63 protein-coding genes and 1 pseudogene (1 of these 64 cut by a window edge) are annotated in these 53,419 nt (G+C 70.8%); 29 read left to right on the top strand and 35 right to left on the bottom strand.

What is annotated here, in order from left to right:
* Positions 1-14, top strand: partial view of a helix-turn-helix domain-containing protein gene (locus EYA84_RS01210; protein WP_131051111.1) — the 3' portion only. It extends 574 nt beyond the left edge of the window; the window shows 14 of its 588 coding nt (coding positions 575-588); its start codon lies off the left edge, out of view; its stop codon occupies positions 12-14.
* 156 nt (positions 15-170) lie between these two features.
* Here EYA84_RS01210 and EYA84_RS01205 read toward each other — a convergent pair whose 3' ends face one another.
* The gene (locus EYA84_RS01205) at positions 171-1,340 is read right to left on the bottom strand and encodes an SDR family NAD(P)-dependent oxidoreductase (RefSeq protein WP_161594875.1); all 1,170 of its coding nucleotides are present in this window, start codon (positions 1,338-1,340) and stop codon (positions 171-173) included.
* Positions 1,341-1,398: 58 nt separating this feature from the next.
* Here EYA84_RS01205 and EYA84_RS01200 point away from each other — a divergent pair, with 58 nt between their 5' ends.
* Positions 1,399-2,055, top strand: a complete 657-nt coding sequence (locus tag EYA84_RS01200) for a TetR/AcrR family transcriptional regulator (RefSeq protein ID WP_131051110.1) — start codon at positions 1,399-1,401, stop codon at positions 2,053-2,055.
* 65 nt (positions 2,056-2,120) lie between these two features.
* Positions 2,121-3,068: a MerR family transcriptional regulator gene (locus tag EYA84_RS01195; protein WP_131051109.1), complete on the top strand. Its 948-nt coding sequence runs from the start codon at positions 2,121-2,123 to the stop codon at positions 3,066-3,068.
* 16 nt (positions 3,069-3,084) lie between these two features.
* Here the strand turns inward: EYA84_RS01195 and rph are convergent, their stop codons facing one another.
* A complete protein-coding gene (gene rph, locus EYA84_RS01190; protein ID WP_131051108.1) occupies positions 3,085-5,676 on the bottom strand; it encodes a rifamycin-inactivating phosphotransferase in 2,592 nt (863 codons plus the stop codon).
* 324 nt (positions 5,677-6,000) lie between these two features.
* Positions 6,001-6,675 (bottom strand): DNA polymerase beta superfamily protein, encoded by a 675-nt coding sequence (locus EYA84_RS01185; protein WP_131051107.1) that lies wholly within the window; start codon positions 6,673-6,675, stop codon positions 6,001-6,003.
* A 124-nt stretch (positions 6,676-6,799) separates the two neighbouring features.
* On the opposite strand from EYA84_RS01185, the gene EYA84_RS01180 reads away from it, so the two are divergent.
* Together EYA84_RS01180 and EYA84_RS01175 are read left to right on the top strand one after the other, a co-directional pair.
* The gene (locus EYA84_RS01180) at positions 6,800-7,270 is read left to right on the top strand and encodes a hemerythrin domain-containing protein (protein WP_131051106.1); all 471 of its coding nucleotides are present in this window, start codon (positions 6,800-6,802) and stop codon (positions 7,268-7,270) included.
* A gap of 118 nt (positions 7,271-7,388) precedes the next feature.
* Positions 7,389-8,054, top strand: coding sequence for a hypothetical protein (locus EYA84_RS01175; RefSeq protein WP_131051105.1), 666 nt, complete (start codon positions 7,389-7,391; stop codon positions 8,052-8,054).
* A 6-nt stretch (positions 8,055-8,060) separates the two neighbouring features.
* Here EYA84_RS01175 and EYA84_RS01170 read toward each other — a convergent pair whose 3' ends face one another.
* Together EYA84_RS01170 and EYA84_RS01165 are read right to left on the bottom strand one after the other, a co-directional pair.
* Positions 8,061-8,570 (bottom strand): YcxB family protein, encoded by a 510-nt coding sequence (locus EYA84_RS01170; RefSeq protein WP_131051104.1) that lies wholly within the window; start codon positions 8,568-8,570, stop codon positions 8,061-8,063.
* Between the two features lie 46 nt (positions 8,571-8,616).
* A complete protein-coding gene (locus EYA84_RS01165; RefSeq protein WP_131051103.1) occupies positions 8,617-9,228 on the bottom strand; it encodes a YdeI family protein in 612 nt (203 codons plus the stop codon).
* A 185-nt stretch (positions 9,229-9,413) separates the two neighbouring features.
* Between EYA84_RS01165 and EYA84_RS01160 the strand changes: the two genes are divergently transcribed.
* From EYA84_RS01160 to EYA84_RS01150, 3 genes are all read left to right on the top strand, one after another.
* A complete protein-coding gene (locus tag EYA84_RS01160) occupies positions 9,414-9,941 on the top strand; it encodes a DUF6244 family protein (RefSeq protein ID WP_131051123.1) in 528 nt (175 codons plus the stop codon).
* A 185-nt stretch (positions 9,942-10,126) separates the two neighbouring features.
* Positions 10,127-10,537, top strand: coding sequence for a hypothetical protein (locus tag EYA84_RS01155; protein WP_131051102.1), 411 nt, complete (start codon positions 10,127-10,129; stop codon positions 10,535-10,537).
* 14 nt (positions 10,538-10,551) lie between these two features.
* Complete coding sequence (locus EYA84_RS01150) at positions 10,552-11,004, top strand: SitI3 family protein (RefSeq protein ID WP_131051101.1); 453 nt, start codon at positions 10,552-10,554, stop codon at positions 11,002-11,004.
* Here the strand turns inward: EYA84_RS01150 and EYA84_RS01145 are convergent.
* From EYA84_RS01145 to EYA84_RS01135, 3 genes are read right to left on the bottom strand one after another with little or no spacing between them, the layout of a single operon-like run.
* The gene (locus EYA84_RS01145; protein ID WP_131051100.1) at positions 10,994-11,479 is read right to left on the bottom strand and encodes an N-acetyltransferase; all 486 of its coding nucleotides are present in this window, start codon (positions 11,477-11,479) and stop codon (positions 10,994-10,996) included. The genes EYA84_RS01150 and EYA84_RS01145 overlap by 11 nt on opposite strands.
* A complete protein-coding gene (locus EYA84_RS01140) occupies positions 11,467-12,141 on the bottom strand; it encodes an MOSC domain-containing protein (protein WP_131051099.1) in 675 nt (224 codons plus the stop codon). Before EYA84_RS01140 ends, EYA84_RS01145 begins: the two co-directional genes overlap by 13 nt.
* Positions 12,142-12,151: 10 nt before the next feature.
* On the bottom strand, positions 12,152-12,772 hold the full coding sequence (locus EYA84_RS01135; RefSeq protein ID WP_131051098.1) for a TetR/AcrR family transcriptional regulator: 621 nt from the start codon (positions 12,770-12,772) through the stop codon (positions 12,152-12,154).
* Between the two features lie 56 nt (positions 12,773-12,828).
* Between EYA84_RS01135 and EYA84_RS01130 the strand changes: the two genes are divergently transcribed.
* The 3 genes from EYA84_RS01130 to EYA84_RS01120 all read left to right on the top strand — a co-directional run bounded on the left by EYA84_RS01130 (position 12,829) and on the right by EYA84_RS01120 (position 14,454).
* A complete protein-coding gene (locus EYA84_RS01130) occupies positions 12,829-13,335 on the top strand; it encodes an SRPBCC family protein (RefSeq protein WP_131051097.1) in 507 nt (168 codons plus the stop codon).
* A 69-nt stretch (positions 13,336-13,404) separates the two neighbouring features.
* Positions 13,405-13,797, top strand: coding sequence for a nuclear transport factor 2 family protein (locus EYA84_RS01125; protein ID WP_131051096.1), 393 nt, complete (start codon positions 13,405-13,407; stop codon positions 13,795-13,797).
* A gap of 288 nt (positions 13,798-14,085) precedes the next feature.
* On the top strand, positions 14,086-14,454 hold the full coding sequence (locus EYA84_RS01120) for a hypothetical protein (protein ID WP_131051095.1): 369 nt from the start codon (positions 14,086-14,088) through the stop codon (positions 14,452-14,454).
* A 77-nt stretch (positions 14,455-14,531) separates the two neighbouring features.
* On the opposite strand, the gene EYA84_RS01115 is transcribed toward EYA84_RS01120, so the two are convergent.
* Together EYA84_RS01115 and EYA84_RS01110 are read right to left on the bottom strand one after the other, a co-directional pair.
* Positions 14,532-17,261 (bottom strand): tetratricopeptide repeat protein, encoded by a 2,730-nt coding sequence (locus EYA84_RS01115; RefSeq protein WP_131051094.1) that lies wholly within the window; start codon positions 17,259-17,261, stop codon positions 14,532-14,534.
* A 140-nt stretch (positions 17,262-17,401) separates the two neighbouring features.
* Positions 17,402-17,821: a peptidase inhibitor family I36 protein gene (locus tag EYA84_RS01110; protein WP_131051093.1), complete on the bottom strand. Its 420-nt coding sequence runs from the start codon at positions 17,819-17,821 to the stop codon at positions 17,402-17,404.
* A 248-nt stretch (positions 17,822-18,069) separates the two neighbouring features.
* Between EYA84_RS01110 and EYA84_RS01105 the strand changes: the two genes are divergently transcribed.
* Positions 18,070-20,898, top strand: coding sequence for a LuxR family transcriptional regulator (locus tag EYA84_RS01105; RefSeq protein WP_131051092.1), 2,829 nt, complete (start codon positions 18,070-18,072; stop codon positions 20,896-20,898).
* A 58-nt stretch (positions 20,899-20,956) separates the two neighbouring features.
* Here the strand turns inward: EYA84_RS01105 and EYA84_RS01100 are convergent, their stop codons facing one another.
* The 3 genes from EYA84_RS01100 to EYA84_RS01090 are packed head-to-tail and all read right to left on the bottom strand — an operon-like array spanning position 20,957 to position 22,843.
* On the bottom strand, positions 20,957-21,451 hold the full coding sequence (locus tag EYA84_RS01100) for a DinB family protein (RefSeq protein ID WP_131051091.1): 495 nt from the start codon (positions 21,449-21,451) through the stop codon (positions 20,957-20,959).
* Positions 21,452-21,461: 10 nt separating this feature from the next.
* Positions 21,462-22,499 (bottom strand): hypothetical protein, encoded by a 1,038-nt coding sequence (locus tag EYA84_RS01095; RefSeq protein ID WP_131051090.1) that lies wholly within the window; start codon positions 22,497-22,499, stop codon positions 21,462-21,464.
* Positions 22,496-22,843: a PadR family transcriptional regulator gene (locus EYA84_RS01090; protein ID WP_236145535.1), complete on the bottom strand. Its 348-nt coding sequence runs from the start codon at positions 22,841-22,843 to the stop codon at positions 22,496-22,498. Before EYA84_RS01090 ends, EYA84_RS01095 begins: the two co-directional genes overlap by 4 nt.
* 64 nt (positions 22,844-22,907) lie before the next feature.
* Here EYA84_RS01090 and EYA84_RS01085 point away from each other — a divergent pair, with 64 nt between their 5' ends.
* Complete coding sequence (locus tag EYA84_RS01085) at positions 22,908-23,108, top strand: hypothetical protein (protein ID WP_131051089.1); 201 nt, start codon at positions 22,908-22,910, stop codon at positions 23,106-23,108.
* 181 nt (positions 23,109-23,289) lie between these two features.
* Here EYA84_RS01085 and EYA84_RS01080 read toward each other — a convergent pair whose 3' ends face one another.
* Positions 23,290-23,871 (bottom strand): GIY-YIG nuclease family protein, encoded by a 582-nt coding sequence (locus tag EYA84_RS01080; protein WP_236145534.1) that lies wholly within the window; start codon positions 23,869-23,871, stop codon positions 23,290-23,292.
* 115 nt (positions 23,872-23,986) lie between these two features.
* Here EYA84_RS01080 and EYA84_RS01075 point away from each other — a divergent pair, with 115 nt between their 5' ends.
* Positions 23,987-24,508, top strand: coding sequence for a hypothetical protein (locus tag EYA84_RS01075; protein ID WP_131051087.1), 522 nt, complete (start codon positions 23,987-23,989; stop codon positions 24,506-24,508).
* A 39-nt stretch (positions 24,509-24,547) separates the two neighbouring features.
* Here EYA84_RS01075 and EYA84_RS01070 read toward each other — a convergent pair whose 3' ends face one another.
* The 7 genes from EYA84_RS01070 to EYA84_RS01040 are packed head-to-tail and all read right to left on the bottom strand — an operon-like array spanning position 24,548 to position 29,901.
* Positions 24,548-25,564 carry a sensor histidine kinase KdpD gene (locus tag EYA84_RS01070; RefSeq protein ID WP_131051086.1) on the bottom strand — a complete coding sequence of 339 codons (1,017 nt, stop codon included), beginning with the start codon at positions 25,562-25,564 and terminating at the stop codon, positions 24,548-24,550.
* Positions 25,561-26,271 carry a response regulator transcription factor gene (locus EYA84_RS01065; protein WP_131051085.1) on the bottom strand — a complete coding sequence of 237 codons (711 nt, stop codon included), beginning with the start codon at positions 26,269-26,271 and terminating at the stop codon, positions 25,561-25,563. The genes EYA84_RS01070 and EYA84_RS01065 overlap by 4 nt, the downstream gene beginning before the upstream one ends.
* A 10-nt stretch (positions 26,272-26,281) precedes the next feature.
* Positions 26,282-26,740 carry a hypothetical protein gene (locus tag EYA84_RS01060; RefSeq protein WP_131051084.1) on the bottom strand — a complete coding sequence of 153 codons (459 nt, stop codon included), beginning with the start codon at positions 26,738-26,740 and terminating at the stop codon, positions 26,282-26,284.
* Positions 26,737-27,951, bottom strand: a complete 1,215-nt coding sequence (locus EYA84_RS01055; protein WP_236145533.1) for a molybdopterin-dependent oxidoreductase — start codon at positions 27,949-27,951, stop codon at positions 26,737-26,739. The genes EYA84_RS01060 and EYA84_RS01055 overlap by 4 nt, the downstream gene beginning before the upstream one ends.
* Entirely contained in the window at positions 27,948-28,589 is a 642-nt protein-coding gene (locus EYA84_RS01050) for a class I SAM-dependent methyltransferase (RefSeq protein ID WP_201272257.1), read from the bottom strand. The genes EYA84_RS01055 and EYA84_RS01050 overlap by 4 nt, the downstream gene beginning before the upstream one ends.
* The gene (locus EYA84_RS01045) at positions 28,586-29,245 is read right to left on the bottom strand and encodes a TIGR04282 family arsenosugar biosynthesis glycosyltransferase (protein ID WP_131051083.1); all 660 of its coding nucleotides are present in this window, start codon (positions 29,243-29,245) and stop codon (positions 28,586-28,588) included. The genes EYA84_RS01050 and EYA84_RS01045 overlap by 4 nt, the downstream gene beginning before the upstream one ends.
* A complete protein-coding gene (locus tag EYA84_RS01040) occupies positions 29,242-29,901 on the bottom strand; it encodes a glycosyltransferase family 2 protein (RefSeq protein ID WP_131051082.1) in 660 nt (219 codons plus the stop codon). Before EYA84_RS01040 ends, EYA84_RS01045 begins: the two co-directional genes overlap by 4 nt.
* 123 nt (positions 29,902-30,024) lie before the next feature.
* Between EYA84_RS01040 and EYA84_RS01035 the strand changes: the two genes are divergently transcribed.
* From EYA84_RS01035 to EYA84_RS01025, 3 genes are all read left to right on the top strand, one after another.
* On the top strand, positions 30,025-31,074 hold the full coding sequence (locus EYA84_RS01035) for an NAD(P)-dependent oxidoreductase (RefSeq protein ID WP_131051081.1): 1,050 nt from the start codon (positions 30,025-30,027) through the stop codon (positions 31,072-31,074).
* Positions 31,071-32,447, top strand: coding sequence for a hypothetical protein (locus EYA84_RS01030; protein ID WP_131051080.1), 1,377 nt, complete (start codon positions 31,071-31,073; stop codon positions 32,445-32,447). Before EYA84_RS01035 ends, EYA84_RS01030 begins: the two co-directional genes overlap by 4 nt.
* Positions 32,448-32,551: 104 nt before the next feature.
* Positions 32,552-33,355: an S-methyl-5'-thioadenosine phosphorylase gene (locus EYA84_RS01025; protein ID WP_131051079.1), complete on the top strand. Its 804-nt coding sequence runs from the start codon at positions 32,552-32,554 to the stop codon at positions 33,353-33,355.
* Positions 33,356-33,444: 89 nt separating this feature from the next.
* On the opposite strand, the gene EYA84_RS01020 is transcribed toward EYA84_RS01025, so the two are convergent.
* Together EYA84_RS01020 and EYA84_RS01015 are read right to left on the bottom strand one after the other, a co-directional pair.
* Complete coding sequence (locus tag EYA84_RS01020; protein ID WP_131051078.1) at positions 33,445-34,161, bottom strand: SDR family oxidoreductase; 717 nt, start codon at positions 34,159-34,161, stop codon at positions 33,445-33,447.
* 56 nt (positions 34,162-34,217) lie between these two features.
* The gene (locus tag EYA84_RS01015; protein ID WP_131051077.1) at positions 34,218-34,625 is read right to left on the bottom strand and encodes a nitroreductase family deazaflavin-dependent oxidoreductase; all 408 of its coding nucleotides are present in this window, start codon (positions 34,623-34,625) and stop codon (positions 34,218-34,220) included.
* Positions 34,626-34,799: 174 nt separating this feature from the next.
* Between EYA84_RS01015 and EYA84_RS01010 the strand changes: the two genes are divergently transcribed.
* Together EYA84_RS01010 and EYA84_RS01005 are read left to right on the top strand one after the other, a co-directional pair.
* Complete coding sequence (locus EYA84_RS01010) at positions 34,800-35,654, top strand: SDR family NAD(P)-dependent oxidoreductase (RefSeq protein WP_131051076.1); 855 nt, start codon at positions 34,800-34,802, stop codon at positions 35,652-35,654.
* 27 nt (positions 35,655-35,681) lie between these two features.
* Positions 35,682-36,293, top strand: coding sequence for a TetR/AcrR family transcriptional regulator (locus tag EYA84_RS01005; protein ID WP_131051075.1), 612 nt, complete (start codon positions 35,682-35,684; stop codon positions 36,291-36,293).
* Between the two features lie 363 nt (positions 36,294-36,656).
* Here EYA84_RS01005 and EYA84_RS01000 read toward each other — a convergent pair whose 3' ends face one another.
* Positions 36,657-36,908, bottom strand: coding sequence for a PspC domain-containing protein (locus EYA84_RS01000; RefSeq protein WP_131051074.1), 252 nt, complete (start codon positions 36,906-36,908; stop codon positions 36,657-36,659).
* Here EYA84_RS01000 and EYA84_RS00995 point away from each other — a divergent pair.
* A pseudogene (locus EYA84_RS00995) lies at positions 36,868-37,047 on the top strand (hypothetical protein); the annotation flags it as partial. The gene EYA84_RS01000 and the pseudogene EYA84_RS00995 overlap by 41 nt on opposite strands.
* 25 nt (positions 37,048-37,072) lie before the next feature.
* Here the strand turns inward: EYA84_RS00995 and EYA84_RS00990 are convergent.
* Positions 37,073-37,471, bottom strand: a complete 399-nt coding sequence (locus EYA84_RS00990; protein ID WP_131051073.1) for a VOC family protein — start codon at positions 37,469-37,471, stop codon at positions 37,073-37,075.
* A gap of 146 nt (positions 37,472-37,617) precedes the next feature.
* Between EYA84_RS00990 and EYA84_RS00985 the strand changes: the two genes are divergently transcribed.
* A complete protein-coding gene (locus tag EYA84_RS00985) occupies positions 37,618-37,971 on the top strand; it encodes a nuclear transport factor 2 family protein (protein ID WP_131051072.1) in 354 nt (117 codons plus the stop codon).
* Here the strand turns inward: EYA84_RS00985 and EYA84_RS00980 are convergent.
* Positions 37,968-38,837: a helix-turn-helix transcriptional regulator gene (locus EYA84_RS00980; RefSeq protein WP_131051071.1), complete on the bottom strand. Its 870-nt coding sequence runs from the start codon at positions 38,835-38,837 to the stop codon at positions 37,968-37,970. The two genes, EYA84_RS00985 and EYA84_RS00980, sit on opposite strands and share 4 nt — an antisense overlap.
* Positions 38,838-38,984: 147 nt before the next feature.
* Here EYA84_RS00980 and EYA84_RS00975 point away from each other — a divergent pair, with 147 nt between their 5' ends.
* A complete protein-coding gene (locus EYA84_RS00975; RefSeq protein ID WP_131051070.1) occupies positions 38,985-39,764 on the top strand; it encodes an NAD(P)H-dependent oxidoreductase in 780 nt (259 codons plus the stop codon).
* A gap of 544 nt (positions 39,765-40,308) precedes the next feature.
* On the opposite strand, the gene EYA84_RS00970 is transcribed toward EYA84_RS00975, so the two are convergent.
* A complete protein-coding gene (locus tag EYA84_RS00970) occupies positions 40,309-40,821 on the bottom strand; it encodes a SigE family RNA polymerase sigma factor (RefSeq protein ID WP_131051069.1) in 513 nt (170 codons plus the stop codon).
* 353 nt (positions 40,822-41,174) lie between these two features.
* Here EYA84_RS00970 and EYA84_RS00965 point away from each other — a divergent pair, with 353 nt between their 5' ends.
* From EYA84_RS00965 to EYA84_RS00945, 5 genes are all read left to right on the top strand, one after another.
* Positions 41,175-41,708 carry a DUF6993 domain-containing protein gene (locus EYA84_RS00965; RefSeq protein WP_131051068.1) on the top strand — a complete coding sequence of 178 codons (534 nt, stop codon included), beginning with the start codon at positions 41,175-41,177 and terminating at the stop codon, positions 41,706-41,708.
* 165 nt (positions 41,709-41,873) lie between these two features.
* Positions 41,874-42,302: a helix-turn-helix transcriptional regulator gene (locus EYA84_RS00960; RefSeq protein ID WP_131051067.1), complete on the top strand. Its 429-nt coding sequence runs from the start codon at positions 41,874-41,876 to the stop codon at positions 42,300-42,302.
* The gene (locus EYA84_RS00955; protein WP_201272256.1) at positions 42,283-42,927 is read left to right on the top strand and encodes an SRPBCC domain-containing protein; all 645 of its coding nucleotides are present in this window, start codon (positions 42,283-42,285) and stop codon (positions 42,925-42,927) included. Before EYA84_RS00960 ends, EYA84_RS00955 begins: the two co-directional genes overlap by 20 nt.
* A gap of 23 nt (positions 42,928-42,950) precedes the next feature.
* Entirely contained in the window at positions 42,951-43,319 is a 369-nt protein-coding gene (locus EYA84_RS00950) for a cupin domain-containing protein (RefSeq protein WP_201272255.1), read from the top strand.
* Positions 43,320-43,358: 39 nt separating this feature from the next.
* Entirely contained in the window at positions 43,359-43,808 is a 450-nt protein-coding gene (locus EYA84_RS00945; protein ID WP_131051065.1) for a hypothetical protein, read from the top strand.
* 82 nt (positions 43,809-43,890) lie between these two features.
* Here the strand turns inward: EYA84_RS00945 and EYA84_RS00940 are convergent, their stop codons facing one another.
* The 7 genes from EYA84_RS00940 to EYA84_RS00910 all read right to left on the bottom strand — a co-directional run bounded on the left by EYA84_RS00940 (position 43,891) and on the right by EYA84_RS00910 (position 49,726).
* Positions 43,891-44,958, bottom strand: coding sequence for a winged helix DNA-binding domain-containing protein (locus tag EYA84_RS00940; protein WP_131051118.1), 1,068 nt, complete (start codon positions 44,956-44,958; stop codon positions 43,891-43,893).
* Positions 44,959-45,081: 123 nt separating this feature from the next.
* Complete coding sequence (locus EYA84_RS00935; RefSeq protein ID WP_387262484.1) at positions 45,082-45,672, bottom strand: HAD family hydrolase; 591 nt, start codon at positions 45,670-45,672, stop codon at positions 45,082-45,084.
* 45 nt (positions 45,673-45,717) lie between these two features.
* Entirely contained in the window at positions 45,718-46,206 is a 489-nt protein-coding gene (locus EYA84_RS00930; protein ID WP_176094520.1) for a GNAT family N-acetyltransferase, read from the bottom strand.
* A 49-nt stretch (positions 46,207-46,255) separates the two neighbouring features.
* Positions 46,256-46,876, bottom strand: a complete 621-nt coding sequence (locus tag EYA84_RS00925; RefSeq protein ID WP_131051062.1) for a response regulator transcription factor — start codon at positions 46,874-46,876, stop codon at positions 46,256-46,258.
* A complete protein-coding gene (locus EYA84_RS00920; RefSeq protein WP_236145532.1) occupies positions 46,873-48,063 on the bottom strand; it encodes a sensor histidine kinase in 1,191 nt (396 codons plus the stop codon). Before EYA84_RS00920 ends, EYA84_RS00925 begins: the two co-directional genes overlap by 4 nt.
* Positions 48,060-48,893, bottom strand: a complete 834-nt coding sequence (locus tag EYA84_RS00915; protein WP_236145531.1) for an ABC transporter permease — start codon at positions 48,891-48,893, stop codon at positions 48,060-48,062. Before EYA84_RS00915 ends, EYA84_RS00920 begins: the two co-directional genes overlap by 4 nt.
* On the bottom strand, positions 48,890-49,726 hold the full coding sequence (locus EYA84_RS00910; RefSeq protein ID WP_131051061.1) for an ABC transporter ATP-binding protein: 837 nt from the start codon (positions 49,724-49,726) through the stop codon (positions 48,890-48,892). Before EYA84_RS00910 ends, EYA84_RS00915 begins: the two co-directional genes overlap by 4 nt.
* Positions 49,727-49,908: 182 nt before the next feature.
* On the opposite strand from EYA84_RS00910, the gene wrbA reads away from it, so the two are divergent.
* The gene (gene wrbA, locus EYA84_RS00905) at positions 49,909-50,526 is read left to right on the top strand and encodes an NAD(P)H:quinone oxidoreductase (protein ID WP_131051060.1); all 618 of its coding nucleotides are present in this window, start codon (positions 49,909-49,911) and stop codon (positions 50,524-50,526) included.
* Between the two features lie 83 nt (positions 50,527-50,609).
* On the opposite strand, the gene EYA84_RS00900 is transcribed toward wrbA, so the two are convergent.
* A complete protein-coding gene (locus tag EYA84_RS00900; protein WP_131051059.1) occupies positions 50,610-52,523 on the bottom strand; it encodes an anthranilate synthase family protein in 1,914 nt (637 codons plus the stop codon).
* A 253-nt stretch (positions 52,524-52,776) separates the two neighbouring features.
* On the opposite strand from EYA84_RS00900, the gene EYA84_RS00895 reads away from it, so the two are divergent.
* Positions 52,777-53,419 (top strand): FGGY family carbohydrate kinase (locus EYA84_RS00895; RefSeq protein ID WP_255446588.1); only part of this gene is annotated, 643 nt, incomplete at its 3' end.

Below are 53,419 nucleotides of genomic sequence, written 5' to 3'. Positions count from 1 at the left end.
CACCGCCCACCTGAACGAACCGGTCTGGACGCGGCGGGCGGGCCCGCCGGGCGTCGGCGCGGCGAGCGACCTCTGCGAGGCTGCGCGAGGAGACCGGGTGCGCGATCGAGCAGTTGGCCTTCGCCGGTTACGGCTGGGGCGGACCTCAGGCTGCCCCCAGCCGGGACGGATCAGAGGGGGGCGATCGCGAGGTCGGTGACCTGGTCGTCCTTGATGCCGAACACGAACGAGAAGGACAGGGGTCCGCCGGGGAAGTCGCCGTCCCCGGAGGCCACCAGCCGGTCGTCCGCGAACGAGGTCGGCGTGAGCACGATCTTGGGGTTGATCAGATGCCCCTGGATCCACTCGCGGATCTCGGCCTCGCCGGCCCAGACCCTTCCGTCATCACGCACGGTGGCCCCGTCGCTGAAGACTGCGGCCAGCGCGTTCACGTCGTGCGCGTTGGTGGCCTCGACGAAGGTGTCGACGGCCTGGGGGAGAGTGATGTCGTTCATGTCCGTTCTCCGGTCTTCGAAGTCAGCGCTGCGGGACAGCTTCTCGTTCGCGCGCAGCTCCGCGAGGGCGTTCTCGTGCATCGCGACGACGACGTCGTAGCCGGAGTTGCCGAGCACGATCCGGTGCGGTGGAACGGGAGCGTTCATCGCGCTGATCACGGCCTGCACACCACGAACAGGGTCACCTGCCTGCTTGCCGTCAGCGTCCACGAAAGCCGCCTTGACGGTCTCGACCATCGGCACGTAGGCGTCGACGGTCTCGGTGACGGGCTCGTCGCGGAAGTAGGAGAAGGCGCTGGTGCGGAACGCTCCCGGCTCCACGGCGAGCACGCGTACGCCGAACGGTGCGACCTCCTGGCGCAGTGTCTCCGACAGTCCTTCGATCGCGAACTTCGCCGCCGCGTAGTAACCGAACCCCTTTGCGCCGACGAGGCCGGCCACCGACGACATGTTCACGATCCAGCCGTCGCCGCGTGCCCGCATACCCGGCAGGACCGCGCGGATCACGTCGACCACGGCGAACAGGTTGAGGTCGAACGTGCGGCGGATGGTCTCGTCCGGGGCCCCCTCGATCGAGCCGTACCAGCCACGGCCCGCGCTGTTGACGAGCACGTCGATCCCGCCGAACCGCTCCTCTGCCGTCGTGACCGCCGCGCGCACCTGGTCGGCGTCGGTGACGTCGAGCTGAAGCACCAGCACCCGCTCACCGAACGGTGCAGCCCATTCCCGCAGTTCAGAAGGCCGACGCACCGTGACTGCCACCTGATCGCCCTGTGCCAGCGCGGCCTCGGCATAGACCAGGCCGAACCCTCCGGGCGTCCCACCGGTGATGAACCAAGTCCTCATGGACTTCTCCTTCCGCTATAGCGAGCAATGTAGCGCTACATGAGCTAATGTAGCAATCATGCAGAGCGCGCGAGATCGACTCCTCCTTGCCGCAGCCGAGTTGCTGGAGGGCGGCGCCACGGTGTCCACGAGGGCGGTGTGCGAACGCGCCGGGGTGCAAGCCCCGACGCTGTACCACCACTTCGGCAGCAAGCAGGGCCTGATCGACGCCGTGGCGAACCACGGCTTCACCCAGTACACGGCGGTCGAGAACTCGGACGACCCGCTGGACGACCTGCGTAGTGGCTGGGACAAGCACGTGCAGTTCGGGCTGGAGCACCCCTCGTTCTACGGGCTGCTCTACGGCCGCGCCGAGCCGGGAAGGACCTGCGCCGTCACCGCTCCCGCGCACGCCGCGTTGCGCGAGCGATTCACCGCCGCTGCCGCCCGGGGCCTGCTCAAGGTGCCGGCGGCCGATGCCGCCGAGCAGCTGTTCGCCGCCAACATCGGCATCACGCTCACCTTGATCAGCCAGCCGGAGCCGGACTTCGGGCTGTCCGGGCGTGCCCGCGAGGCCGCGTTGGCCGGAGTCCTGCACACGCCTTCCACCGCCGCCTCCACGACCCGTGCCAGCGCGGCCCTGACGTTGCGGGCGCTGGTCGACGACGATCCGGGCGACCTCACCCCGGGCGAACGCGGACTGCTCGGCGAACTCCTGGAGCGACTGGCCCGCTAGAGCCGGCGCCGGCTGCCGGGGCCGCTGTTGACTCTCAGGCGACTTGAGACGCCAAGGTGGTGGTCATGAACGAGTGGTTGTCGATCGGGGATGTGGCCCGGCGTACGGGTCTGAGTGTCAGCGCCATCCGGTTCTACGCCGACGAGGGCATCGTCGCGCCGACCGGGTACACCGCTGCCGGGTACCGGTGCTACGACGCGCGGGGCGTGGCGGCCCTCGAACTGGTGCGGACGCTGCGGGACCTGGGCGCGGGGCTGGACGAGATCCGTCGGTTGCTGGCCGACGAGATCACGGTGCGGGATCTCGCGAGGGCCCATCTGGCGCTCGTCGAGCGGCAGATGGGACACCTGCGTACCCGACGGGCGGTGTTGCGGGCGGTCGTGCGGCAGGACAGCGAGGCCGGGCAGGTGAGTCTCGTGCACCGACTGGCGTCGATGTCCGACGACGACCGTGAGCAGCTCGTGGAGGAGTTCTGGGCCGAGGTCACCGACGGTCTCGACCTGCGGGAGTTCGTCGACTACCTGCGCCCGTGGCGGCCCCGGCTGCCGGAGGACCCCACCGGCGAGCAGTTGGACGCGTGGATCGAGCTGGCCGACCTGGTGCGCGACCCCGGTTTCCGGCAGGCGGTCCGCGAGTTCTTCGGCGAGACCTTCGCCAGCACGGCGGACCGCGAGCGGGCGGACCCGGCGGCGGAGGCGGACGTCGCGGCGCAGGTCGAGATCCTCGCGCAGGCCAGGGCCGCGGCCGAGGCCGGCGTACCGGTCGACTCCCGCGAGGCCCGGCAGGTGGCGACGCGGTGGGTGGCGCTTGCCGCGAGTCGCAGCGGCGACCAGGACCTGACCGAGGTACGGCGGCAGATCGCCGCCGCCGACCCCGGTCCGCAGGTGAGCCGACACGTCGCGCTGCTCGGCAGGTACCACTCGCTGACCGCCACCATCAACGGCACGGCGCAACCCGTCGGGCACGCCCCGGCATCGACCTGGCTGCACGCCGCCGTCGCCGCCCTCACCTGAGCCGCCTCGACCCCGGTCAGGGCAGGATCTCCACGTACCCGTCGGTGCCGTGCACCCGGATCCGCTGCCCGTCCCGGATCAACCGGGTGGCTCCCTCGACGCTCACCACGGCCGGCAGGCCGTACTCCCGGGCGATCACCGCGCCGTGGGTCATCAGCCCGCCCACCTCCGTGACCAGGCCGGCGACGCCGAGGAACAGCGGCGACCAACTGGGGTCGGTGTAGGCGGTGACCAGGATGTCGCCCGGTGCGAGGTCGGCCTGCCCGATGTCCAGGACGACCCGGGCGCGCCCCTCGACGGTCCCGGTGGAGACCGGCAGACCGACCAGGGCGCCGGCCGGCACGTCGTCGCGACGGTACGCCCCGTTGAGGGCATCACCGTCGGAGGTGAGCACCCGGGGCGGGGTGAGCGCGTGGTACGAGCGGAACGCCTCCCGGCGTTGCCGGACGAGCCCGGCGTCCACCCGGTGCGTGCGTGCCACCTCGTGGAACTCACCGAACGTGAGGTAGTGCACGTCGTCCGCCTCGGCGAGCACGCCGGCCCGTACCAGGCGCTCGGCCTCGCCCAGCAGGGCCTGCTTGTAGACGAAGTAGCGGCTGACGATGTCGTACTTCGGGTACTCCCGGTACCCGGCGAAGGTGCGGACCCGATCGATCATTCGTTTGGTCTCGTCGGCCTTGTCGTGTCCGTCGGTCAGGGTCCGCAACCGGGACAGGACCTGCTCCTCCTTCTCTCGCGCCCGCTGCCGCCCGTTCGCCACGCGTCGCCCGGCCTCGCCCGGTGCGACGTTGCGGACGTGGTCCAGCAGCACCGGCAGCAGCATGCTCGGACGCTCGCGCCACCGCGGCCGGGTGATGTCGATCTCGCCCACGCCCCGCATCCCGTACCGGTCCAGGTACGCCTCGATCGCGTCGCGTGCCTCGCCGCCGCCCTCGACCTCGGGCAGCCGGTCCAGGAAGCCGTCGTCGTCGACACCCTTGAGGAACGTCACCACCTGCGGGTACGGGCGGATCACGTCCGCGACGTCGAGCAGCGCCAGACCCATCTCCGAGGTGACGTTGTCGGGTACGGCCAGCGTGAGCGTGTCGGCGGCGTTCTTCTCACCCAGCCACTCCCACAGCCGGTCGTGGAGCCACCAGGCGGCCTCCATCCCCGCCATGATCACCTTCATGCTCCGCGGGTCGGCGAGGACACGCTTGTGTTCCTCGAAGGCCGCCAGCAGGGCGTCGAACAGCTCGGGCCCGGTCTTCGTCGCGATGTCGCGCCGCAGCGCCGCGATCGACGCCTGGCTGCGCGCGACCAGGTCGACCACGACGGCCCGGTCGGTCGGGATCGGGGCAGGCGGTACGCCTGGCGGGGGACCGGCGGCAGCGGCGTCCGGCGCCGTCGGGACGACGTCGCCCCGATCCAGGACGGTCTGCAACGCGTCCCGGGTCAACGGGTCGGCCCGACCGATCATGTCCAGGAAGGCGGCGCTGCCCGGGCCGGCCAGCATGCGGATCGCGTCGACGAACAGTCGGCCGCCCGCCTCGATCATCGGCGCCATGGCCGTCAGCTGCCACACCGAGATGCCCAGCGGCTTCATCGGGTCGGTCATCATCTGCTGGTGGCCCACCGAGACATAGACGTGCTTGTCGGTGTCGTCGCGGTCGGGGACGGGGAACAACGTGGTGATCGGCCGGGTCTGCACGATGTGGAAGCGGCCGTCGGCCAGGCACCACTCGATGTCCTGCGGCCGACCGGTATGCGCCTCGATCCGTCGCCCGAGCTCCACCAGCGCCATGACCTGCGGGTCGGTCAGCGCCGGATGCGTGCGCCGCGATGCCTCGACGGTCACCTGCGCGGTCCCGCCGGCCGGTAGGGCCTGCACGGCGAACTGCTTCGTGCCCACCGACCTGCCGACGATCTCGCCGTCGCGTACCCGGTAGACGTCCGGGTTCACCAACCCGGCGACCAGGGCCTCACCGAGACCGAAGCCGGCGTCCACGGTGGCGACCCTCCGGTCGCCGCTGACCGGGTCGGCGGTGAACAGGATGCCGGACGCCTGCGGGAAGACCATCTGCTGCACCACCACCGCCATCCGCACCGACCGGTGGTCGATGCCGTGGCGCCGGCGGTAGGCCACGGCCCGCTCGGTGAACAACGACGCCCAACAGCGGCGGACGTGCGCCAGGACCGCCTGCGGCCCCACCACGTTCAGGTAGGTGTCCTGCTGCCCGGCGAACGACGCGGACGGCAGGTCCTCGGCCGTCGCGCTGGACCGCACCGCGTAGGCGGTCTGCTCCCCGTACCACGCGAGCGCGCCGGTGATCGCGGCCGTGACCTCGGCCGGAACGCTGAGCCCTTCGATGATCCGGCGGATCCGCGCACTGTGCGTGCCGATGGCCTCCGAGTCGTCCGCCGCCGACCTCGCCAGATCGTCGAGCAGCGCGTCGACCGGCGCGTCCGCCATGATCCGCCGGAAGGCATCCGTGGTCACACAGAACCCGGCCGGCACCCGTACGCCGTCGACGCGGGACAGCTCGCCCAGATGCGCGCCCTTGCCACCGACCACGGCCAGCCGCGTCGCGTCCACCTCCTGAAGATCCACCACGTACCGCTCGGTCATCGCGACACCTCCGACACCGCCGGGCGGCCTGGCCCGACCTCCCCAGGACTGCCGTCAGTCGACATCAACACCCGCACGTCTGCCCCCGTTTCCGCAGGTTGTGGCCTCGGCCGGCCGATTCTGCGGCATACCGGGGGCCTTGCCGCAAGCCCCCCGGTGCGCTATACGTTAAGAAGGGCAAGGAGACATCTCCTTGCCCTTCGTCGTCGGTGGGCCAGACGACCCGGCGTCCGGACTCAGCCCAGCCGGGTACGCCACCCGATCACCGCGAGGTCCGTCTCCAGACAGCCGATCCGCATCCAGCCCACGACGGCACGTCGACGGTCATCGCAGGTTCCTCTCCCGCACGGTGGTCAGCAGACGGTCCACGGCAGCCCGGTCGGGCTGCTCCGGCAGCGCGGTGGCAGCTGCCGCGTCGGCGAGGGCGGCCTGTAGGTCGGCGGCCCACGCGGTGACCGACTCCCAGGCCAGGTCGCCGCGCCGCACCGCGAGGAGTTCCTCGCGCAGGTGCCGCACATCGACCAGGACCTCACCGGTACGCAGGACGTGCGCCCCGGCGAGCAGCAGCCGGATCATGTGCATGGCCTGCTTGTGGTTCGTCTCGCCGGTCCGCTCCCGCCGTGCCGTCACCCGGTCGAGCTGGTCACGGGCATAGTTGCCGTAGGTCTCCGCCACCCGCCGTGACAGGAAGGCCCGCCGCATCGCCAGCAACTCCTCCCCGTCGACCGTGATCGCCTCGATCAGCGGGGACCAGAGCACCTCCAACACCGTCGGATTGCCCTGCAGGGCCAGGACGCAGAGCCGCTCCATCTCCCAGGAGAACTGCTCCTCGGCCGGTCCGTCGAGATGGGTGGGCGGCTTGTCGAGGAGCCAGAACGCGCGGGTGGGTGCCACGAACACCCCACGGCGGTCGTGGTCGGAGTCCGGGCCGTGCAGCCCGTACGCCCGCGACCCGACCACGACCGCGAGGACGGTGTGCCGTTCGACCAGATCGATCACGACGGCAGGCTACCCATGAACTATGCTCCGGTGAGCGTCGCGTGCCGGTGGCAGACCGTGTCAGGCATGGAGGCGCCCTACCGAGGGAGAACGACGGTGTTCACGTCGCATCCTTCGTCTCCGCGTGACTGAGCGCGAGACGACCAGGCTCGTCGCCTGGAGCTACGAGCTTCGCCAGGTCCACACCCGCCTCCGCAAGGCGCTCGACCTCGTCCGCACCGCGGTCGCCGACGGCACCTCCGGCGAGGCGGCCACCCGCGACCTGCTGCTGTACTGCCACGGGTTCTGCGCTGCCCTCGACGGACACCATCGGGGCGAGGACGCCACACTGTTCCCGGCGATCGAGGCGGCCCACCCGGAGTTGGCGCCCGTGCTGCGCTATCTCCGCCAGGACCATTCGATGATCGCGCACCTGCTCGGCGGCCTCCAGGCCGCCATCGACCGGGCCGCGCCCGTCGCCGAGCTGGATCGCCACCTGGAGGGTGTCGCCGCGATCATGGAGAGCCATTTCCGGTACGAGGAGCGACAGTTGCTCCAGGTCCTCGAAACGCTCTCCCTGGACGCCTCACCCGACGAGGTCCTGGGTCCCCTCTGAGCCGGCGTCGCAGCGGGCACCGGACAACCGGGTAGAAATCCCGTCGCCGTTCGGTGGCCGCTGCGGCGACAATGCTCGACGCGAAGGGCGGACGGTGAGCGGCGGGAGGCTGTGGGGCGTGGGTCGACGGTTGGACGGACACCCCTGGCGGGTGCTGGTCAGTACGGTCCGGCTCGGGCACCAGCAGTACCGCGTCGTGCGCCCGGTGAGGCTGCCGGGATCCGCCGGCCTCTACGAGGGTCGTCTCGGCGCCCAGTTCTGCCTCGACGCGCCCACCGCGACGATGTTCGCCCTGGCCTGGGGTCTGGCCGCCCGATCACCGCACACGATCGTCTACCTTCCGTTGCGCCGTGCCGGTGCGCGTCACGACTGCGGGTGGGGACGTCCGCTCGACCTCGTGCTGGTGCACCACCGGCTCGCGTTCCCGCCGTCACGGTGGAAACAGGTCCGGTCCCGGCTGGGCCCGGGACGTCCGCACACCGTGGACCTGCCCGGGAACGCGTGGCCCGTGCTGTCGGACACCGAGCACGAGCGGGGCTGGCATCGGGAGTTCCGTGACCATCTGCGGTGGGACGTGGCCGCCGAGACGTTGGTGCTCACCGGCAGCCGTACGGCGTACGAGCGGGCAGCCGAGCAGGTACGCGCCCTGGCCGAGGAGTGCCCGGCACATCGCGCCCGCGTACCCGGGACGCACTGCTGTGCCGAGATCGTCGTGGGCAGACCTTGGCGGTACCGGGACCGGCGTCGGCCCTACGCCGACCTGCACGCCGAGTTCTGCGGGTAGCGCGGCTCAGCGCCGGGGCGCGTCGTCCTGAAGCAACCCACGGGCGGCCATGAAGGTCCGCAACGTCTCGGCGTCCCCGGCGGACATCAGGCGGCGGGGGATCACCGTCGCCGGCATCCGGTCGACGTACACGACCCAGAACTCGGGGGTGTCCTTCACCCGGGAGACACCCTCCCAGGCGATGCCACCGGACTCCGAACCGCTGCGCATCATGATGTTCTCGTCGGTGATGTCGTAGCTGCCGTCCACGGCATAGCCGCCGGACCGGCGCCGGGCCCGCAACCGCACCCACGGCCAGTACAACATCGCCAGCAGACCACCGACGGCCATCGCCATCCACAGCGGCGTGATCTGCTCGCCCCACGACGACCCCCGCGAGACCACCAGCCCGATCACGCCGACCGTCAGCAGCACCGCGCCGACGGAGGCGTACCTGCGCAGTTGGTCGCTGCTCATCGCGGCGGCCACGCGGCCGGGGTAGGCGGGATCGGCGGGGATGTCGAAACGGATGCGCACGCCGCAACGATAGTGCGCCCAGCCGCCGGCCACCGGCAGCAGGCGCTCAGGCGGACGTCGACTGCGGCGGTGTGGCCTTCTGCGGGTGGAACGTCTCGTGCCGGGCCAACATCGCGACGAACTCGACGATCTTCCGCTCCCGGGTCCGGGCCTGCTTCACGGAATTGAGGCGGTGCACGAGCGCGTACCGGTTGGTCTTCGTGAGCACGTCGAACATGGCCTGGGCGGCGGGCTCGGCGGCGATCGCGGCGAGGAGGTCCTCGGGCACCTCGGCCTCCGAGGACGGGGCGTACGCGGCGGCCCACCGCCCGTCCGCCTTCGCGGCCTCCACGGCGGCGCGCCCGGCGGGCAACATCCGACCCTGCTCCTCCAGCCGCGCCACGTGCGACACGTTGCGCTGCGACCAGATGCTGCGCGGTCGGCGGGGAGTGAACCGGATGCAGGACGTCTCCTCGTCCCGCTTCTTGGCCTGCCCGTCGATCCACCCGACGCACAGCGCCTCGTCGACCGCCTGCTGCCAGGTCAGCGTGGTGACCGTGCCGCCCTTCTTGGTCAGGGCGAGCCAGACACCGGGCGACGTCGCATGGTTGGCGGACAACCACGCGCGCAGCTCCTCGGCATCCGCCACGATCAACTCATCCAGCTCGGCGCTCGCCATGTCCGTAGGCTAGCCCCTTCGCCGGAGCGGCACCGTCACCTGCCGCGCGTCGGCCGACCGCGACCACCACCGGCGTTCACAGCAACAACCGCAGCCGGCTGCCAGCGTCTGGTGTCTCCGCGTAAGCCCCGGTAATTTCCCGGTGAAACACCTTGAGTGTCATCGATCGGGGGGACGCCGGCTTCGTGTCGCACATTGAGAAGATCATTATCGAACTTCGCGTCCTGATGACCGGTGTGGAACGGGCTCAAGGGCTGGCGGCCAGCGCCGACCGGCAGGCGCAGCAGATTGCGGTGCGGGCCGCAGCTGCTGGCTTCGTCGCCGTCGCGGCTGGCGTGACCCGGGCACGCGATGCGATCACGGGTATCCAGAGCGGTTTGGGAAGCATCGCCGGCTCGATCGGCGAAGCGACGAAGGCCACCGTGTCAGTGCCCCAGGAAGCCACCCCACAGCAGACAATTGCCGGGCTCGCACCTGTGCAGGCAGCGGTGGACAGCGCCCGAGACGCGGCCGCCGTGGCTGTCGGTCAGGTCGGTGAAGCGCAGAAACTTGTCACCATGACCCTGCAAGGCGGGCAGCCCGGACCGCTCCTGCAATCCCTGGACAGCATCAGGCAGGTGTTGGTGTTGGTCATTACGCGCACCGGTGGTGCTCGCCAGCACGTCGAAGCGGCGATCGCCGAGGCACGGCAGTTGGGATCGTCGGGAAACTAGCGTGGGCTGGAGGTCAGGTACCGGCCAGCCCTGCCCCGTCCGACAGAAGTGGTCCGCCGTCCACACCTCACGTCTCGGCAGACGGCACATCCGGTGAACGCGGCTCTGGTGCGCCTTGGACGAGGCCGCCAACCGGTGTGCCGGGCGGAACCCCGACAGGGCCGAGGACCAGAATTCCCAGGCGGTTGGACGCCAAGGGACGACGTTCGTTGGAGTTGGAGAACGAATGTGCCGATATAGTCGCCAACAGGAGCTATCGGATTCACCAGAACCCGACGCGGCAGGAGATCATCGCCGCGAGACTGCACACCGGCGACACGGGCGAGGCGAACAGAGACCCTGATTACCTGGTCGAGGGCCACGTGTTCGATTGCTATTCCCCCGCTCCGGGCAAGACGGTACGGGGTGTGTGGACCGAGGTTCACAAGAAGGTCGACAAGGGGCAGACCCAGCGCGTCGTGCTGAACCTGCGCGACTGGAACGGGGACCTCACCGCCCTACGGAACCAGTTCGACCACTGGCCCATCGAGAAGTTGAAAGAACTCGTGGCCGTAACACCGAACGGTGCGATCGTGCAGATCGTACGGCGAGACTAGGGGAAGGCGCCAGGATGGCGGTCGAGTTCAGATTGACCTTGGCGGGCGATGTCCCGCTAACACACGTGGCTGACCTCGTGGCCACCAACGCCGTCGAGAGGCCGCAGCCAAACGACACCAATCCACAGTCGCTCAGCGCTCGCCTCTACGACACGTGCGGGTATGCGTTGAGCGTCAACGCGGGTACCAACGGCTACTTCGACGCGGACGACGACGGGTCCCGCTGGGAGTGGGAGCCGCAAACCTTCGTCGACATCGACTTCTCCATGCGCGCCGACGACATCGTCGACCTCGGGATTCCGGCCATGATCAAAGCCGTCGCGCGGGTTCTTGTTGGCCGGCAGGAGGACGCAGCGCTGATCCAGGACGGGAACTGGCTGCTACTGACCCGCATCGAGGGACAGATCCGCAGACACAATCCGTCGTGGTGGAGCCATTACGGCGTTGCGGACCTCATCACGCCCTGAGCAGCGTTTTGCGCATCTGCTGCGTGACCACCCGGTAGCCGGAACTCTGGTAGAGCCGCCGAGCACGGTCGTTGTCACCGAACACATTGAGTTCGAGGGCCGAGACGCCGTGCCGGCGGACGACGTCCTCGCCGGCGGCCAGCAGCTTGCGTCCGTATCCCGCACCCCGGTGCGCCGACTCGACCTCGATGTCGTAGAGGAACGCACAGTCAGCGATGCCCCGAGGATGGGTGAGCCCGATCCACAGCACCCCGATGGCGGTCCCGTCGTCGAGTTCACCCTTGAGGAACAACATGCCGGCGGTGGTGAAGCCGTCCGGCAGCAGAGTCTCGTTGCTGTGGCGGGCCATCTGCAGGGCATTCTCGGCGGACCAGTTCCCGGCCGCCACCTGCTCGTCGGCGTAGACGCGGACGAGGCTGGAGTACCACTGACCGAACTCGATCTCGGTCATGCTCCGGACGGTCAGCTCAGACATGGACGTGATGCTGACACACGGCTGCCGAGCACCTCCCGCAGGTCGTCGGGCAGACCGTCGATCGCCAGCAGCGTGGGCACGAGTTCCGGTGCGGTCATGTAGGCGCGGAAGGCGTCCGCGATCGTCACGCCGTGGGCCGGCCGGTCCGTCACGGTGACCGCATCTCCGGCACGGATCTCGCCGGGCGCCAGGACGCGCAGGTAGGCGCCGGGGCGGTTCTCACGGGTGAACGTCTTGAGCCAGTGGGGCTCGGCCATCTTGGCCTGGAACGTGACGCACGGGATGCGACCGAAGGTCGGTTGCAGCACGAGGTCGTCGCCGATGGTCCATCTCTCGCCGATCACCGCGCCGTTCACGTCGACGTCGACCGTCGTGAGGTTCTCGCCGAAGACTCCGCCGGGCAGCTCCCGGCCGAGTCGGGCTTCCCACCAGTCGTAGTCCTCGCGGGCGTACGCGTACACCGCCTGGTCGTCACCGCCGTGGTGCTCGATGTCGAAGATCTGGTCACCGACCAGTCCACTGTGCAGCCCGGTGGTCTTCGGGCCGGGTGCGCGGACCGCCACGGGGCCGTCGATCGGCTGTTTGTTGATGCCCGTGATGCCGACCCGTTTGGCGGTGCTTCGCTCCGGCACGGCCAGGTTGACAGAGAGGATTCTGCCCATGGGCTGCAATCTATCGGCTGTCCGGGTCGGGCCGCGCCGGGTTTTTCTCGCGTACGCCCGGGTGCGGGGCGAGAAGGGCGGTGGCCGCGCGGCGGACGGCGGCGACGTCGTCGTCGGTCGGGACGTTTCCGGTCTGTAGTACTCGCCGGACGACGGTGTAGGGCAGGTCGACGACGGCGAGGAGCACGTCGGCCAGTGGGTGGCCGGTGTGGGTGGCCAGTGCGGTCAGCTTTTCGTGCAGGGCCCGCTGGTTGGTCTCGGCCCGCCGTTGCAGTGGGGCGGACAGGTCCCGGTGCAGCAGGTCACGCAGGGCGAGTCGGAGGAGGAGCGTGGCGTCCTCGGGGTGGGTGCGACTCCAGGTGAGCACCGTGGCGGCGGCGTCGACGGCGTGGTCGGTGTCGGGCAGCGACAGTGCGCCGAGGTAGGCGTCCAGGAACCGGTCCTGGGCGCGTAGCCAGGCGGCGGCGACCAGGTCGTCCCGGGTGGGGAAGCGGTGATAGACGGTGCCGCTGGAGGCGCCGGTGGCCAGGCAGACGGCGCGAGCGGAGGCGGCGGCCGGACCACCGTCGAGCAGCAGTACGCGTACGGCGTCGAGCAGGACGTCGGTGGAGTACTTGACCGGCTGTGGCACGAAGTAGAGAATACTCGCTGCTTGAACTAGCGAACATTCTCTAGTACGGAGTTCGGATGGTCCGCGACGTGCACGAACGTCGACTGCTCCAGCCCGTCCAGGGCTGCCGCCCGTTGATCGAGTCGCTCGCCGGCCCGCACGACGAACTGTGGCCCACCGGACGGTGGCCGGCGATGCGCTTCGACCGCCCGCTGGGCGTCGGCGCGGTCGGCGGTCACGGGCCGATCAGATACCGGGTCGAGCAGTACGAGCCGGGACAGCGCATCCGGTTCCGCTTCACCGCGCCGCGTGGTTTCGACGGCTTCCACGAGTACGAGCTGATCCCGGCGGCCGGCGACGAATGCGTTCTCCGGCATTCACTGGTGGCGCGGATGCGCTGGCCCGCCGCCCTGACGTACCCGCTGATCTACCGGCCGCTGCACGCGGCGCTGATGACCGACAGCCTGGACAGGGCGGCACTGTTCACCGGTACCCCGGTCGACGCTGCGCACCGGTGGTCGAGGTGGGTTCGACTGTTGCGGTGGATCGTCTCGCGGGTTCGCCGACGCGTCCGAGCGCGATGAGCCCCACCGCTGTCACGGTGTGACCGAACATCACCGTCGGCCGCCCGGTCGAGTGGCAAGCTGGCATCCGTGGACAGGAAACAGGTGACCGGCTGGCTCGCGGCCTACGAACAGGCGTGGCGGACGCCGGGGACGGACGTACTCGCGACGATCTTCACGCCGCAGGCGAGCTACCAGCAGGGACCGTACCGGACACCGGTCATCGGCCTGGAGGCCATCGCGGCGATGTGGGAGGACGAGCGGACCGGCTCCGACGAGGTGTTCCACATGACCAGTGAGATCGTCGCCGTGGAGGGCGACACCGCGGTGGCGCGGCTGGAGGTCCGCTACGGCGACCGGGTCCCCCAGGAGTACCGCGATCTGTGGATCATGCGTTTCGCCGAGGACGGTCGCTGCGTCGCGTTCGAGGAGTGGCCCTTCTGGCCGACGCAGTCGACCGCCGACCCGGCCGCCGAAAGCTGACCGTATGTCAGATCAGCGACAGTGGAGGTCAGCCGCTATTCAGCGGTAAATAGCATCCACTGCCCACTCGTCCTGTGGGCATCGCTGGTGTGCACGGAAGGCTCCCTCTTGAGAAAGACTGCTCGCGGAGGTGTCGGATCCCCCGTACGGCAGAGTGGCGGCGACCAGGTCCGGTCAGTCATCGCCGTTCCGCTGACGGCGTTCTCCCGCTGCCAAGCCGTTCGTACGCCAAGTAGTGAGCCGAATCGCTGGGATCTGCTCGCGGTTCGAGTTCGGACGGGCCGGGGCATGGGCGACGTGAAGATGATCAGGTTTCCGGAGCCTGACGACGTGAAGAACCCTGACGACCTGAGGCGGTTGGCGAGTCGGGCTCGGTTGGTGTCCGCGTCCTTCGCGAACCGGCAGAACATGGGGGAGACCGTCCTCAAATACGGTTCCCTGCTGACCGCGATCATCGCGATTTCGGTCGGTGCCTCGGCGCCTCGCCTCCCGGGCGCGCTGACCTTCGGCCAGGTCCTCGGCGCCCTTCTGTGCTTTGGCACGCCGCTTGTCGTGCAGTTCATGTACATCGGTTTGAGGGCGACCCATCATGCGGCGCGTTCCACGAACTGGGCGGTGATCGCTGAGTCGTACGAGAAGGCGGTCAAGGACGCGTGAGGACGGACGCCTGCCGGGTTTGATGCTGACGGATCCGCGGGCGCGTCAGGACCGCTCCATCGGCGGTGGACCGACCGTCATGGTGGGTCCGACGACGGCAGGTCGTGCAGCGCCTCCCTGACACGTGCGGCCAAGGGGGAGCCGGTCCGCTCCAGGCCGAGCAATGCGCGGCTCCACAGCTTGCGTGCCTGATCGGGCCGCTGTCGGGCCACCTCGACCTGCCCCAGTCCCCAGCACGCACGGGACAGGCCGACGAGGTCGTGGAGTCGTTCGGCGAGTGCGGCCGATGCCGCGTAGTGTCGCTCTGCGTCGTCCCAGTGCTGCATGCCGGCAGCGACGTCGCCGAGTCCGCGTAGCGCGTGAGCCTCGCCGAGTCGGTCGCCGATCTCCTGGCAGATCGTCAACGCCCGGGTGTGGTGCTGTTCGGCAACGGTCTGCTGGTGGAGCAGCAGGACGAGGTCGCCCATGTCACGAAGGGTCCGTGCCTCGGCGTACCGGTCGGCGAGTTCCTGGTACGTCTGGAACGCCGACCGGTACAGCTCGGCGGCGGTGACGAGATCTCCGTGGCCGACCGCGACGTCACCGAGGCCACGCCGAATGTGGTTGGCGCCCAACTGCTCCCCATAGTCGATCATTAGCTGGGCGCCGCGCGTGTAGTGCTGCGCCGCTGTCGTGAACTGACCTACGGCGACGAAGGCGTCGCCGAGTCCACGCAGAGCGTGGCCTTCACCACGCTGCTCGTGGATCTCCCGGCAGATCTCCACCGAGCGCTCGAACTGCTGTCGCGACTCGGCGAGGCTGCCGCGCAGTCGCAGTACGTCGCCCAGGCTCTGTCGGGCGAGCGCCTCGCCGAGGTGGTCGCCGACCTCCCGACTGACCAGCACCGCACCGGACGAGAGCCGGGAGGCGGCGGGGAAATCGCCGGTGGCCCGGGCGACGTCGGCGAGAATCCGTTGGGCACGGGCGGCGCCACCACGGTCACCAAGTAACTGGAAGGTCTCCCTGCTGCGTTGCGCAAGACGATTGGCGGCGACGTGATGGTCCAGCAGGTACAGCCGGCGGGCCGCGAGAGTTCCCAGCGTGGCGGCGTCCCGGTCCCCGGTGATGGCGGTGAGTGCGATGAGATTGTCCTCTTCGGCGACGAGCCAGGCGCGGGTGTCGTCCGGACTGTCGAGTCTCAACCGACCCGGCGCGTCATCGACGCTGGTCGACGCGGTCGCGTACCAGTGCCGCACGGCCGTGTCGAGCGTAGCGAGGTACCACGTCGTGAGGCGGTGGAGCGCCGCCGTGCGGTACGCCGGCGAAAGCGAGCTGCCCGCTTGGTCCCGGGCGTAGTCGCGAAGCAGGTCGTGTTGCTCGTAACAGCGCCTGCTGCCGGATCTTCGCGTGGGCCTGACGAGGTTGCGGTCACCGAGGTCTCGCAGGAGCTGAGATGCCTGCCCTGGGGGGCGGTCGAGCAGGGCGGCGAACTGCTCGACACCGATCGTGGGGCCGGGATGGACACCAACGAGCCGAAACGCGTGGAGCGTCACCTCGTCGAGCCGGTCGATCGAGACCTCGAAGCTCGTTCGTGTACCCGCGTACTCCGCATCGCTCTCGCCAAGCCGGCGGTTCGTGTCGGCCAGATCGGTAAGCACGTCGGCCAGTTCGAGTGTCGGGTCGCTGTTCATCCGGCCGGCGACGACCGTGACGGCGAGCGGAAGGTGACCCGCCAGGTCCGTCACCCTCGCCACCCGTGCCACATCCTGACAGCGGTCGGCGCCGACCAGCCGCACCAGAAGGGAGGCGGACTCCTGCGGTGTCATGACGTCCAGCCACAGCGGCCGGGTACCGAATGGTGCGACGGACCGGCTGCGGCTCGTGATGATCACAGGGCTGCCCGGTGACATCGGGAGCAGCGGCGCGACCTGTGCGGCGTTCAGCGCGTTGTCGAGCACGACCAGCGCCGTCCGTCCGGCCATCCGGACCCGCCAGCGAGCCTGCCGACGCTCCAGGTCAGGGGGGATGCTGTGGCTGGGCACACCGGCCTGGTCGAGCAACTGTTCCAGCGCCACGAGCGGGGTGACCGGAGGCAGGCCGGGTGTGTAACCGTGGAGGTCTATGAAGAACTGGCCGTCCGGATACCTCGCCGCGAAGCGGTGCGCGACGTGCAGCGCAAGGGCTGTCTTGCCCACGCCGGCCATTCCGGTCACCGAACTGATCGAGACGACGGTGCCAGAGGGATCGTGCGCGGCCAGTCTCTCGGACAGTTCCTCGACGGCCCGGCTGCGGCCGGTGAAGTCCGGCATCTGCCCAGGCAGGTGACCGCGGGAACGATCTGGAAGCGGCATCTGGTCCACCTTGTACCTGATGTGGCCCAGGATCTCGACGGCCTCGTTGCGCCACAACCACTCCGACAGCGGCGCGAGAACACCGCCGGCACGTGCGTTTCCGTGAATTCCCGCGACGATGTTACGAGCCAGACACTCCGCGACGACTTCCGGCGTCGCGGGCCAGCCCTGCTCGGGTCCCCGGCCGGCGGTGACGTCGAGCCATTTGCGCAGCGCCGTCGCCAGTTCCGCACGATCGCTCACCTGGATCACGCTGATACCGTCACGACGGCTCAATAGCGCGCGGCGCAATTCCCGCGCTGGACCCTGTGCGCGCTGGGTATTCTTTCCGATGATCTCGATGAGGGTCGTGTCGACAGCGTCCGCCACGACCATCCGCATGGCCGGCTTGACGCGGTCGCCACGCAGTCGACGGAACATTTCTGTGCCGGCAGCCGAGACGAGCCAGCCGAGCAGCGCATCGCCGAAGGGCACCACGGCGAACTCCTCTCCGGGTCGGAGATTCCTTGCGTGCGTGAAGGTTGGTCATCGGGCACTGGTGGATGTTCCACGATGGGTGTGCCCGTTCGGCGCCGGAAGAGGCTCCGGCGCCGAACGCTGAGCGGGTTGGCTGGGGCTCAGAGGAACTTGTGTGAGGCGTTGTCGAGGAGGGTGTTGCTCAGGTTCCGCAGCGCACCGGCGGCCACGTCGTCGTACGAGCCGGCGTAGTTGCTGTTGTAGTAGACGCGGACAGTGCGGCCACTACGGTTCCACGCCGAGGCGGCGTTGTTCTTCAGGCACTGGCCCTGCCCGAGGCCCGGCGACTTGAAGTCGTAGCAGCTGGGTTGGGTCGCGCCGTAGTTCGCGAGCGATCCGGTGAAGTCGGAGAGCGACCCCGTCTTTCCGAGGCCCCAGTAGAAGCAGATCTCGCCGGGTTCGCAGATGCCGTTCCTGGGAGTGGCCGCCGAGGCGGCGGTCGGGGTGAGCGCCGCGAATAGCGACACGCCTCCGAGGATGAGGACCATGGCGCGGGCGATGGTGGCTCTGGTTCTGCGCATTCTTCGTCCTTTCGGCCTAGACGGCGGCAGAGTCGGGGGTTGCCGTGGCTGGCCCAATCGATCATTAGCGGAACATCCACTTCGGATCATTGCCGCCTTCGGTTAACCTCTTGTGCCATGAACCAAGGATCTGCGGAGACGCGCCGAGGTGGCATCACGGTACCCACCGAAGGATTTATCTCCGTCGAGCGATTCGTGCGGCCGAGACACCCCGGAGAGCGCGAAGCTGCGGTCGTTCTGTCTGACTCGTGACTCTGCTCGAACGCGATCACGAGCAACTGCGGATCCGGGATCACGTTGCCGGGCTCGACGCGGGAACCGGTGCGATCGTGCTCGTCGAAGGCGCACCCGGAATCGGCAAGTCGGCGCTGCTTGCGGAGGTGTGCCGAACCGCTCAAGGCCAAGAGGTCGGGGTGCTCACCGCACACGGCGGTGAACTTGAACAGGACATGCCGTTCGGAGTCGTACGGCAACTGTTCGAACCGGCCCTGCATGCTGTCGCGCCGGCGGATCGCGCGGATCTCTTCACCGGCGCAGCCCGGCTCGCCTCGGTGGTGTTCGACAGCCGTCCTGGTTCCCCGGACACGTCGGTGGGCGATGTCGTCCATGCTCTGCACTGGCTTTGTGCCAACCTCGCCGAACGGAGACCACTGCTGCTGGTCGTCGACGATGTCCACTCGGCCGACGAGGCGTCGCTACGGTTCCTCTCTCATCTTTCGCGACGGGTGACGCACCTGCCGATCCTGCTGCTGCTCGCCACCCGCCCCGCCTGGCGCCACGACCGCTCACCCACTGCACAGGTCCTGAGCGGCGTCAGCGCGGACATTCTGCCCCTGGCTCCGCTGGGCCGTGAGGCCGTCGCGGCGCTGGTTCGTGGCACCTTGTCGCCGGGCGCGGACGAGAGTTTCTGCGAGGCGTGCGCGACCGTCAGCGGAGGCAACCCGTTTCTGCTCACCGAGGCGATCAACGCGCTGCGAGTCAAAGGCGTTGCCGCCCGCGCGAGCGAGGTGCACCACCTGGGAGCCCTGCGATCCGACTTCATCACCAGGTCGGTGCTGGCGCGCATCACGTCAATGGGACCCCAGGCCCTGCACCTGGCCAGGGCCGTGGCCGTGCTCGGTAGCTCTGCCACGCTGCACCGGGTCGCGACGCTCGCCGACATCGCCGCCGGACCGACGCGGCCGGACACGGACGCGAACCAGACCGCACACACCGTCGACCTTCTTGTCCGCGAGGCCGTCCTTGCGCCAGGGCTACCCCTCGACTTCGTGCATCCCCTACTTCGGACCGCCGTCTACACCGACATCAGCGCACCGTTTCGTGCCCACCTGCACAAGGCGGCAGCCCTGCTGCTGGCGACCGAACAGGTGGCTCCGGAACACATCGCACCCCATCTGCTCGCCTGCGAACCGACCTGTGATCCGTGGGTCGCCGACGCCCTGCACAGCGCCGCACACGCCGCGTCCGGCCGCAGCGCGATCGAGAACGCGGTCCGGTTCCTGGAGCGGGCAATGATCGAGCCACCCGCACCATCCGTTCGTACCTCGGTAAGCGTCGACCTGATCCGGGCCCTGGTGCGAGCGAACCGGCTCGGCGACGCAGGGATCCGCCTACAGTCACTCCTGAACACACCCGACACCACGGCCATCCCCGCCGAGACGGCAGTGGATCTCGGCACCCAACTGGTGATCGCCGGGCAGCACCATCACGGCGGCCACCTCCTGCAGTACGCACAGAGCGCCGCGAGAGACAGTCCGGAGATCGCCATCCGCGTCCTCGCTGCGGCCGCGTTCGGTGGCCTCACCGCCATGGATCCGCCTCACATCTGGATTCACCAACTGGAACAGGCAGTATCCGGGCTCTCCGCCACCGCCGACACGGACCGGATGGTGTACGCCACTCTCGCCTTCCTCACGGCTGCCACCGGGGACCGGACTGCGGACGAGGTCACCCGCATGGCCACTGTCGCCGCGACGGGTCCCTTACCTGCCAGAGGCTTCGGCCTGCTGGTCAACCTGGCGAGCGCGGCGCTGGCCATCTGTGGCCAGAACGATGATGCGCTGCAGCTCCTCGATGCCGGCATCGACGCTGCCAGACAGGACGGTGACCTCACCACGCTCGGCTATCTGTCGGTGCTGCGTTCACATACCGCGATTGACGCTGGCAGGCTCATGGAGGCCGAAGCCGACGGTCAGACGGCACTGGAGATCTACCAGGAGAGACCCGAGGAACGTCCCCTGGCCGCCGCAGTGCTCGTCGACGCTCTGGTCGCCCGCGGCGAGACCGCCGCCGCCCAGGATGTGCTCACCACGTTCGGTCTCGAAACCCACCTACCGCTGAACTGGCTGATCTCCCACTTCTTCCACCTCGCCAGAGCCCGGCTCCGTCTCCATCAGCACCGCCCGGCCGACGCGCTCGTCGACCTGGCCGTCTGCGGCGATGCGCTCACCGCCGCCGGGTACACCAATCCGGCGTTCGCGGGGTGGCGCTTCGAGAAGGTGCAGGCGCACCTGGCGTTGGGTGACACCGCCCAGGCTTGCGCCCTGGCCGCCGAAGAAGTCGAACTGGCTCGACGGTTCAGATCCCCGCGCTCGCTCGGCACTGCCCTGCGGTCGGCGGCTGCGGTCGCCAAGGGCGCGGAACGTCTCGCCCTGCTGCGGGAAGCTGTGACCATCCTCGAAAGCACGTCTGCCCCGCTCCACCACGCGCATGCCCTGTTCGAGTACGGCGCCGCGCTGCGCCGCAACGGCGAGCGCAGTGCCGCGCAGGAGCCGCTGCGCCGGGCCCTGCATCACGCCAGCCGCTGCGGGGCGCAGTTGCTGACCCGCCAGGCGACCGACGAACTGCTGGCCGCCGGTGCCCGTCCACGCCGTCACACGTTGTCGGGGCCCGAGGCGTTGACCGCGCAGGAACTCCGTGTCGCTCAGTTGGCCGCAGCGGGTGCCACGAATCGCGACATCGCCCAGCGACTCTTCGTCACGCGCCGCACTGTCGAAATCCACCTGACCAACGCCTACCGCAAGCTGAACATCACCTCGCGAGGCCAACTTCAGGCGGCACTCGTCTCGTCCGACTGACACCGGGATGCGTAGGCACCGTTTGTCGTGAGCACCGGATCGGGCGGGTGTCCGCTGCTCAGCGCCCGGTGACGCCGTCGACGAGCTCCCGCAGGATGTCGGCGTGCCCGGCGTGCCGGACGGTCTCGCTCGTCATGTGGGCGAGCACCCAGCGCAGGGTGCGCGGCCCGTCGTCCACCGGCTGGGCGGTGCGGCTGTCGATGCCGCCCGCCGCGCGGATGTGCGCGTCGCTCTCGGCGATCGCGCGACGGTAGTCGTCGACGATCTGCGCCCCGGTGAGGTCCGGAGCGACCGCCATGGCGAAGTTGACGTCGGCGTGACGGGCGTCGCCGGCCAGGGTGTACCCGAACCAGTAGCGTTCGGCGTCGGTCAGGTGCCGGACCAGTCCCAGCAGCGTGGTGTCCGAGACGACCAGACGGCGTCGTAGCTGTTCGTCGTCCAGGCCGTCGACCTTCTTGAGGACGCAGGACCGGGCGAAGGCGAGGAACGCCAGCGCCGTGTCCAGTTCGCCGCCGTCGTTGAGGGGGACACGTTCGCGTTGCGACTCCAGCATGGATCCGACCCTACGTCGCGGCGGCGGCCGGAGGGAGTCGGCGCAGCGCGCGCAGGGCCAGCACGGCGAGTGGTACGCCCACCGCCAGGACGGCGACGACCTCCACCGACGCGATCGTGGTGAGTGCGGTGCGCTGGATCTGGTGGTGGTAGTCGGTCAGGGTCACGGCCCGCAGGGCGACGGTGGCCACGGCGAGCAGGGTGAGCGCCAGTGACCACGGCAGCGCACGGGCGGGGCGACGCGGTCCGCGTACCGTCAGGTGGACCACGATGGCGACGGTGACCGCCGCGCAGGACAGGCCCGGCCAGTCCAGCAGCCGGAGCGCCGGTGCGACCGCCTGGAGGGTGAACAGCGGTACGGGAACCAGGAGGATGCCGATCGGCAGGGCGAGCAGCCAGGGTCGACGGGGCACCGGTGGGGCACCCTGGTGGAAGGCCGTCATGCCCAGGAGCAGCAGGACGTCGACGAGCCGCATCGCCCAGGGGGAGACGGTCAGTGGGGTGTCTCCGGCGGCCTGGGTCACGACGGTGGTGATCGCGGGGGGCACCACGGCGATCAGGGCGACGGCCTGGGCCACGCGCCGCTGTCCGAGGACCAGCGCCAGGTATGCGGGCAGCCAGGCGTAGCCGGCGAGGTTCCAGGTGGCGAGCCAGACGCTCGACGAGGTGGTGGGTGTCCAGTCCGATGCCGGTGCCGGCAACCAGGTGATCTTCCCGGTGAGCCAGAGCGTGACGCCGATGCCGGCGGTGACCATGACGGCGTGGGTCAGCATCGTCATCAGGGTCGCCAGGCGTACGGCCTGGCCCCAGGCGTACGAGCGGGGTGACGCGTCTGCGCCGCCGAGGCGCAGCCGGACGGCCAGGGAGGCGATGCTGGCGACCTCCGACAGGCTGGGTCGTCCGTAGTCGGCCAGGTATTCGGCGGTCTCGGGGTCGCCGGTGTCCATGCTGTCCAGGAAGGCGGCGACCATGTCGTCCTCCCACTCCTGCCGGTAGGCGGTGGGCAGCAGTCGTAGGACGCGTCGGTAGCGTTCCTCCAGCCGGTTCACGAGGACGTCCCGGTGATCGGGTCGCGTCGGTCGCGCAGCCGGGTCGAGGCGAGGCGTGCGTTGGCGGCCAGCCGCTGGGCCTCGGCGTCGAGGGCGTCGCGGCCGGGTTCGGTGAGTCGGTAGTAGCGGCGCAGCCGTCCCTGCCAGGCCTCCTCGCGGTCGAGTTCGACCAGGCCGTCTCCGACGAGCCGGTCCAGTGCCCCGTACAGCGAGCCGATCTTCAGTTGAACCCGTCCCTGGGACAGGTCGGCGACCTCGGCGACGATCCCGTAGCCGTGACGGGGGGCGTCCAGCAGCGCGGTGAGGATGAAGAAGGCCGGTTCGGTCATCGCCCGAGAACTCATCCACCTAATATAGTGGCAGGCAAGATATGATGGAAGCAGGAATCGACGACGTGCGGGAGTGGTCATGGGCGACGGTGACGCGGCAGACCCCGGCGACCTCGGCGGACCGGACTTCGCTCCGGTGGTGCCCGTGGTGCAGAGCAGTGCCTTCGGCGCCCCACCGGAGCATCGGGCGACCATCATCCTTGGCCCCGGATATCACGGGTACGCCGTCCTGACCCGGACCCCACCGCAGCCTGATCCCGACCCCGATCCGCCTGCCTGACACCTACCGGGTGCTGCCCCTCGATCCGTCAGGTGACCGTGTCCAGCAGCCCCGACCCGGCGGACCGCGATCGGCGACGACGACTACTACGTGACCGTATCGATCATCGCGAGCTGACCCGCCGGCGGTGACGCGTCGACAGCCGTCGGCACCTGACCGGCCGGTGCCGGGCCGCACGCCGTCACGAGTGGGGTTGGTCCGGCTGACTGCTGGTGTTGTACGCGTCCTTGGCGGCGATCACGGCCGCCTGAAGGTGCTCCGGATCGACGCCGTGGACGTTGAGCGGCGGGTGCAGACGCCGCACGAGGTCGGCCTCGATGATCGTGGGCTCCGGGTCCTCGGCCCACGTCAACCGCAGGTGCGCGGACATCCACGCGGTCAGCCGCGCCTCGTCCTCCGGAACCAGGACGACCCGATCGGTCCACGTGGTCCGGTAGCCCTCCGCCAGCAGAAGCCCGGCCAGCGTACGGCGCAGCGTCGAGCTGCCCGACCGCCGCAGATGGTTGCGCAGGATCCGACCCCGCAGACTGGTCGCCCGCCCGAGATACAGCATCCGCAGCGACGGGACGTGCTCGTTCGGCGGCCCGGGAAGATCGGGCAGGACCAGCGGGTCGGCCCACCAGGCGTACACGCCGCTGCCACGGCTGAGCCGCTTGGTGGCGACATCGAGCTCGACCGGTACGCCGGAGAGCAGCCGCAGGGCCTCGTCGATCCGGTCGTCGTCGGAGGGAAGGTCGTCGGGTCGTACCTGGTGAACGGTCATCGAGACCATCCTAGGTCCCGGGCCGATCGTGGCCGGGGCCGCCGGACCTGCGCGGACGTGGGGTCCTGAGCCGGAGGGGTTTCGCCGGACGTCGGCAACGGGTAGCGGGTTGTCCATGGATCGCAATCTCGCCAGGGCCCTCCGGGTCGCGTGGGAGCTGCCGGAGTTCCGCGACGGGCTGCGTCACCTCGTCGATCTCGACGAGGTGGCACACCTGCTGGCGAGGTTGTCCGTGGCGGACCGGGACCACGAGGTGGAACGCAGCCTGTTGACGCTGCTGCGTACCGGCCTGGACACGCCCGAGATCCGGGAGGCGGTGTTGCTGCTGCTGGAGAACGACGACGTGCGTCGCCCTCTGGTCGCCGCGGTGCAACCGCTGGTCAAGCAGCCGGGCCAGGCGGCGGCCATCGCGTCGGCAGCCGAGGACCCGACGGTACGCCGTGAGGTGCGGGCGGCTCTGGACAGTGCCCGGGTGCGTGAGCTGATCTGGCAGGCGATCGACGACCAGCAGAGCAACAAGCGGTTCGGTCTGATCCGTCGGGCGGCGGTGCTGTTCGTCCGGCACGCCAGCGTCCGGCGTCTCACCTGGGCCCTGCGCCGGCACGGTGTACTCCGGGAACTACGTCGCGACTCGTGAGTCTCGTGGCCGTGCGCTGCCCGCGCCACCGGGTCGTGCTCAGGTGGCCGGTAGGCGTACCTCGAATCGGCAGCCACGGTCGGTGTTGCGGACGTCGACCCGGCCGCCGTGTGCCTCCACGAGGCCCCGCACGATGGCCAGGCCGAGCCCTCCGCCACCGCCCGATCCGGCGGCCCCGGGTGTGCGGGCCCGTTCGCCTCGGAACGCGACGTCGAAGACCCGGTCCAGGTCCTCGCCGGGGATGCCGCCGCAGGTGTCGGAGACGGCCAGCCACACGTTGTCGGGATCGTGGCCGGCGGCGATGTGCACGCTGCCGTCCTCCGGTGTGTACCGCACGGAATTGATCAGCAGATTGCTGACGATCCGGGCGAGTTCGCGTTCGCCGGCACGGACGTAGGGCCAGCCGCTGTCCGCGGCGATCAGGTGGATGCGGCGGCGGGCGGCGAGCGGCGCGACTCCGGCGATCGCGTCGGACACCACGTCGCGGAGCGGCACGGTGGTGGGCACGAGTCGCAGCGCGCCGGCGTTGATCCGGGACAGCTCGAACAGGTCGTCGACGAGTTGGGCCATCCGGTCGGTCTCCACCCGGATGCGTCGGTGGTATTCGTCGACGACGGCCGGGTCGTGGATGATGCCGTCCTCAAGGGCCTCGGCCATGGCCCGCAGCCCGGCCAGGGGAGTACGCAGGTCGTGGGAGACCCAGGCGACGAGTTCCCGACGACCGGCCTCCAACCGCCGTTCGCGGTCCCGGGCCGTCTGCGCCCAGACGGCCGAGGCGGCCAGCCGACTGCCGAAGACGGTGCCGACGGCGAGGCTGATCACGGCGGCGGCGCTGACCGTGACCAGGACGACCCACAGGTCGTGCGGGGAGAGGAACATGGCCTGTGCCACCGTGACGATTCCGGCGACCACGGCGAGCACGGTGACGGTGAGCAGCACCAGGATGTGCACGAGGATCGACCGGCCCCGCAGCAGCCGCAGCGCTGCGGCGCCGGCCAGGCCGACGGCGCCGCCGGCAGCGAGGGCATAGAGCCCGATGAGCAGCGTGTCGGTCACGCGCCGGTGTCCTCGTCGAGCGGGTCGTAGCGGTAGCCGACGCCCCAGACGGTGCGGATGCGCTGTGGCTCGGCCGGGTCGTTCTCGATCTTCTCGCGCAGGCGGCGGACGTGAACGGTGACCGTGGACTGGTCGCCGAACTGCCAGCCCCAGACCTTGTCCAGCAGGTCGCTGCGGGACCAGGCGCGCCCGGGATGACGCATGAGGAACATCAGCAGATCGAACTCCCGGGAGGTCAGCGCCAGCGGTGCACCGTCCAGCCTGGCGGTGCGTCGGGCGGTGTCCACGGTCAGCGCCGCATCGACGAGCTTGGCCGAGGCGGTGGGCGGTGCGGCGGGTGCGGCGGTGCGGCGGAGCACGGAGCGGATGCGCAGCACGAGTTCGCGGGGGGAGAAGGGCTTGGTGACGTAGTCGTCGGCGCCGACTTCGAGACCGAGGACCCGGTCGGCCTCCTCGCCGAGGGCGGTGAGCATGACCACCGGCAGGTCCGGCAGTTGTCGCCGGATCCGGCGGCACACCTCCAGACCGTCGATGCCGGGCATCATGAGGTCCAGGACCACGAGGTCGGGGCGCGCGGCGGCGATCGCGGCGAGACCGTCGGCGCCGTCGGCGGCCAGTTGAACCTCGCAGCCGGCCTGTTCCAGGTAACGCCGGACGACGTCACTGACCGTCGGGTCGTCGTCGACCACCAGCACGCGATGTCCCATCCTGAGCACGCTATCCACCGGAGGTCGCGGACCGCCCCTCGCCCGGCCTTTCGGATTCCTTACGATCCGCCGCCATGCGCCGCCGCCCGCGAGACAGGCACACCAGCAGCGTCGTGCCGGCGATGACCAGCAGGACGGCGAGGAGATTGCGGCCGTACGGCAGGGGCAGCACCGAGGCGTTGTCGGCCACGCGCCCGTACCCCAGAACCAGGGGGAGCGCCACCACGGTGATCGCGGCGGCGTTCACGGCGGCCATCCGCAACGTCATCCGGTGCCGCAGTGGGACCCGGGTCGACGCGGCACCGACGGCCAGGACGGCCGCCATCCACACGACGTCGTGGCCCGCCAGGACGGCGGCCAGGAAGAACAGCACGCCGCCCAGTGCCAGGTCGGGATCGGTGACGGCACCGACGACGGCGTACGCCATGAGCAGGCACCCGCCGACGACCAGGACGGTCCGGGTCCTCATCGGTGCTCCTCGACGGTGATCCGGCTGACCCATTTGGTCTGGAGCACACCGGGCCGGTTGGGCGCGATCAGCCGGGCCGGGTAGCCGTGGTCGAGGTGCAGCGGTGCGTCGCCGAGCCGCAACGCGATCAGGGTCAGCGGGTCACCGACGTGTTCCGGCGGCACGGTGCAGGCCCGGTAGGCGCCGCTCACCTGCAACGACTCGACCAGTGCCGTGGTGTGCCGGGGATCGGCGTCCACCAGCGCGACCAGGTCACGCAGCCGTACTCCGGTCCACGTCGCGGTGGCACTCCAGCCTTCCACGCAGGCGATCGGCAGGCGCGCGGTGTACTGCGGCAGTGCGTGGAGAGCGGCGAGGTCCAGGCTGACGCGGCGACCCGGTGCGGTGATCTGGAGGCGGTACGCCGGGTCGAGGGCGGTGGTGCGTACTCCGGCGCCGTCAGCGGTCCGGTTCACCGGTAGGCCCTGTGGTCCCGTGCCGGGGTGGCGGGGGGCGAGTACCGCGATGCCGGCCAACGGGCGGATCGTCTGCCCGACCGTGGTCAGGGTGATCAGCCCGCTCGCGGTGGCGACGCCGCCGAGCAGTGCGCGTCGGCTCAGGCCGTCCTGCCGTGGTTCGTCGCGGGGGCGGGCGAGGGCGGCGCGGACGGCGGGCAGGTGGACACCGACGTGCACCAGGAGTGCGCCGAGCGCCAGCCAGGCCATCCGGTAGTGCCCGGCGGTGAAGAAGAACGGCATCGGCGCGTACCAGCGGGAGATGTTGAGGACGCCGCTGACCAGCAGGAACAGGGCGGAGGCGACGAGTACGGCGAGGCTGGTGCGTTCGGCCGCGTGGGCGAGTGAGCGGGCCGGCGGCCAGCCGAACAGGTGGGGGTAGACCGACCAGAGTTTGACGCCGAGCAGCGGTATCGAGGCGAGACCGGTCGCCACGTGCAGGCCCTGGGTGAAGCGGTAGAGCCCGATCGGGCGCGACGGCCACCCGAACCAGTCCGGTGGGTGTTGGATCAGGTGGCTGAGCAGGCCGGTGGCGAAGCAGATGCCGAAGGCCAGTCCGAGGGCGGCGCCGAGTTGGCTGGTGAGCCGGGTGGACCGTGACCGGGACGGAAACGCCCCGGGGCGGGCCGGTCCCCGCCGCAGCGTGGCAGGTGGTGGCGGCAGCGGGGCCAGGCACCACTGCGCGATCCGTCGGGGGACGCTCGCGGGGCCGGTCACCGCGGGGTCAGGGTGGCGAACCACCGGCCTGCCTCCGTCCAGGTGTGCAGGACGCGCATCGCCGTGGCGTCGGCCAGTCCGGGCAGGTCGTCGAGGGGTACGCAGGCCCAGCGCAGTGCGCGGCCGTCGCTGTGTGGGCTCTGGACCTGCGCGGTGCCGGCCCAGGCGGGCGTACCGGCGGGTGCCAGTTCCACGTGCAGGCGTCCGTCGGCGGCCAGCAGGTGACGGCACCGGTGCAGCAGCCGGGGCGGGTCACCGCCGATACCGATGTTGCCGTCGGCCAGCAGCAGGTGCCGCCAGCGGCCGGTGCCGGGCACCGGGCCGAAGACGTCGCGGCGCAGGGCGGGTGCACCGCGTCGGCGGGCCAGGCGGACGGCGCTGGCGCTGAGGTCGATGCCGAGGGCCGTGCGGCCGGCGTCGACGAGTGCGCTGGTGAGTCGGCCGGGGCCGCAGCCGACGTCGAGGGTGTGGCTGGTGCAGGCGGCGATCAACGTGTCGTCTCCGGCGATGACGTCACGGCACCAGGCGGCCGGGTCGAAGCGGTACTCGGCGCCACTGGCGTGCCGGGCGGTGAATCCGGCCGGGATGCCGGCGGCGGCCCGGTCGATCGCGGTGTCGAAGACCGCGACGGCGTTCACCGGGTCACCGCTGCGGGACGTGGCATCTCAGTGGCGACGGTCCGGGCGAACCGGCTGCCCGGTGGACACAGGGCCGCCACGGTGTGGGCGTCGGCGGCGGTGTCCACGTCGGTCAGTTCCGGCATCAGGTGCACCCGCAGGCCGCGACGGCGTAGCGCGTCCAGGGTGTGCCGGCCGGTGGTCGTCGTGGAGGTCGCGATGGTGCGCAGCACGGTGGCGTGGTGGGGGTCGCGCAGGCCCAACGTCCACCAGCCGCCGTCGGTGGCCGGGCCGAGGACCGCGTCCGGACCGCCGGTCGCGCCGAGCAGTTCTCGGGCCGCGTCGAGGTGCTCGGTGCGGAGTTGAGGGGTGTCCATGCCGACCAGGACGGTGGGTGTGCCGGGTCTGCGGGTGCTCGTGAAAGCGTGGGCGAGGCGGTCGCCGAGGAGAGCGCCGCGCTGGGGGTGCGTCACCCATCCGGCGGGGGTGGGGTGGGTGCCGTCGAGGACGAGGGCCCGGGTGCCGGCTGCGGTGGCGGAGACGGTGTCGAGGGTGTCGGCCAGGGCGGCGGCGGCGATCCGGGCGGCCTGCGCGGGCGTGCAGGGTGGGCAGAGCCGCGTCTTGACCCGTCCGGGCGTGGGTGCCTTGGCCAGCACCAGGATCTGGAGGTCGTTCACCGGGCCAGCACCGCACTCATGTCGCGGATGGCACGGGCGGTGCCGAGCAGGGTACCGGTCACCTTCGAGCGGGTGCCGGCGGCTCTGGGGTGGTAGGCGACGTCGATCTCGACGACCCGCCAGCCGGCCCGGTCTGCCGCGATCAGCAGCTCCAGCGGGTACCCGAACCGGCGGTCGCGCAGCCCGAGGGCGAGCAGGTCGTCGCGGCGCACGGCCCGCATCGGGCCGATGTCGTGCACGTGCAGGCCTGTGGTGCGGCGCAGCCGGTGCGTGAGGACGGCGTTGGCCGCCCGCGCGTGCAGCGGCCACACCCCGCGCGCGGCAGGGCGGCGTCGGCCGGTCGCCAACTCCGCCTGCCCATTGCGTACGGAGGAGGCCAGCCAGGGCAGTTGCGCCGGGTCGAAGGAACCGTCGGCGTCCATCACGCACACCACCCCGTCGACGGGGTCCGCGGCCAGGACACCGGCGTGCACGGCGGCACCGTAGCCGGGTTCGGCCACGCTGATCACCTGCGCGCCGTGGGCGCGTGCCACGTCGGCCGAGCCGTCGGTCGAGCCGTTGTCGACCACGATCGGTCGGTAGCCGGCCGGTATCCGGGCCAGCAGGGCGGGCAGCGCCGGGGCCTCGTTCCGGCAGGGAAGCACCACATCGGTCATGTCGCGGACGCTAATGAGGATCTCGCGGGCCAGGTATTACCAGCCGATGATGAAGTCTTACGGAGCGCTGACGGCTCGTCCGCGCGGCTCCCTGCGGGGCCCGGCTGGCTCTAGCGTCGGCGCGTGCCTCACGTACTCGTCACCGGCGGAGCCGGTTTCATCGGGACCCATGTCGTCGCCGCGCTGCACCGCGCCGGTCATCAGGTGTCCGTGGTGGACGCCGGCCACCCGGGTGCGCACCGCACGCCGCTGCCGGACACCGTGGACGGTGCCCCGCTGCGCCGGGTCGACCTGCGCGACCGGGCCGCCGTCGCCGGCGCTCTGACCGGCGTCGACGTGGTGGTGCACCAGGCGGCCATGGTCGGGCTCGGCGTCAACCTCGACGACCTGCCCGAGTACGTCGGGTGCAACGACCTCGGGACCGCCGTCCTGCTCGCCGAGATGGCCCGCGCGGACATCCACCGGCTCGTGCTGGCCAGTTCGATGGTCGTCTACGGTGAGGGCGCCTACCGCTGCGCCCGGCACGGTGCGGTCCGCCCCGCTCCCCGTGCGGCCGCCGACCTGGCCGACGCGCGGTTCGAACCGCCCTGCCCCGACTGCGGCATCGCGCTGGATCCGGGGCTGGTCGACGAGGAGGCGCCGCTGGACCCGCGCAGTGTCTACGCCGCCACCAAGGTGGCCCAGGAGCACCTGACGTCGGCCTGGTGCCGGCAGACCGGTGGCACGGTGGTGGCGCTGCGTTACCACAACGTGTATGGCCCCGGCATGCCGCAGGACACCCCGTACAGCGGGGTCGCGGCGATCTTCCGCTCGGCGCTGGCCGCTGGTCGGGCCCCGCGCGTGTTCGAGGACGGCTGTCAGCGGCGGGACTTCGTGCACGTCGACGACGTGGCGGCGGCCAACCTGGCGGCGGTGGCCGCGACCGGATGCCGGGTCGGGTGGCGCGCCTACAACATCGCCTCCGGGCATCCGGCCACCATCGGGCAGATGGCCACCGAACTCGCCCGGGCCGCCGGGGGACCCGCGCCGGTGGTCACCGGCGATTTCCGGCTCGGCGACGTCCGCCACGTGGTGGCCTCACCGGCCCGTGCCCGAGCCGAACTCGGCTTCCGCGCGGCGGTCCGTCTCACCGACGGCGTCGCGCAGTTCGCCCACGCGCCGCTGCGCGGATGAGGACGGCGCTGCGGCGCGACACGGCACGGGCCGACGTGATCGCCGTGCTGGTCGCCGTCGGGCTGTTCGCCGTGGCCGCCGTGGTCGGCGGTGTGCTCTACCTGCTGGGACGTCCGGTGTACGCCAGCGCGGCACCCCTGTACGCGCACTGGCGGCCGCACATCGGCCCCGGCACTCCGCTGGCCGTGGCGGTGGCCGTCCTGGTCTGCTGGCGGGGACCCGCGCTGGCCGCCCGCCTGCCCTGGCGGCGGCTGCTCGTGTCGTCCTATGCCGCCGCAGTGGCCTGGACGCTGTCCCTGGCGCTGATCGACGGCTGGCAGCGCGGCGTCGCCGGCCGGTTGACCACCCGCCACGAGTACCTGCACGAGGTGCCCGGCGTCACCGACATCCCCGCCATGCTGACTACGTTCACCACCCGGATCCTGGACTTCCAGCCGGACTCGTGGACCACCCACGTCTCCGGCCATCCACCCGGCGCGCTGCTGGTGTTCGTCTGGCTCGACCGGATCGGGTTGAGTGGCGGCGGCTGGGCCGGGGCGCTGTGCATCCTGACCGCCGCGCTCACCGCCGTGGCCGTACCGCACACCGTGCGACTGCTCGGCGGCGACGACGCGGCGCGTGCCGTCCTGCCGTTCGCGGTGGTGTTCCCCGGGGCGGTGTGGGCCGGGGTGTCCGCCGACGGCCTCTTCGCCGGTGTGACCGCCACCGGCGTCGCGGTGCTGGCCCAGGCCGTCATCCGGGGCAGCGCGGTCGGTGCGTTCGTCGGCGGTGCGTTGCTGGGTTTCGGCTGCTACCTCTCCTATGGCCTGGTGTTGATGGTGCCGATCGCGGTGGCCGTGGTGATCCTGGGGCGCCGGCACCGGTCCGTCGCGTGGTGGGCGCTGGGGGGCGCGGCGCTGGTCGTCGGGGCGTTCACGGTGGCCGGCTTCGACTGGCTGGCCGGCTATCACCTGGTGATCGAGCGCTACTACCAGGGCCTGGCCAGTCGGCGCGCCTACGGCTACTGGGTGTGGGCGAACCTGGCGCTCCTGCTCGTCGCCGCCGGTCCGGCCGCCGTGGTCGTCCTCCGCCGCGCCACCGTCGCCGGGTGGCAGGCGGTCGCGTCGCTGCGGTCGAGGGCCGACGTGGTCGGGCTGCTCGACGGCAGACCCGGGTACGCCGCCTGGCTGCTGCCCCTTGCCGCGGCGGCGGCGATCGTGGCCGCGGACCTGTCCGGCTACAGCAAGGCCGAGGTCGAACGCATCTGGCTGCCCTTCACCGGGTGGCTGATGGCCGGTGCCGCCCTGATTCCCGGCCCCGGCCGGCGCACGTGGCTCATCGCGCAGGCAGTGGTGGCGCTCGCGGTCAATCACCTGCTGTTGACGGCGTGGTAGGGCCCCGCTCCGAGCGCATTCCCGCATCAACACGAACTGCTCGCGAGTCCCGGACCGGGACCGATCCCGGACCTGCCGGGATGTCGACCATGGAAGGTGAACTCGTGTCCCCATCTGCTGACCTCGCCGTCATCGGCGGCTCAGGTCTCTACGCGCTGCTCGACGGCGCCACGGAACACACCGTCCAGACCCCGTACGGCCCGCCCTCCGACGCGGTGACGATCGCCGACGTGGGTGGACGTTCGGTGGCGTTCCTGCCACGACATGGCCGTGACCACCGGCACCCGCCGGGCCGGATCCCGTACCGGGCCAACCTGTGGGCGTTGCGGTCCCTCGGCGTACGGCAGGTGCTCGCGCCCTGTGCCGTGGGCGGCCTGCGGCCGGACCTCGGCCCCGGCACCTTCGTGGTACCCGATCAGCTCGTCGACCGGACCAGCGGCCGGATCCAGACGTACTACGAGCAGGGCGCCGCCCACGTCTCCTTCGCCGACCCGTACTGCCCGGCCGGGCGGCGGGCCCTGCTGTCCGCCGCCGCCGGCCGGGGCGTCGACGCCCACGACGGCGGCACCATGGTCGTGGTGGAAGGACCGCGCTTCTCCACCCGTGCCGAATCCCGGTGGTACACCCAGATCGGCGGTGCGGTCATCAACATGACCGGTCACCCGGAGGCGGTCCTCGCCCGCGAGTTGGCCCTCTGCTACAGCGCGATCGCCCTGGTCACCGACCTGGACGCCGGAGTGCGAAGCGGCCAGGGCGTGACCCAGGAGGAGGTGTTCCGGGTCTTCGGCGAGAACACCGAACGGCTGCGGGGCCTCCTGCTCGACGCGATCGCCACGCTACCGGCCGCGCGGGACTGCCCCTGCCCGCACAGTCTGGACGGCATCGCCCTGCCGATCGCGCTGCCCTGAGTTCGGGTGGCGGTGAGGTGTCCCGGCGCGGGACCGGTCCGAGGACCGGTGGCCGCGCCGGGAACGCCGCGCGCCGCGTACCGCATGGTTCAGGTACGCGCGCTGTTCACCTGCTCGAAGCGGAACTCGCGGATGAAACAGTCTCGCGGTTGTGCCACCGCGAAGAGGACGCAGTCGACGACCGACTGGGCGGTGAGGTCGCTGTCCGCCCGCCGGGGCCCGTCCTGGACGAAGTCCGGTGGGAACAGGGAGATAACTCGGATCCCTTCCGGGCGTAGCCGGTGCGACAGGATCTCGGCGAGTCCGGCGTGGGCGTGCTTGGCCGCGTAGAACGCGGGATGCGCGCCCGACCGGTGGTGGCCCACCTCGCCACAGGCGGAGATCATGTTGACGATGTCCGGCCGTGCCGACGCGCGCAGCAGCGGCAGCAGGTGCTTGGTCAACAGGAGGGTGCCGGTCCCGCCGGCAGCCATCACGCTCTCGATCGTGTCGTCCGCGACGTCTGCCAGGTCGTCACCGTGGATGTAGGCGGCACCGTTGTTGACCAGCACGTCGAGGTGGCTCGTGCGGTCGGCCAGGGCCGCCGCGAATTCCCGCACCGAGTCCGGCGCGGCGAGGTCACAGGAGAATGCCTCGGCGCGGCCCGCTCCGCGCCGGTTGATCTCATCCGCGACGTGCCGCGCCGCCACCACGTCGCGGGCCGAGAGGAAGACCTGCGCACCGCGTGCGGCGAACGCCTCGGTGAGCAGTCGACCCGTGTCACGTGCTGCGCCGGTGATGGCGACGCGCACACCGTCAAGATCCATGGCCGCCAGTGAAGCACCTCAACCCCGGTTCAGGTCAACGAGACGGTGTCGTCCGCCTACGGCGCAGGTTCCAGGACGACGACCGGGATCTGGCGGGTGGTCTTGCGCTCGTAGTCGGCGAAGCCCGGGTAGGCGGCCTTCTGCGCGCTCCAGATCCGCTCCCGCTCGTCACCCTCGGCGACCCGGGCGACCAGCTCGACCGTGTCCGTGCCGATCTCCGCCCGGATCTGCGGATGCGCGACGAGATTGTGGTACCAGTCGGGGTTGGTGGGTGCCCCGGCCTTGGACGCGAACACGGCGTAGCCGCCGTCCAGCTGCTGGTACATCATCGGGCTCACCCGCGTCTGGCCGCTCCTGGCGCCGACCGTGTGCAGCAGCAGCAGCGGCGCGCCCTCGAACTGGCCACCCACCTGCCCTCCGTTGGCGCGAAACTCGGCGATGACCTTCTCGTTCCAGTCGCTCATGGATTCCCCTCGCCCGTGCATCGGCTCCGTGACCACGATTCTGTCAGTCCCGGCGATCGATGACACGGCGACGCGGGTGAGTGGCCGCCCGGTCCGCGCGTCTGGCGTGCCGCAGGTTTACGACATGTTGTCGCAATCTTGACGACAGGTTGTCGTATAAGGCAGAGTGCGGACATGCAGAAGCTGATCGTGGTCACCGGTGCTTCCACCGGCATGGGTGCCGCAACCACCCGCGAACTGGCCCGCCAGGGATTTCACGTGCTGGCCGGTGTGCGACGCGACCGCGACGCCGACGCCGTCCGTGCGACCGGCATCGAACCGGTCATTCTCGACATCACCAGAGCCGAGCAGGTGGCGGCACTCGCCGCACGGGTCGACCACGATCCGCGTGCGCTGCACGCTCTCGTCAACAACGCAGGAATCCAGGTGAACGCGCCGGTCGAGGCACTGCCGATGGCGCAGTGGCGGTGGGTGTTCGAGGTCAACCTGTTCGGCCATGTCGCTGTCACCCAGGCGCTCCTGCCCGCGCTGTTGCGCGGCAAGGGCCGCGTGGTCAATATCAGCTCGATCGGCGGTAAGGCCGCCATGCCGACGTACGGGGCGTACGCCGGGGCGAAGTTCGCCTTGGAAGCGGTGAGCGACTCGCTGCGGCGGGAGGTCGCGCCGCTGGGCGTGCCGGTGGTCGTGGTCGAGCCCGGCGGCGTCCGCACGAAGATGGCCGCCCGTGGGGTCGCCACGGCGAACGAATTGGCTGCCGAGATGACGCCGGAGCAGGACGCCCGGTACGGCAGCCTGATCCAGGCGATCAACACGTTGATGGAGACGGGTACGGCGTCAGGCGTGACGGCCGACGCCGCCGCCCAGGTCATCGCGAAGGCCGTGACGGCCCGCAGGCCGCGTACCCGCTACACGATCGGCCGTGATGCCGCCCTGGTCATCAGCCTGACCCGGCTGCTCTCCGATCGGATGCTCGACCACGTCATCGCCGCCAACCTGCGCCGCCACTACCCGAAGGCAGCCACCGGATGACCCACTGCCGTAGGGAAGGATGACCGGATGCCGCGGATTCGTGGAGCCAGCATCGAGGAACACCACGCGATGGTCTGGGTCGATCTCGCCGAGGCGATGCGGCAGCTCCTGCTCGAACGCGACTACGACTCGATCAACATGGGCCACATCGCGACCCGTGCCGGGCTCGCACGCAACACGCTGTACAACTACGCCCGGGACCAGGCGGCGCTGGTCCTGGCATTGACTCACCGGGTGGGTCAGCCCACGGTCGATCGGGTGGCCACGATCGCCGCACGTTCTACAGACCCGGCTGCGGAGCGGATGCGGGAGATCATCGAGACGGTCCTGGTCGCGTTCCAGGACCCGGTTCTCCAGCTCATGTTCCGGCCCGGTTTCGGTCTGCCGTTCGGCGAACTGCCGAAGGGGCCGGACAGCCCGTTCCACGCGATAGTCGTCGAGGTCGAGAACGTCGTCCGGGACGGCGTCGAACGCGGCGAGTTCCGCGATGTCGGCGATGTGCACCTCGCGGTGGAATTGCTCTCCGGCGTCATGCGCGCGGGCGCGGAACGCATCGGCCGGGACCCGGCCACCTGCTCATCCACGGTCCACGCCGCACGGGAACTCATCCTCGCCTCTCTCGACGACCGCTCGGACTAGGGCCTGTGTCGAAGTCCCTGGCCGGCCTGCGGCGGGCCCAGGCGACGACCGGCCGCGTTGGGAATTGGTCCGGATACAACACCGGTATCCGGACCAATTCCCGCCTTGCCGGACCGCAGCCTGGACTCCGCCTCGGCTCGACCGAGGACTTCGACACAGGCCCTAGTACTCGGAGCACGCGCAGAACACCGGCCATTACCATGATCAATTTACGTGGCGCGGCACATCGTTCGGCGTGGCGGGGCTACGACGCGGAGCCGATGTCGGTGCGCCACCGCGCTTCGTCGTCGCCGATCACGCATGATGCCTCGACGGTCTGCGGCATGGGCTTGGTAGGTCCCGTGTGCCAGCGCGCCGGGAGGATCAGGGGTATCGCGGGGCGTCCCGTTGGCGCTCATAATCGGCGACCGTCGGGACGACGGGGAGCACGAGCATCAGGATCAGGTACGCCACGGCGAGTAGCCCGCCGGTGAACAGGGTCAGCAGCAGCACGACGGTGCGTACCCAGTCGACGCGGAACTCGCCGTACGCCGCGACGCCGAGACAGATGCCGCCGAACCACTTGCCTTCGTTGATCCTGGAACGGGCCGCGTTCGAGAAGCGCCCCCTCGACATCGGCGTGGTCTATGTGCACTCCGCCAACCCGGCGGGCGTCGCGAAGATGGCGCAGGTCCTCCGGCGCTGGGGCTACCGCGTCCAGATCGCGTCAGGCGCCACGGACGTCGGCTATCTCGGCGGCGCGGCGGCGAGCTGATCGGGACGAGTGCCCCGCCCAGCGGTCAGACGTCGGCTTCGAGGGCGAAGGTGTTGCCGTCGGGGTCCTGGAACCACGCGATACGTCCACCGCCGGCCCGAGCGGTGATGCCCTTGGCGTCATGTTCGAGCCCGTCATAGCGGATGAGATCGACGCCGGACGAGGCGAGCTCGTCGACGATCCGGTCGATGTCGTCGACGTACCATGTCGCCAGGGTCGCCGTGCTCGTGCCGGCCGTGACCGACTGGTACACGTTCAGGGCCGCCACGCCGCCGGCACCATAGACGCGGCTGCCGTCGGTGATGGTGGCGCTCGGGCCCGACTGCAACGCCGGTAGGCCCAGTGTGCCTTCGTAGAACGCGACCGCCCGGTGGATGTCGGACACGGCGATCGACGCCCTGAGGTGATGCTCGCTCAACGGCATGAATCACTGTCGCACACGCAGGCGGGTCAGCGAGGCTGACTGATCTCGTGCCGGGAACCACTCGGGCGTCCCGCCGGGTCGACGTCGCTGTTCTGCCGCGAGCGAAGCCGCTTGTCCTGTTGCGCTGCGCTGCGGAGGATCGGTGGATGGATCTCCTCACCGCGGAACGACACCTGCACGCCGCCCAGCGCGCCGCCGACGTCGAGTCCCTCGATGCGCTACTGCACCCGCAGGTCGTGGCCGCCGGACCGGACGGCACGGTCTTCACGAAGGACGACGACCTGGAGAGCTACCGCTCCGGTGCGCTGCGGATCACGAGCCTGGTGGAGGAGTCGCTCGACGTCCAGGAGGACGGTCGGACCGGGGTGACTCGCTTGGTCGCTGCGGTGGATGCCGTTCAGGGCGGTGCCGTGATGTCCGCGCGGCTGCGCTACACCCGACTGTGGGTGCGGGAGGGCGGCGACTGGCGGGTGTTGGCCGCCACCTTCGTCCCGGTCTAGTCAGACTTCTCCGCAGCCGCGTACCGGCTTCCGGGATCAGGGTGCCGTACTGCCGGATCCTCGGTGCTGCTGAGCGCGGCCAGCAGCCGCAGGCCGTCCTCGCTGGCGCTGCCCGCCTCGGCCGACAGCACGAGCAACTCCATCCCCGAGTCGTCCGGCAGGACGAAGTTCTCCTGGTGCAGCTCCAGGAGCCCGACCAGCGGGTGCCGGTACGCCTTGCGGCCGTGGCGGCGGGCCCGCACGTCGGCGCGGGCCCAGAGACGGCGGAAGCGCTCGCTGCCCATCGCCAGTTCGCCGATGAGTGGGGCCAGTCGAGAATCCTCCGGGTACTTGCCGACGGCCAGACGCAGGTGCCCCACCACGTCGAGGGTGCACGTCTCCCAGTCCGCGTACAGCCCGCGTTCGGCTTCGTCGAGGAAGATGTGCCGTGCCGTGTTCAGGCCCGGCAGTTGCCGGCCGTACAGGAGTCGGGCCAGGCGGTTGCCGGCCGACACGTCCAGGCGGTGATCGATGATCATCGCGGGTGCGTCCACGATCAGGTCGAGCACGCGCAGGACCTCGTCGCGTGGCCGTCCGCTGGGCGACGGCGCGCGGCGGCGGCGCTGCCGGGCGAGTCGGTAGAGGTGCCCGCGTTCGGTGTCGTCCAGATCGAGGACGCGGGCCAGCGCGTCCAGGACCTGCTCCGAGGGTTGGGTGGCGCGACCCTGTTCCAGGCGTACGTAGTAGTCGACGCTGACCCCGGCCAGGTGCGCGACCTCCTCGCGGCGCAGGCCCTCGACGCGACGCCGGGTGTCGGTGGGAATGCCGAGAACGGACGGGTCGATCCGGGAGCGCCGGGTGCGCAGGAAACCTGCGAGGTCGTCCATGGTGCCAGTATCGCCGTGACCGTCCGCCTGACGGTGGCCCTGGTAGTACCAGGAAGTCCGGTCCGACGGAACACGCGGCCCTGAACGGCGCGGTGTCGGCAGCCGAGTATCGGTGGCGGCAGGCACGCCCCGTCGAAGGGAATCACCATGAAGACGCTCGTCGTCTACGCCCACCCCGAACCGCGTTCGCTCAACGGTGCGCTGAAAGACCTGGCGGTGTCGACGCTGGAAGGCGCCGGGCATGAGGTGCGGGTGAGCGACCTGTACGCGATGAACTGGAAGGCGGTGGTCGACGCGGCCGACTTCGGCGGGTACGCCACCGAGCCGCTGCGGGTGATTCCCAGCTCAGGTGGGGCGTACGACGCGGACGCGCTCACTGCCGACGTGCGGGCCGAACAGGAGAAGCTGCTGTGGGCCGACACCGTGATCCTCCAGTTCCCGTTGTGGTGGTACACGATGCCGGCCATTCTCAAAGGCTGGGTGGACCGCGTCTTCTCGTTCCACTTCGCCTACGGCGTCGGAGTGCACGACGACACCCGTTACGGCGAGCGGTTCGGTGAGGGGACACTGCTGGGTCGACGGGCGATGCTGTCGGTGACCGTCGGGGGCCCGCAGTCGCACTACAGCGACCGTGGGATCAACGGCCCGATCGAGGATCTGTTGTTCCCGATCCATCACGGGATCCTGTACTACCCGGGCCTCCAGGTGCTGCCGCCGTTCGTGGTGCACGGCGCCGACCGGATGATCGGCGGCGACTTCGAGATCGTGGCGAAGGCGTGGACGGATCGGTTGCTGACGCTGGAGTCGACCGAGCCGATCGCGTTCCGTCGCCAGAATCACGGCGACTACGAGATCCCGTCACTGCGCCTGAAAGCGGATCTGGAGGTGCCGGGCAGTCAGGGGTTCCACCTGCACGTAAGAGGCTGACCGCCCGCACGGGTCAGAGTCGCGTGCTCGTCGGCCACGTCCGTACGCCAGAACCGATCGCCGACGCACGATGTGCCGTTGCCTTGAAGCTAGGAACCCGTGCCAGAACCCTTCGGATCCACCGATGGGGGATGCGGGACAGGGCTGATCGGGACGGGACTGGAATCCACCGGCGGTGGGGAGGGGACAGGGCTGATCGGGACGGGACTGGGGTCCACCGACGGCGGTATAGGGACAGGGCTGATGCGGACGTGGCGGGGGTCCACCGGCGGCGGAGAGGGGACGGAGCTGATCGGGACGGGACTGGGGTCCACCGACGGCCGGTCGGCGGGGGCGGACGGCGGCGGGGAATCCCGGTTCACCGCCGCCATCGCCAGCGGCGTGCCGACCATGAGGGCGGCGGCGACGCCCGCCACCCCGACCGAGACGGTGAGGGTACGACGCCTGCGCGCCCGAGCGACGGCGGAATCTGCCAGATCCATGGGGACTGCCTCCTTGGCGATGTCGGTGAGGGTGGATCGGATGAGGTCGTCGATCGGGGTGTTCATCGCTTCAGCTCCAGCACGAGTTCGGCACCGGGTAGTACCTCACGCAGTCGGCTGACCGCCCGGTGGGTCCGGCTGCGGACGGTCCCGACCGAGCAGCCGAGCACCTCGGCTACCTGTTGTTCGGGCAGGTCCTCGTAGTACCGCAGGACCAGCACCGCGCGCTGTGCCACGGGAAGGCGCAGCAGGGCTGCCCGCATGGCCAGCCGCAGGTCGGCGTGGCCGCTGTCGTCCGGGTGTTCCCGTTCGACCGGCGAGCCGACCAGCGTCTCCCGTAATCGTCCCCGGCGTCGCCACCAACTGACCCGCTCGCGGTACATCACCGCGCGCACGTACCCCTCGGGGTCCTCGTGCCGGATCGTCGGCCATTTGACGTACGCCTTGGTCAACGCCGACTGCACCAGGTCCTCGGCGGCATGCTGGTCGCCGGTGAGCAGGTAGGCCGTCCTGATCAGGGCGGCGGTCCGGCTCTGCGCGAACTCGCCGAACTTGGCTCTCGCCTTGTCGTCCAACCGTTCAGCTCCGTTCGGTACGCCTCATTCACCACCACAGACGCACGGGACCGCGCCCACTATCCATCAGATGTCCTTCATCCTGGGTGGCGATCGAGTGCTCGCCGAGGATGCGGATCGTCGTTCGAGCGCGATTCACGGCCTGCGCCCGGCGTGGCAGCGTGGACCGGGAAGCGACGCCGCTCATGCGGCGTACACTTCGTCACCAGCATCAGGCCCTGGGCGAGGGCCAGCGACGCACTGTCGCCACGCCTCCAGGTGCCGTGGTGCTCTCGTCGCAGGGCGGCGGACGCCGACGAATGACAGTGCCCCCTACAATCGCCTCCGCTGAGGCTGATAGACGGGGGTCATTGATGCGGACAGCGAAGATCAGTTGGTTGGCGGCTGCTACCTCGCTCGCCCTGCTCCCGCTCGGCTGCGCGGCCCCGGGCACCCGAGCCGGCGACGTGCAGGCGACACCCCCGAGTGCGACGGCGTCGGCTGCTGTGGTGCCGGAGCCGACCGGTCCGCGGGCAGACGCACCTCCTCGCCACGGCGACAACAACCGCTGGAAGCGCCGGCACGAACTCTCCGAGGCGGACCAGCGCGCGGGGGAGAAACTCGCCGCGCGGATCCGGCCCAAGCTTGAGGCACTACGCGCGGCGGGGGACTACGCGCCGGCGTCCACCCAGCGGGCGCTGCTCGACCTGGGAATCAAGGCAGAGGCCATCGAGGTCACCGGCATGCGAGCGCCGATCGGGCAGGACGCACCCCCGCCGGGCGCGGTGTACGCGGTTCGCTTCGCGGAGGTGGGCTGTGTGATCGGGGACGTACGGGCCGAGCGGGTCATGGTCGAGGTCACCGGCGCGGCTGCCGAGTTCGGGTGCCTGGAGCCGTTCTCGCACTGACACCGGTCATCGTGTCGGGGCCGGACGGTGCCGTCGAGTACGAGGACGCCTTGCCGCGTACACGTGGAGTCCGGGGGCCGTGTTCCTCGCCCAGCGCTGAGCCGCAGCCTTCGGCAGGATGCCTGCTCTGGCTTATATAAGCGAAGGCCGGTACGGTCTGTGGTCGTGCACGCCTTCGACATCCTCGGCGACCCGGTACGCCGGCGCATTCTGGAGCTGCTCGCCGACGGCGAGCAGACCTCCGGCGCGGTCACGGACGTGATCCGGGCCGAGTTCGGGCTCTCCCAGCCGGGTGTCTCACAGCATCTGCGCGTGTTGCGGGAGAGCGGGTTCGCGTCGGTGCGAGCTGTGGGCGCTCGCCGGTTCTACGCCGTCGAGCCGGCGCCGTTGAGCGAAGTCGACGCGTGGTTGGGCCGGTTTCGCCGGTTGTGGGAGCAGCGGCTCGACGCGCTGGAAACCGAGCTGGCCCGGGGCCGGCGGGCAGCTCGGACCTCGGCTGGCGGGCAGACCTCCCGGCGGGCCGAGTCCGACGTCGGTGCGGACGAGGCAGACTCAGCAGCGAGAGGAACGGAACATGAAAGACGTACTGGATGAACTGGCCGCCGCGCGGCGGACCATGGGCAAGGGCAGCCTGCCCGCAGGTGAGGCGTACACCGTCGAGCTCCGACGGCGATACGCGGCGCAGGTCGACGACGTCTGGGACGCCATCACCAGCCCCGAGCGGCTGCACCGTTGGTTGAAGCCGGTCACCGGGGATCTGCGGCTCGGCGGGAGATACGAGTTCGACGGGGGTGAGCACGGCGAGATCCTGCGGTGCGAGCCGCCGCGTCTGCTCAGGGTGTCCTGGCTCTACGGGCCGGACGCGGACGCCTGGCCCGGCACGAGTGAGGTGGAGGTACGCCTGGCCCCGGGCCCGTCCGGCGACACCGAATTCGTGCTGGTCCACGCAGCGGTCGTCGCGGAACCCCTCTTCCCGACCTACGGCCCCGGTGCCGGTGGCGTGGGGTGGGACCTGGCTCTCCTCGCCCTTGCCCGGATGTTGACCGGTGGCGAGAGCGTCGACTATGCGGAGGTTCACACGTCACCCGAAGGGCGCGAGTTCATCCGGCGCAGCGCCGCGGCCTGGGGCGAGGCTCACCTGGCCGCCGGTGGCGAACCGGAGCACGTCGCCGCCGCGGTGCAGGCCACCACGACGTTCTACGCACCCGACCCGAGCTGACCGACCATGTCAGGATGGTGGGCGTGGCGCATGAGGCTGTCGACATCGCTGACAGGTTGTCCCGCTTCTCCGAGCACTGGTCACCGAAGGTGGTGGCCCGGCTCAACGACTACGAGGTCAAGGTCGTCAAGGTGCGCGGGGAGTTCGTCTGGCACACCCACGAGGACACCGACGAGCTGTTTCTCGTGGTGAGCGGGGAGCTGACCATCCAGCTGCGCGACGGTGACGTGCTCCTGCGTCCGGGGCAGCTGTTCGTCGTGCCTCGTGGCGTCGAGCACTGCCCGGTCGCCGACGGGGAGGTGCACGCGATCCTGATCGAGCCGGCCGGTGTGGTGAATACCGGCGATGCCGGTGGTGCGCTGACTGCCGCCTACGACGACTCGTTGCTCTGACCGTCGAGTCCTTGGCGTGGTGTGGCTAGCATCCCGAAGGTGACTCAGGACAAGGGTGCCGACGGGCGCAGCAGGCTCGCCGGTTTCGACGGCGTGATGCTCCTCGCGACGATGCTCATCCTCTTCGGGTATCTGCTCCCGTGGTTCCGGCAGTCGCCACGGCACCTGTGGTGGTACTCCGGTTGGGAGTACGCCAGCCTCAGCAGCGGTGGAGGGTGGACGCTCTGGACGTTCGCCTTCCTGCTGGTGGCGGTCGTGACCAGTCTCTGGGCCCGGACCGTCGTCGAGGCGGCGATGGCCGCGTTGGCTGCCGGGATCGGCACCCTGGTGATGGTCTTGGCGGTGGTGGCGGCCAGCTTCGGGAACATCGGGCGAGGCGGCAACCTGAACTCCGTCTCGGAACTGCCCTTCGGGTTGGGGTTGCCGCTGATGGCCGTCGGCCTGGGCCTGCTGATCGCCACCGCCTGCCGAGACATCGCCCGCGCCTGAGGGCTGTTTCCTCACCTCCGCCGGTCGGAAGAGGGCCTGGCCCCCGGCCGGGTGCGGTGGGACGACGAGGCGGCGGGGAAGGCTAGTCGGGCCAGGTGACGCGGGGTGGGAGGGCGAGGAAGTCGGCGTAGCGGTGCAGGGCCTGCTCGACCTGTGTGCGCTGTGCCGGGTCGAGCGGGACCAGGGGTTTCACGGCCAGCGTGACCCGGGTCTTGGCCAGGGTGCGTTTCCAGGTGCCGACGACCCGGCCACCGATGACGACGGTGGCCTGGAAGACGCCGTTGCCGCCGGGGATGATGGCCTGCTTGTGGGCGGGGTCGAGCATCAGCGTGCGGTCCTTGAAGCCGAGCAGGTATTCGTCGAAGCCGGGCAGGGTCAGCACGTCGGGTGTGGGTGTGCGGGGTGCGTCGAGCAGGGCGGGCGGCAGGATCGCTTCGGTGCCGTCGACCTGGACGGTGGTCAGGGCGTCGCCGGCGGCGGCGATGGCGCGTTTCGCGTCGGTGGCGGTCAGGCCGGTCCAGCCGGCGAAGTCCTGTCGGGTGGTGGGGCCGTGGCTGCGGAAGTAGCGCAGCGCCAGGGCGGCCAGCGCCTCGTCCCGGTCGGGTCGGTGTTGGCCGGGCGCCCACTCGTCGAGCAGTGCGAAGGTCTGCTCGGTGCCGAGATTGGGGGCGATGCAGGTGACGCCGCGCTGGCTGGCGTACCAGAGGAGGTGGTATCCGCGCTGGCCGGCGCCGTCGATGCCGGCGGCGACCAGCGCGGCCACGCAGTCGGTGCGGGTCAGTCGGCCGCCGCCGGCCAGGGCGGTGCCGAGCACGTCGGCGGCGCGGTCCGCCTCTGCTTCGGTCAGGCCGAGGAACTCGCGGCGCGCTGCCGCGCCGGCCAGGGCGCGTACGCCGGTCAGCTCCAGCATCCAGCGGGCGTCGCGGGCGGGGACGAGGTGGATGGTGCCGCGCATCGGCCAGGTCCGCAGGGCCTCCCGGCGTTCCAGCGCGGCGTGCACGTCGGTCTGGGTGGCGCCGGGTAACCGTACGCCCAGTGACCACAGGCCGCTGTTGATCTCCTGGGCCTGCATGGCACCGAACCACTCGACGACCTCGGCCACGGTCTGCCCGGTGGTGGCGGGGGTGGGGCTCAGCAGGAGGCTGGTCATCCGCAGGGCGAGCGCGTCGGTGCCGGTCAGCGTCGTGCCGCGAGGTGCCACTTGCGCCGCCTTCCGTCGTCGGTCGAGGGCAGCTTAGGCCCGTGCACCGACAGTCGGGTGCTTTCCGGCGGGTCAGCTGCCCTGGCGGGGCTGGGGCACGCGGACCGCTGCCATGCCGGCGGCGACGGCGGCCTCGATGCCCAGGTCGGCGTCCTCGAAGACCAGGCAGGCGTGCGGCGGTACGCCGAGCAGCTCGGCGGCGCGCAGGAACGGCTCCGGGTCGGGTTTGGGGCGGGTGTAGTCGCCGGCGCAGACCAGCACGTCGAACCGGTCGAGGATGCCGAGGGCGTCGAGGGAGGCGGTGACGGCTTCGCGGGTGCTGCCGGAGACCACGGCGAAGGGGATGCGTCCGTGTGCGTCCTGGATGTGGTGCAGCACCCCGGGGATGCCGGCGGCGGTGGGCAGCAGCCGCTGGTAGTGCTCCTCGCGGCGGGCGACCACGGTCTCCACCGGCATGTTCAGGCGTTGCTGCTCATTGAGGGCGTCGACGATGTCGAGCGTCGGTCGGCCGGCCCAGGCATAGAAGAGGTCCTCGGGGAAGGCGCACTCCCACTCGTCGAGGGCCTGCCGCCAGGCGGTGTAGTGCAGCGGCATCGAGTCGACGATGGTGCCGTCGCAGTCGAACAGGTACGCCTGGAAGTCGCCGGTGGGCAGGGGCAGCATCACCGGCCCAGGTTATCCGGCGTGGCCGGGGACGCGCCGGGCGGCTCAGAGGCGCTGGTACATGACGAGCAGGTCGACGGGGCCCTGGGTGGGGTGACGGAAGCCGTCGGGGATGCGGCCGACCACGTCGAAGCCGAGTGAGCGCCACAGCGCCACGGCGCGGGTGTTGGTGGCGACCACGGCGTTGAACTGCATCGCCCGGTAGCCGTCGGTGCGGGCCAGGTCCAGCACGTACGTGCCGAGGGCCCGGCCGATTCCGCGTCCGGCGGCGGCCGGGGCGACCATGAAGCTGGCGTTGGCCACGTGGTCGCCGGGGCCGAGCTGGTTGGGGGTCAGTTTCGCCGAGGCGAGCACGGTGCCGTCGTCGTCGACGGCGACGACGGTGCGTCCGGGTGGGGGGACCAGCCACATGTCGCGGGCGCGGGTCTCGTCGACGTCGCGGGGCCAGGTGTAGGTGTCCCCGGCGGAGACGATCTCGCGCAGGAAGGGCCAGATGCCGGGCCAGTCCCCGGCGGTCGCGGTCCTGATCTGCATGCTCGCGAGCATGCCAGCCGGATTGTCGGGCCGGTCGTCGGGGGCGGTGTCAGAGCAGGCCGGCGGCCATGGCGGTGGTGACGGCGGCGGTGCGGTCGGAGACGTCGAGTTTGTTGAAGGTCCGCAGCAGGTGGGTCTTCACGGTCGCCTCGCCGATGTGCAGTTCCCGGCCGATCTCGGCGTTGGACAGCCCTCGGGCGACCAGCCGCAGCACCTGCACCTCGCGGGGTGACAGGGTGTCGCGGGCGGTGGGTCGGCGTACCTGGTGCAGCAGTCGGGTCGCCACCGAGGGGGCGAGGACGGTGCCGCCGCGTGCGGCGGTGCGGATCGCGGTGATCAGGTCGGCGCGGGAGGTGTCCTTGAGCAGGTAGCCGGCGGCGCCGGCCTCGACGGCCCGCAGGATGTCGGTGTCGGTCTCGTAGGTGGTCAGCACCACCACCCGGGTCTGTGGTCGAGCGGTGAGGATGCGGCCGGTGGCGGTGGCGCCGTCGTCGCCGGGCATCCGCAGGTCCATCAGGACCACGTCGGGGTGGTGGGCGTGGACGGCCGTGAGTGCCTCTGCGGCGTCGGCGGCCTCGCCGACGACGGTGATGTCGTCGGTGCCGGCGAGCATGCCGGCGACTCCGGCGCGGACCACCGGGTGGTCGTCGACCAGCAGCACGGTGATCATTGGTACGGCACCTCCACCCGGATCGTGGTCCCCTCGCCGGGGGCCGAGCGTACGAGGACGCTGCCGTTGACCTGTTCGACGCGGGTGCGCAGCCCGGCCAGCCCGTAGCCGCCGTCGCCGTCCGGGTACGCCCCGGCGGGGTCGAATCCGGCGCCGTCGTCGCCGATCTCCAGCGTGACCCGGTCGTCGTCGCCGTGCAGCAGGACGGCCACGGCGGTGGCGTCGGCGTGCCGCCGGACGTTGGTCAGTGCCTCCTGTGCCGCGCGTAGCAGCACCACCTCCACGGCGGTGCCCGGTGCCGGGCCGGCGGTCAGGTCGGCGGTGCAGGTGACCGGCACCCCGGTCTCCCGGGTGAAGCGCTCGGCCAGCCGGTCCAGTGCCTGTTCCAGCGGGGAGCCGTCGATCTGCGTCGGGGTGAGTGCGGCGACCAGGGTGCGTACGTCGAGCAGGTTCTCCCGGGCGGTCTGCCGGGCCAGGTCCAGGTGGCGGCGGGCCTGGTCCGGGTCGCGGTCCAGGTCGGCCTCGGCGGCCTGGACCAGCATCACCACGCTGGACAGGCCCTGGGCCACGGTGTCGTGGATGTCGGCGGCGAGTCGTTGCCGTTCGGCGGCCACCCCGGCGCGGTGGGACACCTCGGCCAGTTCGGCCCGGGTCTGTTCCAGTTGGGCGATCAGCTCGGCGCGTCGGCCGCTCTCGGCGACGGTGTGTTGGGCCCAGACGCCCAGCACGCTGACCACGAGGACGGTCATCAGGGCGATCAGCAGCGGCGCGACCACCTCGCCCAGGTCGGGCAGCCGGACGGCCAGGACGATCACGTGCACGGAGTTGAGCAGCAGCACCGCGCCGACCGCTGGTATGGCGGGCAGCACCATGAACATCTGCGGGTTGAGCACGAACAGTAGGAACGAGGCGGTGCCGCTGAGCAGGACCGCCGGCACGTAGAGCAGGATCACCCCGGTGAGGTAGAGGTAGCCGTGCCAGTCCTCGACGGAGTCGCGCATCAGTCGGCGGCCGACGCCGAGGTACCAGCCGGTCAGGGCGAGGAACAGCGCGAGGCAGCCGAGGCGGGCGGCGGGCGTACGGCTGCCGTCGGCGGCCACGGCCACGGCGACGCCGACGGCGGCCAGGGCGAAGTAGCCGTCCCAGAGCCGGAAGCGTGCGCTCCACGTGTCGGTCGGTGGAGTCATCGGGTGCGTCGACCTCGCCAGCGGAAGGTGGTCAGGCACAGCACCATTCCTCCGATGCACCACGCGGCGAGCACGAGCGCGATCCGACCGTGCTCCCAGGAGGGTACGACCTCCTGCGGGAGGATGGTGTCGGGCAGGAACACCGAGCGGAAGCCCTGGGCCATCCATTTGAGCGGGAACAGCGAGCCGATCGTGACCAGCGGTTCGGGTAGGTGCCCGACGGGGGTGTAGAAGACGCCGGAGATGAAGGCCAGCACGAGGTAGGGCAGGTTCATCACGGCCCCGGCGCTGCGGGCCGAGCGGGCCAGGCTGCTGGCGGCGATGCCGAGCAGGGCGCAGGCGGTGGCGCCGAGCAGGAACACCCAGCCGAAGGTGAGCCAGCGGGCGGGGTCGGTGGGCAGCCGCAGGTCGAAGGCGAGTACCGCGATGGCCAGCAGCAGGATCGTCTCGCCGATGCTGACCACCAGGGCCATCAGGGTCTTGCCGACGATGTACGCCGAGGGGGGCATCGGGACGCCGCGCAGTCGGCGCAGGGTGCCGTCGTCGCGGTCGGCGGCGATGCCGGTGCCCAGGTTGACGAAGGTGGTGGAGGCGATGCCGGCGGCGATCATGCTGGGGGCGAGGTACTGGGCCGAGGTGACGTCGCTGCCCTCGTAGACGCCGTCGAAGATCGCGCCGAGCAGGGCGAGGATGACCGCCGGCATGGCGAAGGTGAACACCACGGCGTCGCGTTCCCGGAAGAAGCACCGCAGTTCGATGCCGGCGCGGTGCAGCCCGAGCCGCAGGGCGCTGGGGCGGCGGGTGGCGGCGCGGTGGGCGGTGGCGGTCACGGGGTCGCTCCGATCAGGTCCAGGTAGACGTCTTCGAGGCTGGGGCGGCTGACGGTCAGGCCGGGCACGGTGCCGCCGTGGCGGCGGGTCAGCTCGGCGACGAGGGCGGCCGGGTCGTCGGTCTCCTGCCGGCCGTGGGCCCACCGGACCACGGTGCGGGCGGTGGCGCGTCCGCCGAGGGTGGCCGGGGCACCGTCGGCGACGATCCGGCCGCCGACGATGACCGCGACGCGGTCGGCCAGTGCCTCGGCCTCGTCGAGGTAGTGGGTGCTGAACAGGATGGTGGTCTCCTCGCCGGCGAGTCGGCGGATCAGCGTCCAGAACTGGCGGCGCGCCTGCGGGTCGAAGCCGGTGGTCGGTTCGTCGAGGAAGAGCAGCCGGGGGCGGCCGACCACGCCGAGTGCGACGTCCAGGCGGCGGCGTTGGCCGCCGGAGAGGGTACGGACCCGGGCGCCGGTCTTGTCGGTGAGACCGACCAGGGTGAGGACGTCGGCGGGGTCGCGGGGTGCGGGGTAGTAGCGGGCGAAGTGGCGGACCGCCTCGGCGATGGTCAGTTCGGTCAGGTCGTCGCTGTGCTGGGCGACGACGCCGATGCCGGCGCGCCAGTCGAGGTCGACGTGGGCCGGGTCGCGGCCGAGTACCTGCACGTCACCGGCGTCGCGGTCGCGGTGGCCCTGGAGGATGTCGATGGTGCTGGTCTTGCCGGCGCCGTTGGGTCCGAGCAGGGCCACCACCTCGCCGGTCGCGACGTCCAGGTCGACGCCGGCCACGGCGGTGGTGTCGCCGTAGGTCTTGCGTAGTCCGCGGACGCGGATGACGGGGGAGTCGGTCATGTCCTGATCGTCGGTCGACGTGGGAGTGTCGCGGGACGACCGGTGGACGGAACCGTGGTGTCCGTCGACCGGTGGACAGGGCGTCGACCGGGGGGGCGGTCGAATCCGACGAATGTTTGTTGCCGCAAGCATCGGGTAGTCGCGGAAGCTTACCGACGATCACGGCAGGAAGGACGCAGGCGATGGCGGCACAGGTCAAGGTGGCGGTGATCTACTACAGCGCGACCGGCATCACGTACCAGATGGCGCAGTCGGCCCGGGAGGCCGCCGAGCAGGCCGGTGCGGAAGTCCGGTTGCGCAAGGTGCGCGAGTTGGCCCCGGAGGAGGCGATCCGGTCGAACTCGGGCTGGGAGGCGCACCGGCTGGAGACCCAGGACGTCGAGGAGGCGCAGCCGGACGACCTGAGCTGGGCCGATGTGGTGATCTTCGGTTCGCCGACCCGGTACGGTCTGGTCGCCGCGCAGCTCAAGCAGTTCATCGACACCACCGGACCGCTGTGGGCGCAGGGCGCGCTGGCCGACAAGGTGTACTCGGCGTTCACCTCGACAGCCACACATCACGGTGGGCAGGAGTCGACGCTGCTGTCGCTGTTCCACGTCTTCTACCACTGGGGTGGGATCGTGGTCGCGCCCGGCTATACCGAGCCGAGCCAGTTCGTCTCCGGCAACCCGTACGGCGCGTCGCACACCAGCAACAACGGTGAGACCGCGCCGGATCATGTGGCGTTGGAGGCGACGGCGTTGACGGCCAAGCGGGCGGTGCGCATCGGTGCGGCGCTGAAGCAGGGCCTGGCCGGCTGAGTCAGGGACCGGCGGTCCGGGCAGGGGCTCTCATACCCGCCCGGACCGTCGGCCGTGAACAGCGCTACCCCGGATCGGGCCGGCTATGCCTGCCCGGTGGTGGACAACTCGCCGGCCGGTGCCGGCAGTAGCTGCGCCAGCAGCTCGGCCAGCACCGCGACCCCGTCCGGGCTGAGCACCGATTCGGGATGGAACTGCACCCCGGCGAAGCCCCGGCCGCGCAGCGCGTGCACGGCGCCGTCGACCTCGTCGCGGGTCACCTCGACCGGGCCGTGGCGGCTGTCGAGGCGGTCGGTGTCGGCGTGGGCGGTGAAGGTGGCGTAGAAGCCGACCCGGCGGGGCGTGCCGGAGAGCACGACGGTGCGTTGCAGGCCCTGGTAGGGCGCGTCGCGGCGGCTCACCGGCAGTCCGAGCAGGCCGGCGAGCAGTTGGTGGCCGAGGCAGACCGCGAGGGTGGGGTGTCCGGCGTCGAGTAGTTCGGTGAGCAGGTCACGTAGCCGGTGCATCTTCGCGGTGTCGCCGGTGGTGTCGCCGGGGCCGGGGCCGACGACGACCAGGTCGTCGGCGCGGACCGGCCCGGTGGCGTGCCACGGTCGGACGGTCACCGTCAGGCCGAGGGCGCCGAGCTGGTGGGCGAGCATGCCGGTGAAGGTGTCCTCGCCGTCGACGACGAGGGCGCGGCGTCCGGCCAGGGCGGGTAGGGCCAGTGCGCCGGTCGGGCGCTGGTCGAGCCAGAAGCGGGCCAGCGGGGCGTTGCGGGCGGCCAGCGCGGCGCGTACCTCGGGATCGTCGGCCAGGCGGCGGGGTGGCTGCGGTCCGGCCTGCGGTGCCTGCGGTCCCAGGCCGAGGGCGGCGAGCACCCCGGCGGCCTTGGCGTGGGTCTCGGCGACCTCGGCGGCGGGTGTGGAGTGCCGGACCAGGGTCGCCCCGACCGGGACCCGCAGCTCACCGGTGGGGGAGAGTTCGGCGGTGCGGATCAGGATCGGGGCGTCGAGGGTCTGCCGGCCGTTGTCGTCGTGACCGAGCAGCGCCAGGACTCCGGCGTAGTAGCGGCGGCCGGTGCGTTCGTGGCGGGCGATCACCCGGCAGGCGTTCTCCATCGGGCTGCCGGTCACCGTGGGGGCGAACATCGTCTCCCGCAGCACCTCGCGGACGTCCCGGCTGCCGTGTCCGGCCAGCAGGTACTCGGTGTGTGCCAGGTGCGACATCTCCTTGAGGTAGGGCCCGACCACCTGACCGCCGTGTTCGGCCACCGTGGCCATCATCTTCAGTTCCTCGTCGAGGACCATGTACAGCTCCTCGGTCTCCTTGGTGTCGGCGAGGAAGCGCAGCAGGGCGGCCCGGTCGGCGGTGGCGCCGGTGTGTCGGAAGGTGCCGCTGATCGGGTTCATCATGACGAGTCCGTCGTCGACGCTGACGTGTCGTTCCGGGCTGGCGCCGACCAGCGTGCGGGTGCCGGTGTGCACCACGAACGTCCAGTACGCGCCGCGTTCGCGGTGCAGCAGCGACCGGAGGGCGGCCAGCGCGGCGGTCACCGGCGCGCCCTGCACCTGGGCGTGCAGCGTGCGGTGGATGACGAAGTTGGCGCCCTCGCCGCGTCCGATCTCCTCGGCCAGCACCCGGGCGACGACGGCGGCGTAGGCGTCGTCGGGGACGTCGAAGGCGGCGCCGGTGGTGCGGACCGGGCCCTCGGGTAACGCGTCGAGGGCGTCGGCCAGCGGTACCCGTACGTGCTGCCCGATCCGCAGGAACTCCAACGGCACGCCGTCGTCCACGCAGGCGAAACCACGCTCGGTGATCTGTCGGAACGGCACCAGCGCCAGCGTGGCCGGGCCGGGCATGTCGGTGGGCAGCGGCAGGTCGGCCAGTCGCGCGGCGGTGTCCACCGTGCCGGTGAACAGGTCGAGGTGGGGGGCGTCGGCGCGGCGTACCAGGGCGAACGGGCCCGGGTCGGTGCCGTCGGGGAGCGCGGCGAGCAGGTCGGTCAGTGGGTTCATCGGTCTCTCCTGGGTCCGGGAGCCGCCGTTGCGGCGGCCCACGGGCCGGAAACCATGACCGGCGGCCGCCTCGTCGGGCGGCCGCGTGGGTGACTACGCGTGCAGGGGGGCCGCCGGGTCGGCGGGCCACCAGCAGGACAGGCGCGTAGGCATGGGCACACCCTACGCGGGGCGCGGATCGGGGGGAAGCCGTTCGGCGGACTGGCGTGGGCGGTGACGCGCGGCGCCGACGGCAACGGGTACGTTGACCGCGATGAACATTCTCGCGCTGGACCTGGGAACCTCCTCGGTGCGGGGGCTCGTGATGGACGCCGACATCCGTCCCCTGCCGGGGGCGTTGGCGCGGCGTAAGACCGTGCTCACCGTCGACGGTGACGGCGCCGGCACCCTGGACCCTCGGCAGTACCTGGCCTGCCTCATCGAGTGCCTCGACGAGCTGCACCAGCACGGTCACCTGCGCGAGGTGGACCTGATCGCGGTCAGCGCCCAGTGGCACTCGGTGCTGCCGCTGGGCGTCGACGACGAACCACTCGGCCCGGTGCTCACCTGGCTCGACACCCGCCCCGAGCCGTCGCCGGCGCTGCACGGGCCGGTCGACGCGGTCGACTACCACCAGCGCACCGGCACCTGGTGGCACCGCTGCTACTGGTCGGTGCGGCTGCCGTGGCTGCGCGAGCAGGCCGGCACCCGGGTCAGGCGTTTCACCGGACTGGTGGAGTACGCGCTGGGACGGCTGCTCACCGACGCGCCGATGTCGATGTCGCAGGCCTCCGGCACCGGGTTGCTGGACCTGGGCACGCTGGACTGGGATCCCGAGGCGTGCACGTTGGCCGGCATCCGCGGTGCGGACCTGCCCGAGCTGGCCGGCCGGGACTGGCGGGGGCGGCTGCGCGGCG

Origin of the sequence: Verrucosispora sp. SN26_14.1, from assembly GCF_004307965.1 — a bacterium.
Lineage (GTDB): Bacteria > Actinomycetota > Actinomycetes > Mycobacteriales > Micromonosporaceae > Micromonospora.
The sequence above is the reverse complement of the archived record's forward strand: the minus strand, read 5'-3'. Positions and strand labels throughout refer to the sequence as shown.

Coding starts and splice junctions, on each gene's coding strand:
- EYA84_RS00920 (WP_236145532.1), bottom strand. CDS start 48,063: ATGACTCCACCGACCGACACGTGGAGCGCACGCTTCCGGCTCTGGGAC.
- EYA84_RS01120 (WP_131051095.1), top strand. CDS start 14,086: ATGGGCGACGTGAAGATGATCAGGTTTCCGGAGCCTGACGACGTGAAG.
- EYA84_RS00935 (WP_387262484.1), bottom strand. CDS start 45,672: ATGCTGCCCCTGCCCACCGGCGACTTCCAGGCGTACCTGTTCGACTGC.
- EYA84_RS01195 (WP_131051109.1), top strand. CDS start 2,121: ATGAACGAGTGGTTGTCGATCGGGGATGTGGCCCGGCGTACGGGTCTG.
- EYA84_RS01130 (WP_131051097.1), top strand. CDS start 12,829: ATGGTCCGCGACGTGCACGAACGTCGACTGCTCCAGCCCGTCCAGGGC.
- EYA84_RS01060 (WP_131051084.1), bottom strand. CDS start 26,740: ATGAGGACCCGGACCGTCCTGGTCGTCGGCGGGTGCCTGCTCATGGCG.
- EYA84_RS00975 (WP_131051070.1), top strand. CDS start 38,985: ATGAAGACGCTCGTCGTCTACGCCCACCCCGAACCGCGTTCGCTCAAC.
- EYA84_RS01145 (WP_131051100.1), bottom strand. CDS start 11,479: ATGTCTGAGCTGACCGTCCGGAGCATGACCGAGATCGAGTTCGGTCAG.
- EYA84_RS01110 (WP_131051093.1), bottom strand. CDS start 17,821: ATGCGCAGAACCAGAGCCACCATCGCCCGCGCCATGGTCCTCATCCTC.
- EYA84_RS01005 (WP_131051075.1), top strand. CDS start 35,682: ATGCCGCGGATTCGTGGAGCCAGCATCGAGGAACACCACGCGATGGTC.
- EYA84_RS01080 (WP_236145534.1), bottom strand. CDS start 23,871: ATGACCGTTCACCAGGTACGACCCGACGACCTTCCCTCCGACGACGAC.
- EYA84_RS01100 (WP_131051091.1), bottom strand. CDS start 21,451: ATGCTGGAGTCGCAACGCGAACGTGTCCCCCTCAACGACGGCGGCGAA.
- EYA84_RS00900 (WP_131051059.1), bottom strand. CDS start 52,523: ATGAACCCACTGACCGACCTGCTCGCCGCGCTCCCCGACGGCACCGAC.
- EYA84_RS01020 (WP_131051078.1), bottom strand. CDS start 34,161: ATGGATCTTGACGGTGTGCGCGTCGCCATCACCGGCGCAGCACGTGAC.
- EYA84_RS00930 (WP_176094520.1), bottom strand. CDS start 46,206: ATGCAGATCAGGACCGCGACCGCCGGGGACTGGCCCGGCATCTGGCCC.
- EYA84_RS00985 (WP_131051072.1), top strand. CDS start 37,618: ATGGATCTCCTCACCGCGGAACGACACCTGCACGCCGCCCAGCGCGCC.
- EYA84_RS00910 (WP_131051061.1), bottom strand. CDS start 49,726: ATGACCGACTCCCCCGTCATCCGCGTCCGCGGACTACGCAAGACCTAC.
- EYA84_RS00980 (WP_131051071.1), bottom strand. CDS start 38,837: ATGGACGACCTCGCAGGTTTCCTGCGCACCCGGCGCTCCCGGATCGAC.
- EYA84_RS01165 (WP_131051103.1), bottom strand. CDS start 9,228: ATGGCGAGCGCCGAGCTGGATGAGTTGATCGTGGCGGATGCCGAGGAG.
- EYA84_RS01150 (WP_131051101.1), top strand. CDS start 10,552: ATGGCGGTCGAGTTCAGATTGACCTTGGCGGGCGATGTCCCGCTAACA.
- EYA84_RS00955 (WP_201272256.1), top strand. CDS start 42,283: ATGAAAGACGTACTGGATGAACTGGCCGCCGCGCGGCGGACCATGGGC.
- rph (WP_131051108.1), bottom strand. CDS start 5,676: ATGACCGAGCGGTACGTGGTGGATCTTCAGGAGGTGGACGCGACGCGG.
- EYA84_RS01010 (WP_131051076.1), top strand. CDS start 34,800: ATGCAGAAGCTGATCGTGGTCACCGGTGCTTCCACCGGCATGGGTGCC.
- EYA84_RS01000 (WP_131051074.1), bottom strand. CDS start 36,908: ATGTCGAGGGGGCGCTTCTCGAACGCGGCCCGTTCCAGGATCAACGAA.
- EYA84_RS01205 (WP_161594875.1), bottom strand. CDS start 1,340: ATGAGGACTTGGTTCATCACCGGTGGGACGCCCGGAGGGTTCGGCCTG.
- EYA84_RS00990 (WP_131051073.1), bottom strand. CDS start 37,471: ATGCCGTTGAGCGAGCATCACCTCAGGGCGTCGATCGCCGTGTCCGAC.
- EYA84_RS01030 (WP_131051080.1), top strand. CDS start 31,071: ATGAGGACGGCGCTGCGGCGCGACACGGCACGGGCCGACGTGATCGCC.
- EYA84_RS01085 (WP_131051089.1), top strand. CDS start 22,908: ATGGGCGACGGTGACGCGGCAGACCCCGGCGACCTCGGCGGACCGGAC.
- EYA84_RS01015 (WP_131051077.1), bottom strand. CDS start 34,625: ATGAGCGACTGGAACGAGAAGGTCATCGCCGAGTTTCGCGCCAACGGA.
- EYA84_RS00940 (WP_131051118.1), bottom strand. CDS start 44,958: ATGACCAGCCTCCTGCTGAGCCCCACCCCCGCCACCACCGGGCAGACC.
- EYA84_RS00925 (WP_131051062.1), bottom strand. CDS start 46,876: ATGATCACCGTGCTGCTGGTCGACGACCACCCGGTGGTCCGCGCCGGA.
- EYA84_RS01140 (WP_131051099.1), bottom strand. CDS start 12,141: ATGGGCAGAATCCTCTCTGTCAACCTGGCCGTGCCGGAGCGAAGCACC.
- EYA84_RS01090 (WP_236145535.1), bottom strand. CDS start 22,843: ATGAGTTCTCGGGCGATGACCGAACCGGCCTTCTTCATCCTCACCGCG.
- EYA84_RS00965 (WP_131051068.1), top strand. CDS start 41,175: ATGCGGACAGCGAAGATCAGTTGGTTGGCGGCTGCTACCTCGCTCGCC.
- EYA84_RS01075 (WP_131051087.1), top strand. CDS start 23,987: ATGGATCGCAATCTCGCCAGGGCCCTCCGGGTCGCGTGGGAGCTGCCG.
- EYA84_RS01065 (WP_131051085.1), bottom strand. CDS start 26,271: ATGGGACATCGCGTGCTGGTGGTCGACGACGACCCGACGGTCAGTGAC.
- EYA84_RS01200 (WP_131051110.1), top strand. CDS start 1,399: ATGCAGAGCGCGCGAGATCGACTCCTCCTTGCCGCAGCCGAGTTGCTG.
- wrbA (WP_131051060.1), top strand. CDS start 49,909: ATGGCGGCACAGGTCAAGGTGGCGGTGATCTACTACAGCGCGACCGGC.
- EYA84_RS01040 (WP_131051082.1), bottom strand. CDS start 29,901: ATGACCGATGTGGTGCTTCCCTGCCGGAACGAGGCCCCGGCGCTGCCC.